Origin of the sequence: Vibrio sp. SCSIO 43135, assembly GCF_023716665.1 — a bacterium.
In the GTDB taxonomy this organism is placed as follows: domain Bacteria; phylum Pseudomonadota; class Gammaproteobacteria; order Enterobacterales; family Vibrionaceae; genus Vibrio; species Vibrio paucivorans.
Map to the genome: position 1 here is coordinate 1,840,937 of NZ_CP071859.1, position 57,671 is coordinate 1,898,607.

General features: G+C 44.2%; 44 protein-coding genes (1 of these 44 cut by a window edge). 12 read left to right on the forward strand and 32 right to left on the reverse strand.

Annotated elements, in window-relative coordinates; translation table 11 throughout:
- Positions 1 to 260: 260 nt before the first annotated feature.
- The 3 genes from J4N42_RS08140 to J4N42_RS08150 all read right to left on the reverse strand — a co-directional run bounded on the left by J4N42_RS08140 (position 261) and on the right by J4N42_RS08150 (position 9,677).
- Positions 261 to 1,520: a carboxynorspermidine synthase gene (locus J4N42_RS08140; protein ID WP_252027365.1), complete on the reverse strand. Its 1,260-nt coding sequence runs from the start codon at positions 1,518 to 1,520 to the stop codon at positions 261 to 263.
- A 12-nt stretch (positions 1,521 to 1,532) separates the two neighbouring features.
- Positions 1,533 to 4,430: a pyridoxal phosphate-dependent class III aminotransferase gene (locus J4N42_RS08145; protein WP_252027366.1), complete on the reverse strand. Its 2,898-nt coding sequence runs from the start codon at positions 4,428 to 4,430 to the stop codon at positions 1,533 to 1,535.
- A gap of 519 nt (positions 4,431 to 4,949) precedes the next feature.
- Complete coding sequence (locus tag J4N42_RS08150; protein ID WP_252027367.1) at positions 4,950 to 9,677, reverse strand: VCBS domain-containing protein; 4,728 nt, start codon at positions 9,675 to 9,677, stop codon at positions 4,950 to 4,952.
- A 299-nt stretch (positions 9,678 to 9,976) separates the two neighbouring features.
- Here J4N42_RS08150 and J4N42_RS08155 point away from each other — a divergent pair, with 299 nt between their 5' ends.
- Both J4N42_RS08155 and J4N42_RS08160 read left to right on the forward strand, forming a co-directional pair.
- Positions 9,977 to 11,290 carry a TolC family outer membrane protein gene (locus J4N42_RS08155; RefSeq protein WP_252027368.1) on the forward strand — a complete coding sequence of 438 codons (1,314 nt, stop codon included), beginning with the start codon at positions 9,977 to 9,979 and terminating at the stop codon, positions 11,288 to 11,290.
- Between the two features lie 53 nt (positions 11,291 to 11,343).
- Positions 11,344 to 11,907, forward strand: a complete 564-nt coding sequence (locus tag J4N42_RS08160; RefSeq protein ID WP_503034764.1) for an OmpA family protein — start codon at positions 11,344 to 11,346, stop codon at positions 11,905 to 11,907.
- Between the two features lie 36 nt (positions 11,908 to 11,943).
- On the opposite strand, the gene mnhG is transcribed toward J4N42_RS08160, so the two are convergent.
- The 12 genes from mnhG to J4N42_RS08220 form a co-directional block, all read right to left on the reverse strand.
- Positions 11,944 to 12,318, reverse strand: coding sequence for a monovalent cation/H(+) antiporter subunit G (gene mnhG, locus J4N42_RS08165; protein ID WP_252027371.1), 375 nt, complete (start codon positions 12,316 to 12,318; stop codon positions 11,944 to 11,946).
- Positions 12,311 to 12,586: an MrpF/PhaF family protein gene (locus J4N42_RS08170; RefSeq protein WP_252027372.1), complete on the reverse strand. Its 276-nt coding sequence runs from the start codon at positions 12,584 to 12,586 to the stop codon at positions 12,311 to 12,313. The genes mnhG and J4N42_RS08170 overlap by 8 nt, the downstream gene beginning before the upstream one ends.
- 2 nt (positions 12,587 to 12,588) lie before the next feature.
- Positions 12,589 to 13,062 (reverse strand): Na+/H+ antiporter subunit E, encoded by a 474-nt coding sequence (locus J4N42_RS08175; RefSeq protein WP_252027373.1) that lies wholly within the window; start codon positions 13,060 to 13,062, stop codon positions 12,589 to 12,591.
- Between the two features lie 2 nt (positions 13,063 to 13,064).
- On the reverse strand, positions 13,065 to 14,555 hold the full coding sequence (locus J4N42_RS08180; RefSeq protein ID WP_252027374.1) for a Na+/H+ antiporter subunit D: 1,491 nt from the start codon (positions 14,553 to 14,555) through the stop codon (positions 13,065 to 13,067).
- Positions 14,552 to 14,905, reverse strand: a complete 354-nt coding sequence (locus J4N42_RS08185) for a Na+/H+ antiporter subunit C (protein WP_252027375.1) — start codon at positions 14,903 to 14,905, stop codon at positions 14,552 to 14,554. The genes J4N42_RS08180 and J4N42_RS08185 overlap by 4 nt, the downstream gene beginning before the upstream one ends.
- Positions 14,906 to 15,340, reverse strand: a complete 435-nt coding sequence (locus J4N42_RS08190) for a Na+/H+ antiporter subunit B (protein ID WP_252027377.1) — start codon at positions 15,338 to 15,340, stop codon at positions 14,906 to 14,908. It abuts the gene before it with no gap.
- Positions 15,340 to 17,628 (reverse strand): putative monovalent cation/H+ antiporter subunit A, encoded by a 2,289-nt coding sequence (locus J4N42_RS08195; RefSeq protein ID WP_252027378.1) that lies wholly within the window; start codon positions 17,626 to 17,628, stop codon positions 15,340 to 15,342. The genes J4N42_RS08190 and J4N42_RS08195 overlap by 1 nt, the downstream gene beginning before the upstream one ends.
- A gap of 413 nt (positions 17,629 to 18,041) precedes the next feature.
- Positions 18,042 to 19,205 (reverse strand): Na+/H+ antiporter NhaA, encoded by a 1,164-nt coding sequence (gene nhaA / locus J4N42_RS08200; RefSeq protein ID WP_252027380.1) that lies wholly within the window; start codon positions 19,203 to 19,205, stop codon positions 18,042 to 18,044.
- Positions 19,206 to 19,559: 354 nt separating this feature from the next.
- Entirely contained in the window at positions 19,560 to 20,684 is a 1,125-nt protein-coding gene (locus J4N42_RS08205; RefSeq protein WP_252027381.1) for a lipocalin-like domain-containing protein, read from the reverse strand.
- Complete coding sequence (locus J4N42_RS08210; protein ID WP_252027382.1) at positions 20,685 to 23,138, reverse strand: ABC transporter permease; 2,454 nt, start codon at positions 23,136 to 23,138, stop codon at positions 20,685 to 20,687. It lies immediately after the preceding gene.
- The gene (locus tag J4N42_RS08215; RefSeq protein ID WP_252027383.1) at positions 23,119 to 23,790 is read right to left on the reverse strand and encodes an ABC transporter ATP-binding protein; all 672 of its coding nucleotides are present in this window, start codon (positions 23,788 to 23,790) and stop codon (positions 23,119 to 23,121) included. The genes J4N42_RS08210 and J4N42_RS08215 overlap by 20 nt, the downstream gene beginning before the upstream one ends.
- 123 nt (positions 23,791 to 23,913) lie before the next feature.
- Entirely contained in the window at positions 23,914 to 25,290 is a 1,377-nt protein-coding gene (locus J4N42_RS08220; RefSeq protein WP_252027384.1) for an MATE family efflux transporter, read from the reverse strand.
- 94 nt (positions 25,291 to 25,384) lie between these two features.
- On the opposite strand from J4N42_RS08220, the gene J4N42_RS08225 reads away from it, so the two are divergent.
- Positions 25,385 to 26,818: a DUF2867 domain-containing protein gene (locus J4N42_RS08225; protein ID WP_252027385.1), complete on the forward strand. Its 1,434-nt coding sequence runs from the start codon at positions 25,385 to 25,387 to the stop codon at positions 26,816 to 26,818.
- A 64-nt stretch (positions 26,819 to 26,882) separates the two neighbouring features.
- On the opposite strand, the gene J4N42_RS08230 is transcribed toward J4N42_RS08225, so the two are convergent.
- The 3 genes from J4N42_RS08230 to rsuA form a co-directional block, all read right to left on the reverse strand.
- On the reverse strand, positions 26,883 to 27,545 hold the full coding sequence (locus tag J4N42_RS08230; protein ID WP_252027386.1) for a DUF2913 family protein: 663 nt from the start codon (positions 27,543 to 27,545) through the stop codon (positions 26,883 to 26,885).
- Positions 27,545 to 28,753 (reverse strand): Bcr/CflA family multidrug efflux MFS transporter, encoded by a 1,209-nt coding sequence (locus J4N42_RS08235; protein ID WP_252027387.1) that lies wholly within the window; start codon positions 28,751 to 28,753, stop codon positions 27,545 to 27,547. The genes J4N42_RS08230 and J4N42_RS08235 overlap by 1 nt, the downstream gene beginning before the upstream one ends.
- A gap of 150 nt (positions 28,754 to 28,903) precedes the next feature.
- Entirely contained in the window at positions 28,904 to 29,599 is a 696-nt protein-coding gene (gene rsuA, locus J4N42_RS08240; protein ID WP_252027388.1) for a 16S rRNA pseudouridine(516) synthase RsuA, read from the reverse strand.
- Positions 29,600 to 29,672: 73 nt separating this feature from the next.
- On the opposite strand from rsuA, the gene radD reads away from it, so the two are divergent.
- The 4 genes from radD (at position 29,673) to J4N42_RS08260 (ending at position 33,929) form a co-directional block, all read left to right on the forward strand.
- The gene (gene radD / locus J4N42_RS08245) at positions 29,673 to 31,409 is read left to right on the forward strand and encodes a DNA repair helicase RadD (protein WP_252027389.1); all 1,737 of its coding nucleotides are present in this window, start codon (positions 29,673 to 29,675) and stop codon (positions 31,407 to 31,409) included.
- 98 nt (positions 31,410 to 31,507) lie between these two features.
- The gene (locus tag J4N42_RS08250; RefSeq protein WP_252027390.1) at positions 31,508 to 31,930 is read left to right on the forward strand and encodes a PepSY domain-containing protein; all 423 of its coding nucleotides are present in this window, start codon (positions 31,508 to 31,510) and stop codon (positions 31,928 to 31,930) included.
- 9 nt (positions 31,931 to 31,939) lie between these two features.
- Positions 31,940 to 32,599 (forward strand): response regulator transcription factor, encoded by a 660-nt coding sequence (locus tag J4N42_RS08255; RefSeq protein ID WP_252027391.1) that lies wholly within the window; start codon positions 31,940 to 31,942, stop codon positions 32,597 to 32,599.
- Positions 32,589 to 33,929 carry an ATP-binding protein gene (locus tag J4N42_RS08260; RefSeq protein ID WP_252027392.1) on the forward strand — a complete coding sequence of 447 codons (1,341 nt, stop codon included), beginning with the start codon at positions 32,589 to 32,591 and terminating at the stop codon, positions 33,927 to 33,929. The genes J4N42_RS08255 and J4N42_RS08260 overlap by 11 nt, the downstream gene beginning before the upstream one ends.
- Positions 33,930 to 33,973: 44 nt before the next feature.
- On the opposite strand, the gene J4N42_RS08265 is transcribed toward J4N42_RS08260, so the two are convergent.
- The 8 genes from J4N42_RS08265 to J4N42_RS08300 form a co-directional block, all read right to left on the reverse strand.
- Positions 33,974 to 34,711, reverse strand: coding sequence for a DUF2931 family protein (locus J4N42_RS08265; RefSeq protein WP_252027393.1), 738 nt, complete (start codon positions 34,709 to 34,711; stop codon positions 33,974 to 33,976).
- 82 nt (positions 34,712 to 34,793) lie between these two features.
- Positions 34,794 to 35,564 carry a DUF2931 family protein gene (locus tag J4N42_RS08270; RefSeq protein WP_252027394.1) on the reverse strand — a complete coding sequence of 257 codons (771 nt, stop codon included), beginning with the start codon at positions 35,562 to 35,564 and terminating at the stop codon, positions 34,794 to 34,796.
- A complete protein-coding gene (locus J4N42_RS08275; RefSeq protein WP_252027396.1) occupies positions 35,527 to 37,602 on the reverse strand; it encodes a phospholipase effector Tle1 domain-containing protein in 2,076 nt (691 codons plus the stop codon). The genes J4N42_RS08270 and J4N42_RS08275 overlap by 38 nt, the downstream gene beginning before the upstream one ends.
- Complete coding sequence (locus tag J4N42_RS08280) at positions 37,599 to 38,387, reverse strand: DUF4123 domain-containing protein (protein WP_252027397.1); 789 nt, start codon at positions 38,385 to 38,387, stop codon at positions 37,599 to 37,601. The genes J4N42_RS08275 and J4N42_RS08280 overlap by 4 nt, the downstream gene beginning before the upstream one ends.
- Complete coding sequence (gene tssI, locus J4N42_RS08285) at positions 38,387 to 40,432, reverse strand: type VI secretion system tip protein TssI/VgrG (protein WP_252027399.1); 2,046 nt, start codon at positions 40,430 to 40,432, stop codon at positions 38,387 to 38,389. Before tssI ends, J4N42_RS08280 begins: the two co-directional genes overlap by 1 nt.
- Before the next feature lie 183 nt (positions 40,433 to 40,615).
- A complete protein-coding gene (locus tag J4N42_RS08290) occupies positions 40,616 to 41,134 on the reverse strand; it encodes an Hcp family type VI secretion system effector (RefSeq protein ID WP_252027401.1) in 519 nt (172 codons plus the stop codon).
- Positions 41,135 to 41,319: 185 nt separating this feature from the next.
- Positions 41,320 to 42,612 (reverse strand): LssY C-terminal domain-containing protein, encoded by a 1,293-nt coding sequence (locus J4N42_RS08295; RefSeq protein ID WP_252027403.1) that lies wholly within the window; start codon positions 42,610 to 42,612, stop codon positions 41,320 to 41,322.
- 15 nt (positions 42,613 to 42,627) lie between these two features.
- Positions 42,628 to 43,371 (reverse strand): glycosyltransferase family 2 protein, encoded by a 744-nt coding sequence (locus tag J4N42_RS08300; protein WP_252027404.1) that lies wholly within the window; start codon positions 43,369 to 43,371, stop codon positions 42,628 to 42,630.
- A 330-nt stretch (positions 43,372 to 43,701) separates the two neighbouring features.
- Between J4N42_RS08300 and rplY the strand changes: the two genes are divergently transcribed.
- On the forward strand, positions 43,702 to 43,980 hold the full coding sequence (gene rplY / locus J4N42_RS08305; RefSeq protein ID WP_252027406.1) for a 50S ribosomal protein L25: 279 nt from the start codon (positions 43,702 to 43,704) through the stop codon (positions 43,978 to 43,980).
- 583 nt (positions 43,981 to 44,563) lie between these two features.
- Here the strand turns inward: rplY and J4N42_RS08310 are convergent.
- Both J4N42_RS08310 and J4N42_RS08315 read right to left on the reverse strand, forming a co-directional pair.
- Positions 44,564 to 45,184 (reverse strand): response regulator transcription factor, encoded by a 621-nt coding sequence (locus tag J4N42_RS08310; RefSeq protein WP_252027407.1) that lies wholly within the window; start codon positions 45,182 to 45,184, stop codon positions 44,564 to 44,566.
- Positions 45,184 to 46,956 carry a sensor histidine kinase gene (locus J4N42_RS08315; protein ID WP_252027409.1) on the reverse strand — a complete coding sequence of 591 codons (1,773 nt, stop codon included), beginning with the start codon at positions 46,954 to 46,956 and terminating at the stop codon, positions 45,184 to 45,186. Before J4N42_RS08315 ends, J4N42_RS08310 begins: the two co-directional genes overlap by 1 nt.
- Positions 46,957 to 47,276: 320 nt before the next feature.
- Between J4N42_RS08315 and J4N42_RS08320 the strand changes: the two genes are divergently transcribed.
- From J4N42_RS08320 to J4N42_RS08330, 3 genes are read left to right on the forward strand one after another with little or no spacing between them, the layout of a single operon-like run.
- Positions 47,277 to 48,041, forward strand: a complete 765-nt coding sequence (locus J4N42_RS08320) for a winged helix-turn-helix domain-containing protein (protein ID WP_252027410.1) — start codon at positions 47,277 to 47,279, stop codon at positions 48,039 to 48,041.
- Complete coding sequence (locus J4N42_RS08325; RefSeq protein WP_252027412.1) at positions 48,034 to 48,540, forward strand: hypothetical protein; 507 nt, start codon at positions 48,034 to 48,036, stop codon at positions 48,538 to 48,540. Before J4N42_RS08320 ends, J4N42_RS08325 begins: the two co-directional genes overlap by 8 nt.
- A gap of 12 nt (positions 48,541 to 48,552) precedes the next feature.
- On the forward strand, positions 48,553 to 48,867 hold the full coding sequence (locus tag J4N42_RS08330; RefSeq protein ID WP_252027413.1) for a DUF723 domain-containing protein: 315 nt from the start codon (positions 48,553 to 48,555) through the stop codon (positions 48,865 to 48,867).
- Positions 48,868 to 48,894: 27 nt separating this feature from the next.
- Here J4N42_RS08330 and J4N42_RS08335 read toward each other — a convergent pair whose 3' ends face one another.
- The 3 genes from J4N42_RS08335 to J4N42_RS08345 form a co-directional block, all read right to left on the reverse strand.
- A complete protein-coding gene (locus J4N42_RS08335; protein ID WP_252027415.1) occupies positions 48,895 to 49,371 on the reverse strand; it encodes a hypothetical protein in 477 nt (158 codons plus the stop codon).
- A 229-nt stretch (positions 49,372 to 49,600) separates the two neighbouring features.
- Positions 49,601 to 52,225, reverse strand: a complete 2,625-nt coding sequence (locus J4N42_RS08340; protein ID WP_252027416.1) for a glycoside hydrolase family 18 protein — start codon at positions 52,223 to 52,225, stop codon at positions 49,601 to 49,603.
- Positions 52,226 to 52,357: 132 nt separating this feature from the next.
- Positions 52,358 to 55,390, reverse strand: coding sequence for an Ig-like domain-containing protein (locus tag J4N42_RS08345; protein WP_252027417.1), 3,033 nt, complete (start codon positions 55,388 to 55,390; stop codon positions 52,358 to 52,360).
- Positions 55,391 to 55,953: 563 nt separating this feature from the next.
- On the opposite strand from J4N42_RS08345, the gene gbpA reads away from it, so the two are divergent.
- Entirely contained in the window at positions 55,954 to 57,420 is a 1,467-nt protein-coding gene (gbpA, locus tag J4N42_RS08350; protein ID WP_252027419.1) for an N-acetylglucosamine-binding protein GbpA, read from the forward strand.
- Between the two features lie 33 nt (positions 57,421 to 57,453).
- Here the strand turns inward: gbpA and J4N42_RS08355 are convergent, their stop codons facing one another.
- Positions 57,454 to 57,671, reverse strand: partial view of a sensor histidine kinase gene (locus J4N42_RS08355; RefSeq protein ID WP_252027421.1) — the end only. Its footprint extends 1,591 nt past the window's final position; 218 of the gene's 1,809 nt are visible here — the last part of the coding sequence; its start codon lies beyond the right edge, outside the window; it ends in the stop codon at positions 57,454 to 57,456.

The window sequence follows — 57,671 nt, forward strand, 5'->3', positions numbered from 1 at the left end:
AGCAGCATCTAAAAGATGGAAAGGGAAATTATATGATTGGTGTGATTTAGTTTGGTTTTGTCCTGCCCGAACGAAGTGAGTTACAAAACCAAAATAAATGATACCAACACTTTAAGATGGTCATCACCAAAAAGGGAACAATCACTGTCCCCTTTGATTCTTGTATTAACGTAGGAATTTCTCTTCAGTTCTAGGAGTCTGCGCGGAGTTTATAAGCATAAATGAGCACAGACGACAACGAAATGAAGAGAAATAACAAGTTAAGCTTCTTTATTCAGTTCATGGATCACAGGTAGACCTTGGCCTGCTTCTAACTCTTGAACATGCCAATCTAGACCGATCCCCGGCATTGTTTCTAGGAACGGGTCTGGGTTTAGTTGTTCCATGTTGAACACACCTTTGTCAGCCCACTCACCACGGAAGAACTGAAGTGCAGCAGTGATCGCAGGTACACCTGTTGTGTAAGAGATCGCTTGGTGCTCAACATCTTCGTACGCCACTTCGTGATCTGCATTGTTGTAGATGAATACGCTACGCTCTTTGCCGTCTTTCTTACCTTGAACCCAAGTACCGATACACGTTAAGCCAGTGTAGCCCGGAGCAAGTGACGTTGGATCAGGTAGAAGCGCTTTTAGCACATGCAGAGGCTGAACGACTGTACCGTCATGCAGCGTTAGCGGGTCTGGGCTCAGCAGGCCGATGTCGCGCATACAGTTGAAGTAGTTTAGGTATTTGTCACCAAAGCCCATCCAAAACTCAATTCGCTTCGCTGGAATGAACTCTTTCATTGAGCGGACTTCGTCGTGTGCCATTGAGTATACTTTGTGAGTACCACAGTTCGGGAAATCAAACTCAAGCATACGGGAGTGACAAGGAACCTGCTTCCACTCTTCGTTTTCCCAGTAGAAAGAATCACCTTGGATCTCTAGCATGTTCGTCTCTGGATCGAAGTTGGTTGCGAACTTCTTACCGTGATCACCAGCGTTTACGTCCATTACATCAATTGTATCGATCTCATCGAACAAGTGCTTAACCGCGTAAGCTGCAAATACTGATACCACGCCCGGATCGAAGCCTGCACCAAGGATACCAGTGATGCCAGCTTCAGCGAACTTCTCACGGTAGCCCCACTGCCAATCATAAGCTTGTGGTACTTGCTGGCCTTCTGAACATAGGTCAACCGCAACTGATGTATCTAGGTAAGATACTTTTGCTTGATAACATGCTTCCATAATGGTCATGTTTACCCACGGAGGACCTGCATTGATGACGAGGTCAGGCTGAACTTCTTTAATAAGAGCAACAAGTGCCTCTACATCGTCTGCATTAACTGCACGCGCTTCCAGTTTCTTAGATCCATCTTTCAGGTTGTTTTTCTTCTGAATAGATTCGATGATTTTTTCACACTTACTTACGGTGCGTGAAGCGATTGTGATGTCACCCAATACATCGTTATTTTGTGCTGCCTTATGTGCAACTACCCAGCCAACACCGCCTGCACCAATTTGTAAAATAGCCATTATTTCAATTCCTTACTTCGCTAGCTCTTGGGCTAGCTGATTAATGTTTTGTAGAAGTTTCTCAAAATCTGACAACGTCAGACATGGGTTCAAAATAGTAAACTTAAGAGCTGACTTGCCATCGATAACTGTTTCGCCCAGCACCGCAATCCCACGTACTAGTGCTTCGATACGAACTTTCTGGTTCAGCTTATCCCAATCTGAGCTGTCGCCATGGGTAGTACGCAATAGCACTGTCGACAATGACGGCCTAGCTAACAGTTCCAAATGGGGCTGCGCGTCTACCATGTCGGCGACTTGCAATGTTTGCTCAAGCAGATGATCGTACATCTCGCCTAGCTGATTTGGCCCAACGCTTTGCATCGTCATGAAGACTTTGAGCGCATCGAAACGTTTGGTTGTTGCGATGGATTTGTCTACCAAATTTGGCAACTCGTCATGCTCTCTATTGAGGTAATCAGCGTGATGAAGCAAGAACTTAAAGTTCGATTTATCATTCACAAGCAGCGCACCACAACTGATGGTTTGGAAGAACAACTTATGGAAATCAACACTGATTGAGCTTGCTTGCTCGATACCCTGTAGACGACACTTCGAGCCACTTAGAATTAGCGCACCACCGTAAGCGGCATCAACATGCATCCACATTTCGTGTTGCTTGGCGATATGAGCAATGGCTTCTAAGTCATCAATCGCTCCGTGGTCAGTAGTACCTGCCGTTCCAACAATGGCAAAAGGAATCAAGCCTTGCGCTTTAGCGTCATTTAACACTTGCTCAATTTGGTCTGCTTTCATCGTACCGTCGGTATTAGCGGGTACAGAAAGAACCGCTTTCTCACCTAACCCCATCCAAGACGCTGATTTCTGCACGGTAAAGTGCGCATTTTCTGAGCACACGATACGAAGTTTATCGGCATAGCTTGGCAAGCCCAGTTTCTGAATTGAGTGACCACTTAACTTATTGGCAATCCAATCACGCGCTAACAACAGCCCCATCTGGTTACTTTGAGTGCCACCGCTGGTCATGATGCCATCGGCCTGACCACCCAATTGGTATTTATCGCATAACCAGTTCACCACTTTTTGCTCTACATACGTCGCTGATGAAGCTTGATCCCATGAGTCCATAGATTGGTTTAGCGCTCCAATCATTGCTTCAGCCGCAACCGACGGCATAAGTGGAGGAGTGTGCAAATGCGCAATACAGTTAGGGTGTTGAGTAAAAATAGAGTTTTTAGCGACGAGATCAGTCGTGCTCTCAATCACTTCTTTTAAACTTTTATCAGAAGCATCAAGGTTAACATCATTGATCTGTTGTTCTAACACCTTTGGATCCACCCCCGAATATGGTTGGTCGACTTGCTCGAACATATCCTGCATAACACGAGTGGTGTGGTTCATGACAGATGCAAACTCATCCGCACCCGCTACACCAGTATGAATGAAGTGCTTTTTCCAACTTTCGCGACCAGCCACATCTTCGCTGTGCTCAATCAGTTCAGCTCCGCTAACTAACATTGCTTCTTCTAGAGTGCGAAGCGCAAAGTCGATTTGTTCAAAAGAGATGATAATCGGTGGCAGGAATCGAATGACAGAACCATCTCGGCCGCCCTTTTCAACCATTAGTCCACGCTCTAGAGCAGCTCGCTGAATTCTTAAGGTTAGTTCACCATCAGATGCAGGTTCACCAAATTTATTCAGTTCACCACTCGGCTTTTTAATTTCAACGCCTAGCATCAAACCTTTACCGCGAACCTCTGCCACACAGTTAACGCGTTTCTGGATGTTTTCTAGGCCGAGTCGTAGGTATTGACCAGCGATATTAGCGTGTTCGACCAAGTTGTCGCGTTCAATGATTTCAAGCGCTTTAGCACCTGATACCATCGCCAGTTGGTTACCACGGAAAGTCCCGGTGTGCTCACCAGGGCGCCAAGTATCGACTTTTTTGTTGAATACAAGAATCGACATTGGCATTCCGCCACCAATGGCTTTGGACAAACAAAGAATATCGGGTGTGATCCCGGCTTCTTCGAACGCAAAACGATAACCAGTTTTGCCAACGCCACATTGAATCTCATCCAAAATGAGTAGGATTTCATGCTCATCACAAATACGACGGATATCACGCAACCATTGCGCAGGAGCAGGAATGACCCCGCCTTCACCTTGTACTGGCTCCAAGATGATCGCTGCAGGTTTCATTATCCCTGCTTCATCATCATTCAATAATCGCTCGATGTAGCGGATGTTTGCCTTCGCACCCTCTTCACCACCAAGGCCAAATGGGCAACGCAGACTATAAGGGAACGGCATAAAGTGAACGTCTGACATCAAGCCAGTGCGACGCTCTTTAGTACCAAGGTTACCCATCATGCCCATAGTACCGTTCGTCATACCGTGGTATGCGCCACGGAACGCAAACATAGTGTTACGGCCGGTCGTCTGTTTCGCGAGTTTGATGGCGGCTTCAACGGCATCTGCGCCCGATGGACCACAGAATTGAATAGCGGACTCTTTAGCAAACTCTTCTGGCAGAAAGGCTTTCACTTGTTTAATGAAGTTCGCTTTCGCAGATGTAGTAATGTCCAGTGTTTGGTAAGGCAGTCCCGAATCAAGCTGATCTTTAAGCGCTTGGTTGATTTCAGGGTGGTTGTAGCCAAGAACGAGAGTTCCTGCACCGGCTAAGCAATCTAGGAATAATTGACCACGAGTATCTTCTACCAACACACCGTGTGCTTGCTTAATCGCGATAGGCAATCGGCGCGGGTAAGAGCGCACTTCAGATTCATGCTCAGCCTGATCAAGCAATACTTGATCGGGCGTTAAATCATAAAGGCCCTCGAGTAATGGAACCTGACTAGAAAAAGGGGTTGCGATAGCGTTTGTATCGACTTCAAAGGCTGTACTCATTGTAAAATCTCTTGAGACGTAATAACCAAAGCCCGCCACAAATATTCAAGTATTTTTTATGGGCGAGATATAGCAATGCCTTCCGAATAGCTAAATAGTAGCCACGGAATAGCAGTCATCACATAGGATGACGAATAACGAGATCAGAGAGTTCAGGGCTCAGTAATACTGCTGCTTTGAAGAACAGGGCACTGAGGAAGTACGAAGCTGATTAATGTGTGTAAGTTGTGTGAGTTCAATGTTGGGTTTCCCATATACGTACTGTTATAAAACAGCACTTAGTATCCCGTCTATCGACAAAAGGGCTTGCCGATACCTACCCTACGCAATGTCACAATCAGCTCGAATGGTCACTGCGCGTATCCCCCAGAAAACCATTGGTAATTCCAACGTCCGAGATTGCGGCGAAAATTATCATAAAATGAAATCAACTGGCAACAATTTTTAATAACAACATTGTAAATTGTCAGAATAAAAAAGCTGGGCTACACGCCCAGCCTTTTCAATCAAAACTTACCTTTATGCGGCATCGTTTTTGATTATCTGACCCAATAGTTCAATAGAATCGAACTCGTTGCCAGGGCCAATGTAATCACTAAGTATGTTAGCGCCATCTTCTATCACAATCGTTTGTTCGCCACCATCATGTTCGATAGTAAGCTCAACGTTGTCATCGACAATTTCAACGCCAATATTAGCAATTAGTTCATCGATGTCGGCACTTTCGGTATCATCTAATATGTCATCAAGATCGATCATATCTTCAGTTAACTCGAAGTCCATAATGACATCCGTACCTGTATCTAATGTGCCATCAAGCCATGTAAATACATTTGCGTCATTATCGCCTACAAGCACATCGTTGCCCTGCTCTGCGTTAAGCTCATCTTCATTGGCGGCTGCAAGCACTTGATATGCGGGAGAGTCAGACACATCGATGGTAACGGTAGCCTCTTCACTAACAGCCAATTCTGAATCCACCGCCATATAGTCGAACGTTACATCCTCCTCGACAGTTTGCGAGCCAGATACGTAACGTAGCTCCCAGTTACCACCATTAGAACTGAAGTCCATTTGCACAATTTCATTATCAGGAGATGAATAAGTAAATTCATACAAGATCTGAGCATTACCTACATCACCTGGATCTTTCTGATACTCGACCGTTTCGGTTGTACCGTCAGCGAAAGTGTAAGTCACACTTACAGCGATATTACTATTGGTGTTAAACGCGCCCCCCATACCGTCCAACCCAAAGGCAACAACACCTAAAGGGTTATTTCTTAGGTCTAGTATTAACGTTTCTTGCTTGTTCATACCGCGGCCATCAGTATCACCAATACCGTGGCCAACATGGGGTTGCTCACCTGAATACTGCTTGAGTGGCTTGTTATTGTTGTCAGTAATAGACAAACTAATGGTATTGCCGTTATCTAAGGTGATTTCTCTTTCAGTTGGGCTCACTTCTACGCCCCAATTAAAGAAACCATCAGTAAGAACGATATCTTCAGGATCGCCAGAATAGCCAATTTCAAATGGGTCGCCGGAGCCCGGAACATAGACAATATTGTCAGGGTTCAACAATTTGTTAGCGTCGATAGGGTCACCATCGACATGTAGATCTGCGGCGGTCAGCTCGCGAGTTTCCCCCATATCATCGGTATACAGCAGTACTCCGTACTCAGGAAGAGATGTGAGCATCACATTGACCTGTAGACCATTGAAATCATCATCTTCATCTGCAATGTGGTCATCTTCAGCCACATCAGAGTCAAATACGATCGGTACAATGACGTTGTCTTCAGCATCGACATCAAAATCTTCTGCTGTTGGTAGCTCATTAACATCCTGCTCATTGAGCGTCACTGTTATCTCAGTTTCATTGACTCCGTCAGACGCAACCACAGTAATCACATGACTGTTGGTTAACTCTTCATAATTGTTGGTAAAGGCTTCCGCCCCTGCGGTGGTAAGACTAATATTCCCTTGGTCATCAACTTGGAATAAGTCCACACCCTCTATCTGCACGTTGGTGCCAATACTATAAGTAACATCCAGTGACTCTGGGTCATTCGCAGTAACTTGCCCTAAAGTCACTCCTGGGTCGGTGTTCTCATCGTAGGCAAAGACGTACTCATCCCCCTCAATTGGCGGCTCAAACACCGGAGGCTCATTCACATCTTGCTCGTTGAGGGTCACGGTAATTTCGACATCGTTCACTCCGTCAGACGCAATGACGGTAATGTCGTGGCTGTTGGCCAATGTTTCATAATCATTGGTGAACGCTTCTGCCCCTGCGGCTGTGAGGCTGATATTGCCTTGAGCATCGATTTGGAATAAATCCACACCCTCTATTTGAACGTTGGTGCCAATACTGTAGGTGACATCCCCCAGCTCGGGGTCGTTTGCTGTGACTTGCCCTAATGTCACTCCAGGGTCGGTGTTCTCATCGTAGGCAAAGACGTACTCATCGCCCTCAATTGGCGGCTCAAACACTGGAGGCTCATTCACATCTTGCTCGTTGAGGGTCACGGTAATTTCGACATCGTTCACGCCATCAGACGCAATGACGGTAATGTCGTGGCTATTGGCCAATGTTTCATAATCATTGGTGAACGCTTCTGCCCCTGCGGCTGTGAGGCTGATATTGCCTTGAGCATCGATTTGGAATAAATCCACACCCTCTATTTGAACGTTGGTGCCAATACTGTAGGTAACATCCCCCAGCTCGGGGTCGTTTGCTGTGACTTGCCCTAATGTCACTCCTGGGTCGGTGTTCTCGTCGTAGGCAAAGAGGTACTCATCGCCCTCAATTGGCGGCTCAAACACCGGAGGCTCATTCACATCTTGCTCGTTGAGGGTCACGGTAATTTCGACATCGTTCACTCCATCAGACGCAATGACGGTAATGTCGTGGCTATTGGCCAATGTTTCATAATCATTGGTGTATGCTTCTGCCCCTGCGGCTGTGAGGCTGATATTGCCTTGAGCATCGATTTGGAATAAATCCACACCCTCTATTTGAACGTTGGTGCCAATACTGTAGGTGACATCCCCCAGCTCGGGGTCGTTTGCTGTGACTTGCCCTAATGTCACTCCTGGGTCGGTGTTCTCGTCGTAGGCAAAGACGTACTCATCGCCCTCAATTGGCGGCTCAAACACTGGAGGCTCATTCACATCTTGCTCGTTGAGGGTCACGGTAATTTCGACATCGTTCACTCCATCAGACGCAATGACGGTAATATCATGGCTGTTGGCTAACGTTTCATAATCATTGGTGAATGCTTCTGCCCCTGCGGCTGTGAGGCTGATATTGCCTTGAGCATCGATTTGGAATAAATCCACACCCTCTATTTGAACGTTGGTGCCAATACTGTAGGTGACATCCTCCAACTCTGGATCATTCGCTGTAACTTGCCCTAATGTCACACCCGCATCGGTGTTCTCATCGTAGGCAAAGACGTACTCATCGCCCTCAATTGGCGGCTCAAACACCGGAGGCTCATTCACATCTTGCTCGTTGAGGGTTACCGTAATCTCGACATCGTTCACACCGTCAGACGCAATGACAGTAATATCATGACTGTTGGCTAACGTTTCATAATCATTGGTGAACGCTTCTGCCCCTGCGGTTGTGAGACTAATATTCCCCTGGTCATCGATTTGGAATAAATCCACACCCTCTATTTGAACGTTGGTGCCAATACTGTAGGTGACGTCCCCCAGCTCGGGGTCGTTTGCTGTAACTTGCCCTAATGTCACACCCGCATCGGTGTTCTCATCGTAGGCAAAGACGTACTCATCGCCCTCAATTGGCGGCTCAAACACTGGAGGCTCATTCACATCTTGCTCGTTGAGGGTCACGGTAATTTCGACATCGTTCACGCCGTCAGACGCAATGACGGTGATGTCATGGCTGTTGGCTAACGTTTCATAATCATTGGTGAATGCTTCTGCCCCTGCGGCTGTGAGGCTGATATTGCCTTGAGCATCGATTTGGAATAAATCCACACCCTCTATTTGAACGTTGGTGCCAATACTGTAGGTAACGCCCCCCAGCTCGGGGTCGTTTGCTGTGACTTGCCCTAATGTCACACCCGCATCGGTGTTCTCATCGTAAGCAAAGACGTATTCATCCCCTTCAATTGGCGGCTCAAACACCGGAGGCTCATTCACATCCAACTCATTTAGTACGACATTAATATCCACTGACTGAGCAACACCTTCGCCATCGACTTCCGTTACCGTTACTACAATAAGGTGCTCATTACCGAGCGTTTCAAAATCGTTGGTGTATGCCGCGACACCTTCCGCCGTAAGCGTAATCTCACCCGTTACTGGATCGATAGCGTAGAGTGGATTGTCATCACCATCAACCAAATTAGATGAGATACTGTATGCCAAGACTTGGTTGTCTGGATCAACCGCGTTTACCTGACCAATTACATCAGTAGTACCAATCCCTTCTTCATAACTAAAAGAGTATTGGTCTTCATCATTAGGTTCGAATTGTGGTAAGTCATTGGTACCATTAATGGTCACAGTGACATCCTGTAATGTGCCATCCGAGGCTGACACAGAAAAGACATCAGTTAGAAATTCTCCAACATTAAGCTCGTTAAAAGCACTGTCAGCGATAAACGTCCAGTTCCCTTCAGCATCAATCGTAAACGAACCGTAATCCCCTTCTGTATCTACCTGTTCGATAAACGTCGGATCTTCAGTATCCGTCACGGTTAAAGTCCCCGTAATAACTAAAGGTTCGTCAGTTTCATCTTCTGCAACATTGGCATCACCACCAACCAAAGCAAGGGTAATAACTTCAACTAATGCTAGACTTTGCGTTTCTGATAAGCCTTGGTCTTCTAGCCCTGAGGTATCAAAGGAAGTAGAAGCGATTACTTCGGCACCAGTACGTTCAATATCCCCAGTTCCGGTCGGGCTCGACCCATTTTGTCCACCAGCCGCAGTCGCGAAGTCGTCATTCTGTGTCGGGTCGACTCCCTGCTCAATCTGTCCAATAATCTGAGCGATTTCATCGTCTAACTCTAAACCTAAATTGGGTAAGCCATCGTTAACTAACTCTGCTTGAATGTTGACTGCCCCTGGGTTCTCATCGTCAATCGTAACGACCACTTCACCCGGAGCTGGCTGCTCGCCCGCTGCTAGCTCTCTCAGTTGACCAGCAGCATCGATTACTACTGTTGCCCCCGCCCAAATAATGGACGAAATATTACCCGCACTCATAAGCCTTCCCCTCATTTTCAGCAAAGAAAGGGCTTGCTCCACTATGAGCACCCCAATCTGCACCGCTTATGCTCTATTAAATTTAGCCCTCTTCTACTGATAATCCACTCAATAAGCTGATAAAAAAGAGCCAATCATTGCAAGTTGTCAATAATTAAAAGGATTTATTTTTGGATTAAGTTCTCAAATTCCCAATCGTTAAACTAGACTTCCATTGATCAAGCCGACTCTGAACTAATTTTCGGGCGCAAGCAGTGCGTCATGAGCTGGTGTTATCTGCTTCGTAAGGAGACCCAATAGTGAAATGGAATAAGCCTATTTTGCTGAGTTGTGTAATAGCAGCGAGTTTTAGTGCTTCCAGCCAAACACTAGAACAAGCCGTTGCAATCACTCTAGCGACTAACCCTGAGATAAAGAGTATTTTTAATGAATACCTAAGTAAGGTAAAAGAAAGCGATGCCGCTTCTGGTGCTTACTTGCCCAGCATTGATTTGGATGCGGGTATTGGCTATGAAGGAATTAGCCCTGCTGAATCCCTTAATCAACCAGATACAGACCTAACAAGAAAAGAAGCAACGATTAGTCTTACCCAATTGATCTGGGATGGTTCCTCTACGTTAAGAGATATTGACAGGACGGCAGCAGAAGCCGAATCCATTAGACTTCAAGTGCTCGCCGATGCTCAAGATATTGCGTTACAAGTCATACAAGTTTACTTAGACGCGGTAAAAGCCACTGAGGTACTGGCGTTGTCTGAAAGTAACCTATCCGTACACAAAAAAATCTATAAGGACATTAAACGACGCGCTGAATCAGGAATTGGCTCGACGGCGGATTTATCGCAAGTCGAAGCAAGGATAGCAAAGGCGCACGGTAACCTGCTGGCCGCCCAGAACAATTTGGTTGATACCCATACCCAATTTCATAGATTAGTCGGCCAACAACCGTTAGGACTCATTTACCCTAGAGCTGACGTTTCTAAGCTTCCCCTATCCCTTACCGATGCGCTTGTTGAAGCCTATGACGCTCACCCTGTCATCAAAATTGCTAATGCCGATATAGACTCCGCGCGCTTCCAATATGAGCAGTCTAAAGGGAACAACTACCCAACCATATCGTTTGAAGCGAGCCAATCGTGGCGAGATGATGCAGCGGGCGATGAAGGCAACAGTGAAGAAACACTAGCGATGCTTCGCTTACGCTACAACCTCTATAATGGCGGCAGCGACAGAGATTTGACTGAACGTTCCGCTTACCAATTGAACAAAGCGAAAGACCTAAGAGATAACGCCTACCGTCAGGTAGAAGAAGGCCTTCGTTTATCTTGGTCTGCTCTCGACCTAACTCTGCAACAGAAAAACTTTCTTGCCGACCATGTAGACTCAGCTTCTGAAACCGTTATTGCCTATGAAAAGCAATATCGAATTGGTCAACGAACCTTACTCGATTTACTTAACACCGAAAACGAGTTGTTCGAAGCAAGAAAAGATTACTTGGATGCTCACTACTCTGAGCAATATGCCAAGTATCGGGTTATGAACGCAACAGGTTCACTATTGGACGCGCTGCTTGTTGATATCCCAGAAGAATGGACACAACGAGTGGAGTACTGATAATGAAAACTGCAACTATATCGACGCTCACTTTACTCGTAGCCGGCTTTGCCATGAGTGGTTGCGCCAATGACGATTACCCCTATATCGATACACCGCAAGCGAAACAAATTTCTGACCTATTAGATGACGATAGAGATGGCGTCGTTAATGCTCGCGATATTTGCCCGGGCACCCCAAAAGGTTCAAGTGTCGATAATGATGGCTGTGGCGAAACCATACGCTCAGAGGACACACGTCAACTACGTATCTTATTTGCTCACAATTCCTATGAAATCAACCCAGTATTTGGTAGCCAGATACAGACGATGGCTGATTTCTTGAAAGTTTATAAATCTGCCTCAATAGAAATTCAAGGCTACGCAAGTAAGGTGGGTGCACCAGAGTACAACTTAGAGCTTTCTAAGAAACGGGCACACACTGTGGAAGATAAGCTACTTTCTTACGAAATCGACCCTAAACGTGTAAGAGTGGTGGGCTATGGCGAAACCCGACTCGAAACTGATGGTGACGACCCTGCCTCCCACGCAGCAAACCGAAAGGTTACCGCAACGGTAGTTGGGCTAAAAGAAGAAGTGGTTGAAGAATGGAACATATTCACCACCCTAGAAAAATAAAAAAACGCTCCCATCGGGAGCGTTTTCAATTCTAACTTAGTTACGTTTTTGGTCGCATTTACTCGATAGTTGGTGCGTATCCATATCGTACTGTTCTTTAATTGCATCCTTCACTGTTCCTTCCCAAACAGGAACCCCAACGAAGTAACTGGTTCTTGCAACCACATGCGCCGCAATTGGTGCTGTGAACATAACAAAGAAAATCACAGCAATAGCACGGACAACAATCGAAGTGTCTTCCCAGAACACAATCGCAAACACGATAACCAACAAACCAACGCCAAGTGCACCTGCTTTTGTCGTTGCGTGCATTCGAGTCAATACATCTGGCATTCGGTTCAAGCCAATACCTGCCAGCAGCATCAAAAAGGCCCCCATTAGGGCAAAAAATGCTATTACATAATCAATCATCTTTTACTCCTCTTTGCTCTAAGTAACGTGAAAAACCCACCGCGGCTAGGAATGACGTTAACGCCAAAGCGATAGCCACATCGATGAACTTCGGTTCGTCATAAGCGATACTATAAAGAACAACCAAACCTACCGTCAGTGACGCCATTAACTCCAATGCGATCACGCGATCTGGCAAAGATGGGCCTTTTAGCAAGCGAACTAAAGCCAATAACATCGAAATGATCAGCATAAAGAAACAAATACCGTATACAGTCTCTAACATCATCTCTACCCCAGTAAGTCCATAACCATAGCTTCAAGTCGCTTAAACTCAGCGATGTGCAGCTCTTCATCTTCAAAGTACATGATGTGTACGTACAGCACTTTTTTGTCGGTAGACACGTCAAGCGCTAGTGAACCCGGGGTTACAGTGATTAGGTTTGAAAACACTGTAATAGCACCATCTGTTTCTAGATCGAGTGGTACACCGATAACCGCAGGCTTCATCAGGTGCGTCGGAGTTAATACATCATATGCCACTCGAGCGTTCGCTTTAATCAAGTCCCAAATAAAGAACAAGATAAAGTTCGTCAACTTAGGCAACTTACCAAAGTACGTACCGAACAATGGTCGATCACGTAACACATACGCCAATACGATGTAACTCATGATCATACCGGCAAACAGGTTCGAAATTGTGTAGGTTCCTGAGAGCACCAGCCAAGCTAGTGCCAACATCATATTCCATCCAAATGCTTTCATGATTAGCCCCCTAGCACCGCTTGAATGTACTGCTGAGGATCTAAGATCTGGTCGGCAGTCATTGAAGCTAATTCAACGAACCACTGTGCATTGATACCAATTGTCACCGTGAGGATAGCCATCAAGATGATTGGTAAGTACAAACATAATCTTTCTGAGTCAGACATTGGTGGCAATGTTTCTGCATCCTCTGGCAACTTCTTCCAGAATGCTTCCGCCCAAATCTTGATCATTGAATACATTGTTAGTAAACCAACCGCTAGAGAAGCAATCACACCTATCCACTCTTTTGCTTCAATACCCGCTTTAATGACAACGAATTTAGCAAAGAAGCCTGATAGCGGTGGGATACCCGCAAGTGACATTGCTGGAATCGCAAACAAAATCGCTAAGAATGGTGCAGATTTATACAGCCCACCTAACCTATCTAACTGGTAAGAACCATGCAGTCGATGCATCACACCACCAATAAGGAATAAGTTTGTTTTTACAATGATGTGGTGGAACAAGTAAAACACACCACCAAGGATCGCTAACGGAGTAAACAGCGCTAGGCCCAAGATCATGTAACCAATCTGGCTGACAATGTGGAAAGATAAAATTCTTCTCACTTCATATTGCGCAGCAGCACCAAGTACACCTGTTACCATGGTAAATATACCCATCCACATCAGTAGCGTGTTATGGGTAAAGGCTAGATCACCAACAAACACCACACTGAATACACGGTACAATGCGTAGACACCTACTTTAGTGAGTAGGCCTGCAAACACCGCCGAGATCGCAACCGGTGGCGTATGGTATGACGCAGGTAACCAGAAGAACAATGGAAATGCCGCCGCTTTGATACCAAATGCAACCAAGAACAACAGCGAAATGACAGTGACAACTTCTGGGTTGTCAGAGCCTGCTAACTTCTGACCTAGATCTGCAATACTCAACGTACCCGCGTACGCATATAGCAAACCAATTGCGCTTAAGAATAACGCTGAAGACAGTAAGTTCAGTGTGACATATTTTAGTGCACCTTCCATCTGGCTGCGTTCGCCGCCAAGGATAAGCAGACCGAACGATGCCACAAGCATGATCTCAAACCAAACATACAGGTTAAAGATATCACCGGTTAGAAATGAGCCGACTACACCAGCAAGCATCAAATGCAGCAATGGATAAAAGCCGAATTTCTCATGCTCTTCCGTCATCGTAGCAAGTGCGTAGATCGAAATACAAAACGCAACCACAGCCGACACAGTCACCATAACAACGGCAAGCAAGTCAGCGACTAAAGAAATACCAAATGGTGCTTCCCAGCCACCTAAGGTAATCACTTGAATGCCATCATTGTAGACTGTGTTAAACAGCGTAACAGCGGCAATTAACAACGCGAAATTTGAAAATACACTGATCCAGCGTTGCAATGTTTGATGCTTCCACAACACCATAGAAAGTGCTGCTGCAAGCATCGGGATCAGTACTGGCATTAATAGCATCATAGTTGTGAATCTGTACTCTTCATTTCGTTCATATCGTCTGCTCCAATCACTTTATAAGCTCGTTTGATTAGAACCACGGCAAAAGCTAAAACACCAAAACTAATCACAATCGCAGTCAGGATAAGCGCCTGAGGCAGCGGGTCTGCAATTTGTCCTACAGGCCCGGACATCCCTTCTTCGATTAATGGTGGGGCTCCACGAACAAGACCACCACCGGTAAAGATGAGTAAGTTAGCGGCGTTCGAAAGGATGATGAGACCAATCACCAACTTAACGACACTTCGGCGCAACATCATGTAAAGCGCGGCGGCATATAACGCGCCAATCACTATGGCAAATAACGTTGTCATTTAGTCCTCCAACTGCGCAAGTGAAAACAGCAGCGTTGTAACCATGCCCAAAACGACAAGATAAACACCGATATCGAAAATCAAAGGGGTACTAATTTTTAGTTCACCCAAACCAGGAACTTGCACATACCACCAAACAGCACTGAGGAAAGGGCTGCCAGATTTAATTACACCGACGAAGCCACTCATCATCGAAATCAACAGGCCCCCACCCATTAAATATGAGCTATCAATACCAATTAATTTTCTAGTTTGCTTGGCGTCGAATGCGAACAAGTGCAAAGCAAACGCGCTTGATGCAACAAGGCCTGCGATGAAGCCACCACCAGGTTCATCGTGCCCTCGGAGTAGCAAGAATACTGAGTACAACAGCAACATCGGCAATAGGAAACGCGCAATGACCTGTAAAATAAGTGAAGTACTTGTATTGTTCATTACTGTTCCTTCTTAGTTCTAAGCATTGCTGTCACACCGATAGCAGCCAGTGACAATACGAATAGTTCACCCAGCGTATCCAGCGCACGGTAATCAACCAGAATAACGTTAACAATGTTACGGCCTTTTGCGATTGGGTAACTGTTCTCAATCAGATAACCGCTGATGCCACCAGGCATTGCGAAATGGACCGCTGTAAGAAGTAGAACCGCCATCATCGCACCAAACATAATTGCAACAATGCAGTCTCTCCATCGCGTATCCGAGCTAGAAAGTTTTTGGAACTTAGGTAATTTGAACAGAACCAGTACCAACATGATGACAGTAAGTGTTTCAATCAGAACCTGAGTAATTGCTAGATCAGGAGCACTAAAGAACACGTAAATCAGCGCCATAGAGAAACCTAGCGCACCTATTGCAGCGACCGAACCTAAACGCAGTGGCGTAGTACAGGCGTAGAAGATAACCGCTAAAATAATGACTGAGATACCAATGTCTTTAATCGTCACATCAGAGAAATCAATCTCCCAATGGAAGCCGACCTTGGTGTACATGGCGTAGCCCACTAGAGCAATAGTGGTCATGAAAATGGTCAAAATATAATTGCCCATATAGCCGTTTTGCAATTTAGCGGTCGACCACTTAGCTAATTTCACTAGGTTATCCATAAAGATGTCGTAACCGCGCTCTGGCCCACACTTCAACAGTGGTTTGGCTTGTGCTGCAGTAGCTCTTAGTGAATCCCACTTCTTAAACAGTACGTAACCAAGTACTAACGCCGTCACACTTATCATCAATGGAAGATTGATGCCGTGCCAAAGCGAAACATCTACCGTTTCCATATTTGTGCCAGAAATTGCATTCACAGCAGCTGTCACTAACGGCGTCACTAGGCTAGGAATTAATCCAAAGATTAAACCAACGATAGACAATACAGTGAACCCTAAACGCATACCGATAGGTGCTTCATGTGCTTGTTTTGGTGTTTCTTTTTTCTTGCCCCAGAAAGGCTTAATAACAAGTAAGCAGGCACAGGCAACAATGAAAATAGAAGTCAATAGCGCCATGAATGCTAATAGTGCGGCCCAAGGGCTAGATAACACACCAGCAAGCATCATTTCTTTGCCAACAAAGCCAAACAGTGGCGGTACGCCCGCTAAAGCGAGTGCAGCAAGTGACATAAATGCAGCTGTGTATGGCATCGCTTTTCTTAAACCACCAAGCTCACGAACGTCTTTCGTTCCAGTTTCGTGGTCAATGGTACCCGCGGCCATGAACAGAGCACCTTTGTACAAAGCATGCCCTAGTAGGAACACAATCGTCGCAACCAAAGCCGCTTCGGTACCGATGCCGATAAGCATAGTTAACGTACCCAACGCCATCACCGTTGAGTAAGCAAGGATACGTTTAAGATCCGTACTGGTAACCGCCATCGTCGCACCAAGCAACATGGTGACAGCACCAAAACCAGTGAGAAGCAGAGTCCAAGTTTCATTACCAGCCATTGTTGGTTGCAAGCGAGCCATTAGGTAGACACCCGCCTTCACCATCGTTGCTGAGTGAAGGTAAGAACTCACAGGCGTTGGGGCAGCCATGGCATTTGGCAGCCAGAAATGGAATGGGAACTGCGCAGATTTCGTAAATGCCCCCAGTAAGATGGCAATCATCATTGCACCAAACAAAGGATGCAATTGCAGATCCGAACCTTGAGCGAGAATTTCTCTAACTTCGTATGTTCCAGCGATCATACCAAGCATAATGATGCCGGCCAACAAGGCTAAGCCACCACCTACGGTGACAATAAGACCTTGCAACGCAGAGCGACGAGAAGATTCTTTTTCATGGTAGTAGCCGATAAGCATGTATGACGTAATACTGGTCAGTTCCCAGAACACGAACATCGCCATTAAGTTGCTTGATAGTACGACTCCCAGCATGGCACCCATAAATGCCATTAGATACATCAACAACTTACGTTGATCTGGCTTGTTTGCTAGGTAGCTACCCGCGTAAACAATAACGAAAAAGCCAATGCCAGAGATCAGCAACGCGAACAGCAAGCTTAATCCATCAACCCAAAAATCAAGGCTGATCCCTAAACTTGGTACCCAATCGTAGCTAAACAGCTGAGGTCCCTGCTCTGTAACAGCAGGTAATAGCGTTAAGAAGTAGACAAATAGAGTCGCAGGCAAGAGTGCGAGCAACTTACTCGTTTGCTCGCCAAAGCGACTAAATAGCCACGGAACAAACGCCGCCAGGATAAAACCGGACAGAACGGCAAACAGCATTAAGAGTAGCCTCCAAAGACTTTAAAAAAAACTTTAGCGTAGATGCAAAACACACTCGAAAAGAACATTCCCTATTTAGGCATCCGCTTTCAATAATACATCAAGAAACTCATAGACATACTATACGGAACTACGCTCATAATTTGAGTAACATCACACTAAAGCTTAGAGATGAGAAGTCTATTCAAATTCTATTAACAAGAATATTCGCTTGTTATGAGCCAACACTTCGAAAAAACCGATACAAAAACCACAATTAGTAGGAAATACCACCAATATCATTCATTCTTATCGTTACAGTATCGATTATAAATTTCAATCAACATTCTAAAAAATCAGCCCAGTTTCGCAACGAAACTGGGCTGATTCTCGCATATTAAAACAAGTCACAAGTTAAAATAATATTATTGATTTCAACTAGTTGAAGGCTTAGTTTGATCCTTAGGCAAAGACATTCTTAATAAGATGTAACCCAGTATTGCTGAGACAGTCGACCCCATTAAAATGCCTAATCTCGCATATGTATCCAGCGACTCGGCTTCGAATTCAAAGGCGAGAGAAGAAATGAATATAGACATGGTAAAGCCGATCCCGCACAGCACAGATACCGCAAATATTTGGCGCATTCTTATCCCAGCAGGGAGCTCTGTTAGTTTCATCTTCAGCGACACCCAACAGAACAACATGATACCAATTGGTTTACCCACCAACAGACCTAAAGCGATTCCAAGCGGTACCATAGACGTCAGCCCAGCAATAGACACGTTCTGAAGCGATAAGCCCGCATTGGCCAATGCGAACAAAGGCAGTACACCAAATGATACGTATGGATGGAGCGTGTGCTCTAGATGTTTCAATGGGGAGTGCTCACCATCTTTCCCTTTTAATGGGATAGCAAAACCAATCACCACGCCTGCAAGTGTCGCATGCACTCCAGATTTAAGTACCGCAAACCACAGTAAAGCGCCAATAATGAGATAAGGAGAGAGTTTTGTTACCTGCTTAGAATTGAGCCAAAATAAAGCTGCTGTGGAAATAAACCCAAACGTCAGTGCGGAAGTCGATAAATCGGCCGTGTAAAAGAACGCAATGATAACCACGGCACCCAAATCATCGATGATCGCCAATGCAAGTAAGAACACTTTCAAACTGGCAGGTACCCTGTTACCTAGTAGCGCCATAATACCAAGCGCAAAGGCAATGTCAGTTGCCGCTGGGATTGCCCAACCGGCCATCGCTGCGTCATTGCCCCAGTTAAACATGACATAAACTAACGCTGGAACTGCCATTCCCCCAACGGCAGCAATCGCAGGAAACATCGCCGTTTCTTTTGATTTAAGAGCGCCTTCGACAAGTTCACGCTTTACTTCTAAGCCAATTAACAAGAAGAAGATGGCCATCAGGCCGTCATTAATCCAATGCGATAGAGACATCCCTAATAAGTAGGAGTGCAGGAAGCCTTGATAGTATTCATTAAGTGGGGAGTTAGCGATGAACATTGCTATGGCAGCTGCAACTACCAACAAAATCCCACTTGCAGACTCCATTCGCAAGAAGTCGCGAATCAATTTGTCCATTGTGACTGACCTTTTAACTGCTTCTTATAAAAGAAAAACCAAACGACTGGGCAAAAGACACGGCTAAATCACTACTCCACGATCTGCCATGCCAAAATTCAAAGAGTTAAACCAATCTAACCAATTGATAAATAATGAGGTATCAAATCGCTTAATCGATAAGTCAACATTTGCGACCCATCACACTATCATCACATTCAGGTCTTTTCGCGAGCTCAAACTAGTCTGTTCAGACATCCATTTCTGGCTAGCATTTATAACCAGTATAGATTATCTATCGACAATACAAGTTTTTAATTTATATGAAGATTACAGGAGGAAAGTGGCTGTGAAGTGTAGGAAGTGCACCGAAACCTAATAACCAGTCAGTTGCATAAAGCCATTAGCAGTGTGTGTTCCTGTTGTTTGAATAGGTCCTTCCCAATACGGGATCACAAAAGGTAACCACAAAGATCGGTTGATTGCTTTGGTATTCAGTTCAATACCATGCTTTGGAACTGCAATAGCCCACTCGATCGGTAACTGTTTCCCATCTGCAACGGTACGATACAACGTCGGCTCCATTAAAATTTCATCGCCAGACAGTGCTATCGCCTTACCGCTTTTAGTCATCAGTGTGCCAAACATATATGGCATCTGCTGATCGTGACGGTAGCGACTCACGGTTAAAGTGGTGTCGTTGTTCAAGTCGAACACAAACCAATCCCAGCCAACCTGTCCGGCTGCAATTAAGCCCGTGCCCCACTCTTTACTCATCCAAGCTTCGCCTTTCACTTCCACTGCACGGTTTTTATCAAGTTGTAGCCAGCCTTTGACCGACAAAAATGGTGCACTTAAGTTATAGGAAGCAATCGGAAGCAAATCATGTTTCTTTTGGTAGCCTTTGTCCCCAAGCAAAGCAAATGGTCCAGATGTTTTTGAACGTAACTGAAGAGCAAATTGATCGGTTTGGACATCAAGTTGACCAGGAAACGGCGTGTTGCCTAATGAACGCCAAGACCAGTTATCAAGCCAAAGTCGAAATGGTCGAACGATCATTCCCGCTTGGCCAATACCACCACGAGCGATTCTTTGCTGCTTCCAAACCTTGTGCTTATTGGAAACCACTATGTGCGAAATATAGAGCTGTGGGCTCTGCCACCCGACCATATCGCGCTCATCACTCGCTATGCGAATATAGCTCCATTGCACGCTGTATTTGTTGCCTTTTTTGTCTTCGACATTAGCGAAGTAATGCCACCACTCATGCTGATACTCTGGGTGGAAACGAAAGTCGTTTGGCAGTACCACAGGGTGGTTAGGTAAAACAGGCTCGAACACCTGCTTATTCGCTGGTTTTTGCACCAAGCTCAGTTCGTTGACCGCAGGTTTATTATCAGAGGATTCGGAGAGAAAATAGACGCCAAGCAAAATAGATAGCACAACACCTACAAGAATAAGTGCTGAGATACTTTTAAATGACATCGACTTAAACTTCATTTACAGCGCATCTCTCAAAGATTTCATTGGCGTGTTTCGCACCATACGGTAGACAGGTAACGCACCTGCGACCATCAGCGAGGACATCGCCCAGAATATGGTTTGCATATACTCAGCAGGGATAAATTGGAGCTCAAGAGTCCAGCCAAATGATTGCTTAATCACGATATCAACCACTAAGCTCGCCAGAGCAAGCCCCAATGGCATCGCAATAATGATGGCAATGGCACAAAAGACAAACAGTTGCAGACTCCCCATCAGAATCAATTCTTTACCCGACATCCCAAAGCAGCGCAATAGCGAAATATGCCGTTGACGGGAAACCTCACCCGCCAGGGTCGCAAAGAAGATACCAAACACAGCGATCACTAGCGTGATATTACCCAAGGTATCCGCTATCGCAAACGTTCTGTCGAACACTCTCATCGCTTGGCTATGAATATGGCTGTTGTCGAATACTCGCTCCGAAGACAATCTGAACACCGAATCCAAACGCTGCTTCAAACCTGCGGGGTTAACGTTGTCTTTAAGCTGCACGCCAAGAGCAACATCACCGCTGCCTGCAAACGCGTACAGCCAATTTCGATGCGAAAGAAGAACTTGGTTATAAGGGTTGCCGTAGTCGTAATACACGCCAACAACTTGCCAGCCCTGCCCTAGCCTACCGGAAAGGTTGATGTAGTCACCAGGCCGAATACCTAACTTAAGCGACATGGATTCGCTGACCATCACACCACGTGAATGGTGTAAGTGATACCAGTAGTTGGGAACCCCTAGTTTCACCGTCAGCGCATCTAGCTCGCCCTCCGAAGCGCCAGTACTCACCACTTGCAACGCGCCATTTGTGGTTGCTTCTTCTTTTTCCCAGCGCCACCATACTGATTCCACTTCTGGCTGTTTTTGCAACCAACCACTCAAGCGAGGAGCAGCCGTGTTTGACGGGTAGATATAAAGATCCGATGCTAGACGTTGAGTTAACCACTTATCGGTCGTATCTCTAAAGCTGCCCACCATGGTTTCCACACCAATATTGGCTGCCATGGCAAGCATAAACGCCATAGTCGCAACCCCTCGGTAGCTCATACTCGCAGCGGCATCAGCAAAGAACCAACGCACTTTTACCCAACGCATGGAGTAAGTGAAGCTCGTGAACACTTTCCAGATCAAAAATGGTGTAAACAAAGCCACACTCATTAGCATAAGTGCGATGATCGCGAATCCAGAGGTTTGAGTTTGAGGAGCTTGATAAACAGCAATCGCTGCGACACACATTGCACAAGCAAGCAAAGCTTGAATCGTAAATTCGTTACCGGCGAACCTCACTAGAGAAAGCCTTGCCGTTAAACGAATTGGCTGTGAACGAAGCAATCGAATTAACGGCCAAATACAAGCACACACAGCACCGATTATGGTCATATATAGGCTGTATAGGCTCGATTGCCAACTCCACTGTAAGTCTAGGCTCACATTGGCGTCATAAAGTTCACCTAAGCTGAGCGATACAGCAGGAAGTAGCTGATGAGCTAACAACAATCCAAACACGTTTCCGCATAACCAGCTAATAAATACCATTCCAGTTAATTCAACACTCAGCGCTTTCGCTAACTGCCAGCCGGAAACACCAGTTTGTCTCAATGTTCCTACTAGAGGCTGACGTTGAATAAACGACAGTGACATGGCTTGGTAGAAAATGAACAAACCGACGACAAAAGAAAGCATACCCATCGCAGACAAATTCAGGTGAAATGCTTTGGTTAACGACTCCAGCTCTGTACGAGAGCTACGCACCAAACTCATCCCGTTGGGAAGCTTGTCTTTTAGTCTATTAAGTTTCTCTTTAGGCATCTCACCACAGGCGATCACAGTAAATCCGGAACTGCGGTTTAGCATTCTTAGCAGCGAGATATCGGCAATCATCCGAGTACCGTTGATGGTGTTAGTTCGGTCGACGATAATCGGTCCGAGCTTCGACTTATCGTTTAACGTAACAAAATCACCATCATCCCAGTTCATGTGCTCTGCTAGTACGCTACTCACCATAATTGGATACGGTGGACGCATTAACGCCATACTTTCCAGCTGCTTGAGCGTGATGTTGGGGTGGAACTGAAGCATCGCGATAGGATCAACCCCTACCAGCATTAGATTCTCGCCATCAAGCGTACTTAAATTGGTCGACTCAAAAGGGACACATTGACTAAACCCATCGCGGCGCAGCTGAACGTAAAATCCTTGCGGAATTTTGTGTGTCACATGTTTGGTTCGGATACGATAAGGAAGTGGGTTGGAGAAAAGTTTTTCGCCATGTTCATAACTTTGGCGAGCGTGGTTGTTAATAGCAGTAACACCCACTAATAGGGAAACGCCTAGCGTTAAGCCAAGCCAGACTAGAATAATTTGTAGCGGATAACGGCGGTAATGACCAAGTAGCGCTTTAACTACGGGCCATAACATGCAATTGCCCCCCTTGGAGACGCACTCTACCGTGCATGTGTTCCGCAACTTTTTCACTGTGTGTGACGAGCAGTAGCGTACATTCTAGTTGCTTCGTTAGAGTAGTAAGCAGACGCATTACTGCCTCAGCATTACGCTCGTCCAAACTACCTGTCGGCTCATCTGCAAGCAGTATCTTAGGTTCCATATATAACGCGCGTGCGATAGCTGCTCGCTGCTGCTGACCACCCGACACCTCTTCTGGGTATCGGCCCAATAAAGGCATTAGGTCCAACGCTGACAAGATCTGACGCCACAGCCCTTGATCTTCAGGTAATCCTCTTAACTGGCGACAAAAGCGGATGTTGTCAGCAACATTCAAGGTCGGTAATAAGTTAAATTGCTGAAAGATAAGACCAATATTATTTCGGCGATAAGCAGTTCGACTGTGTTCAGGAACGTTGTGCATTGAGAAATTGGGGAACCAAACTTCTCCAGAGTCGACCGTGTCTAAGCCAGCTATTAAGTTAAGCAATGTGCTCTTACCTGAGCCGCTTTCACCCATTAGCGCAACTTGGTCACCTTGATTTAATGTTAGATCAGTACCTTGTAGAACTGGATGAAACTCACCACCATCCACATAGCCTTTACATAGGTCTGTTAGCTGTAACATTAAATCACTCACGATCATTTTGAATTGGGGAATGAATCTACACTAAATCCCCGTTTGTAGGAAGTATTTTGGATACTAGATCACAAGATATGCATTAATTTGCAATACCTAGCCGCGCGACGTCTAGTTTTCAATCAAATTCTTCATCCACTTCTTGCTTTTCATTCTGTATAGGGAACCTCCCCACTTAATGGCCTCTTCTGTTAAGAACAGTAAATAGACCCATTCAGGCTCCCAGCCGAGCCCAATAGCTGCGAATGCCGCAAGAGGAATGCTAATTAGCCACTGGGCAACAAGGTCCTGATACAAACAGAACTTCACGTCCCCGCCCGCTCTCAAAATACCAACAATGACAATCATCGGTACCGACCGCAAAATAATGCCTATACATAGAACAAGCATAAATTTCTCTGCTAATAGACGAGTCTCTTCGGTCAGAGCACTAAATGCATCTAATACAAAGCCTTGTGCAAAAAACAGCAATACTGCGACCGCAATACCAACCAACACGTTGACAATAGTTAACCCAATAGCTTGATAATAAACGGCGTCATAATTCTTCGCCCCAAGTTGATTGCCCACCAGCACTGCTGCGGCATTGGAAACACCAATAAGCAAGGCAAGAGATATAGACTCAACTGGTGTCATTACAGAAAGTGCCGCTAACCCTTGTACACCGGACTGCCCCATAATGGCATGATAAGCAAACAAGCCCCCTGCCCATGCAAGAAAATTAAATGTCGTAGGTAAAGACAATTTCAAAAATCGACTGATTTTATGCCAATCGAAAATGTTCCTGATGTCTTGAAAGCCAAATGCCAACAAATGCTTTTTAAAATACAGGTAACCGTATAGCGTGCTAACTTCAATTGCTCCACTCAAAATGGTTGCAATTGCCGCACCTTTAATTCCCATCGCAGGGACGCCAAACTTACCAAAGATCAAAATCCAGTTAAGAAAGATATTAGAAACAATACCAATGCCACTGAAGAATGTACTCACTCCTGGCTTGTGCATTGAACGTAATCCAACTGACATACTGGCAACACACGCCACCGCAAACATACTGACAGCAGTGATGACCAAATACTGGCTACCCAACTGATTCACTTCAGTCGAGTCAGTTGTCAGCGACATGATTTGGCTAGGAAATAATACAAACAACACGACAGTAAAGGCAGCGAAGAGCATGGATACAAGCCAAGTCAACGCTGTACTTTCTCGTACGCCTGCTTTATCAGCCGCACCCCAGTACTGAGCTGTGAGCAATGCGCCCCCTGTGGTCACCCCAACTAACATAATTGTGGTGACAAACGTCGCTCTGGCTGCGACACCAACCGCCGCAATTTCTGCCTCGCCAAGCTGTCCAAGCATCAACACATCCACGAGACTACGACTTGAAAACATAATGCTTTGCAGCGTTATGGGAAGCGCAATCGCTATGATCCGGCGAAGAAAATCGCCTCGTGTGTGATATAGAACTTGAGAAAAGGTGTTCAACGGATAGCTCCAAGGTGTTGAAAAAATTAGCAAAGTGCGCTTTGATTATACTCTGGCGAATACAGTTCGACCACAATAACCATAAGGACAATAAATGAAAAACGTTCTGGTATTAGGTGCATCGGGTTACGTAGGCTCTCAGCTGCTCCCGCAACTTCTCGATCAAGGTTACAACGTCACCGCTTCTGCGCGACATATTGATTACTTAAAAGCCAGAACAACCCCTCACCCTAATCTAAAGTTTAAGTACTTAGATCTCGCCGACACAAATGAAACCTCTGCCCTGCTGCCTCAGTTCGACTTAGTCTATTTCCTAGTACACGGAATGGCTGAAGGTCATGACTTCATTGATTACGAAATATCACTTGCTCATAATGTAAAAAATGCCTTAAAAGGCAGCTCAGTTCAACATGTGATCTACTTAAGTGCTATTCAGCCTAATAATGGCTCTTCACCGCACTTACAAGCCCGTAAACAAACGGGTGATGTACTTAGAAGTAGTGGTGTTCCCATTACCGAAATCAGAGCTGGTGTTATCGTCGGCCCCGGCTCTGCCGCTTTCGAGATTATGCGTGATTTTGTTTATAACCTACCGATACTCATTGCTCCTAAATGGGTCGACTCCAGAGCAAACCCTATTGCACTCAAAAACCTCAACCACTATCTGATTCAACTTGCTAAACATTCTCCAACCGACAGCAACATTTTTGAAGCGGGTGGCCCCGACACGCTCACATACAGGGAACAGTTTTCCATTATCGCTAAAGCGGCTAACAAACCACTTCGGTTATGGTCAACGCCATTGATGACACCAAACATCGCTTCATACTGGTTAGGCGTCGTCACATCCGTTCCATCAAATATAGGGCGAGCACTACTGGCTGGATTAACCCACGACTACGTCGCCAACGCCTCTCCTTTACAAAGCAAGTTCCCTCAATCACTGGTTAGTTTTGAACAAATGGTGCAAGAGTCATTAGAAAGCGAAGGTACATTCATACGCAGTAATGTTTGGGGTTATGACCCAACTGCCCTAGAACGTTGGCAGGCTGGTTTTGGCTACTACCCGAAGCAAGCTGGAGCAAGTATTAAAACGTCATTACCTGCATCAGTGCTGTGGAAAGTGGCTAGAAAACTTGGAAGCCGTGAAGAGGGTTATTTTTTTGCGAATATACTCTGGCGCACTCGGGAATGGTTAGACATCTTCTTTGGCGGCAAGCGTCCGATTCGCCGCTCTCCTCCTGGCCCAGAACTCCAGGTCGGTGACTTCATCGATTCTTGGAAGGTGATTCGCTGCGAACCGAATCAATTTCTTTCGTTACTATTTGGTATGAAAGGTCCGGGGCTAGGCCGCCTCGAAGTCACAATTCGAGACTTAGGTGACGAGCGAGAGCTCAATGTCACCGCCTGGTGGCACCCAAAAGGCTTTCTTGGGCTATTGTATTGGTTTGCAATGATGCCAGCTCACCTGTTTATCTTCTTCGGTATGGTGAGAGCTATTGTCAAGAAAGCCAGCAAAGAGAACTAACTCCCTCATAGAAAAAGAAAAGGCTCATGACTATTTGTAGATTTGAGCCTTTTAAATCACATTCTTAGTCCGCTATAAACGAGAGCGGGATCTCTGCAAGTTGATTACCTTGGTTGCTAGGGAATATTAAGTATTCACCGTGGTATTTAACCGAAGATTTATAATCCGTCACTTTGTGTACCATAAAGCCCGCATTACTCGCCTTTTCAACAAACTCTGCGTGATTGCCACGAACAAACCAACTCATTGGTTTTACTAACAGCTCACCGTCAAAACATGCATCGCATTGGTTTGCACATAACGCCAGTGAGTTAAGTCCCTCGGTAAAGAACTGCACCTTTCCACAATCGACCAAAGGCTCAGCTGTAGATACGTCCCAGCCGTCTTCAATCATCTTATCTAAGAAGGATTCAATATCACTGTCTTTTAGCTCTTTACTCTCTCCTTCTGCAGAGAAAAACTTTGCATAAAATGCGGAAATACGCTTGAACGTGAACAACAACCCAGCGTCATTACCTTTTGAACGCCCTGCTTTTTGCCAGCGTGTCAGATCATCCCCCACGACACGAGGAAAGCGTTGACCTTTCAGTGCTTTAGTAACCCAACGAACCAAAAAGTGATTGTTTGCCACTGGCGCGTTGGCCAGTTTACCCGTCTTATGTTCTGCATCCATTTCAGCCAGCGCGGTATTCACTAACCTTTGAATCTCAACAGTGTAGTTTGACACTATGCTTTTCTTCCTAATGTCCAATAGAAACCAATCGACAGCACTGCGCACGCTGCCATTACAAAAACCATCGGCCAAGTTTCACCACCTGGCATCGCCGCGACTACAGCCCCCATCAAAGAACCTGTGCCAAAACGTAATGTTCCCGCAAGCGATGAAGCGGTACCAGCCATTGTTGGATATCCACTTAAGAGTAGACCCATTGTATTACTACCAATAGTAGAGATGGTGCCGATAAACAGAACCACAAAAGGTACGGTGCCCCAGAGCCCCATATCCAACACCCAACCAGCGACCAAGCCTATGCCGGCAACCAACTGAACCAGCAATCCAAAGCGAAGCATCGTATGGGAGCCGACTTTTTTAACCAGTCGTCCGTTAATCGTTGTCATGATAAACATGGCGACAATATTGAGCCCAAATAAATAACCGAATTGATCAGGTCTAACACCGAAAATATCAATATAGACAAAAGCGCCAGCAGTTAAAAACGCAAACATCCCCGCGAACGAAAAGGCTCCAGAGAAAATCAGCCCCATCGCTACTGGATTTTTAAACAAGCCTGCATAGTTACGCAATGTAGTACCTAAACGTAAAGGCTGACGCTTGTCGGCACTTAACGTTTCAGGAATGCGCCACATCACTAATGCGATCACTACCACCGCAAAAATGGCCAATACCCAAAAAATAGAACGCCAACCAAACCAAATCGCTAAGTGCCCACCAATCATTGGGGCCACAAGTGGAGCGACGGTCATCACTAGAGTGACAAAAGACATCGCACGAGCAAAATCTTCACGATCGAACATATCGCGAACCAGAGCTTGAATAACCACAGCTGCTGCCGCGCCAGCGAAGCCCTGAGCAAAACGAATGTAAGTTAGTGAATCAATGCCTGTTGTCGTCGCGCTAAACACCGCTGCTATAGCAAAGAAGAATACCCCTAGAAGCAGTATTGGTCGGCGACCAAAACTGTCAGCGAGTGGGCCATGCAATAACTGCCCAATAGCGAAACCAGCCGTATAAGCCGTTAAAGTGAACTGAACATCACCCGCAGTCACACCGAGATCATTAGCGATATCCGGCATTGCAGGTAAGTACATGTCGATAGCAAGAGGCGTCAATGCCCCTATCGCACCCAATACCGCAAATAAGATGAAGCCGATTTGTGGTGCGGTTGATGCTTGTGAAAGAGTTTTCTCTGTCATGAAGTTCCCAAATTGGTTGCGGACTGTGTTGCAGCTTCCGTGCTGCAACCAAATCGGAAGAAGTAAGATATAATATCCGAACCATCTTCATTGATACTTCGGTAAAAGACTAGGTCTTGATAGGAAATAAACTATTTCCCGGTTAGAGAATTATTTCCAAATAGAATTTACTTCGTCTTCAGTCAAATAGCGGTACTCGCCCAACTCCAGAGATTCATCCATCTCGATCTCACCGATACGTTCGCGGTGGAGGGCTTCCACTTTATTGCCTAGCGCTGCAAACATACGCTTCACTTGGTGATATTTACCTTCGTGAATGGTAAGCAGTACTTCCCGATCTGCTCTCACTTCTAAGTGCGCAGGAAGCGTTAAATTGGTTTCACTCTTTAGTTGAATACCTTGCTTGAATTTTTCAACATAGTCATCTTCAACCGGGTCTACTAACCAAACGCGGTAAGTTTTTTCACACTTATGCTTCGGAGAAGTAATTCGATGTGACCATTGACCGTCATCGGTAATCAAAACTAAGCCTGTTGTATCAACATCCAAACGACCAGCAATATGCAGTTGATCCATTTTAATTTCGTCGAGCAAGTCGAATACGATGCGATTTGAGCTATCTTCATGCGAGCATACGAAGCCTTCAGGCTTATACAGCATGATGTAACGTGGCCCTTGAACTCTAAGTTGATTGCCTTGCCACACTACCTCACACTCTTCAGTCACTTTAGTTGCACCGCTTTTCACTACGGTGTCATTAACGGTCACTGTGCCTGTTTTCAATATCTTGGTGGCTTCTTTTCGTGTTGCACCCAGTGCATCACACAAAAATTTATCTAAACGCATGAATACCTCATCTTTCTTAAGTCGGGTATTATAGTCTTCTTTCTCGTAATAGTTGAGCTATTTCACATATTTCATGTACACATTACGCCCCTACCAAGCCGATTCTGTTAAAGCAGTTATTCACTACTTTAGAAAGCACTCTACACCTTCGGTTATTGTCCTTCCAACCGGAGCAGGTAAAAGCTTAGTCATAGCCGAACTGGCTCGCCTAGCCAAAGGTCGCGTGCTGGTGTTGGCCCACGTAAAAGAGTTGGTCGAGCAGAATCATGCTAAGTACGAAGGGTATGGACTCAAGGGCTCAATCTTTTCCGCGGGATTAGGTAGAAAAGAAACCGACCAACAAGTTGTATTTGCATCAGTCCAGTCGGTCGTTCGCAACCTAGACGAATTTAAGAACCAATTTTCACTTTTGGTTATCGATGAATGCCATCGCGTTCCAGACGAGAAGAGCAGCAGCTATCAGAAAGTCATCACACATTTAAGAGAGCTGAACCCCGGAATTAAAGTCCTTGGGTTAACGGCAACACCTTATCGACTTGGCATGGGATGGATATACCAGTACCACACTCGCGGTCAAGTACGCAGCGAAGAGCCACGTTTCTTTCGCGACTGTATTTTTGAGCTACCAATCCGCTATCTGCTTGACGAAAACTTTCTAACCCCAGCCAGAATGATGGACGCGCCCGTGCTGTCCTACGATTTTTCGCAAATAAAACCCGCGAGCACCGGCCGATACAAAGAAGCCGAATTGGACATGGTTATCGACAAAGCGAAGCGTGCAACACCTCAAATCGTCGACCAAATCCACCACCTCGCTCAAGAAAAGTTAGGTGTCATGATTTTTGCTGCGACTGTTCGTCACGCTCAGGAGATTCTAGGCTTACTACCGAGTGAACAGTCAGCCATTGTGATTGGAGATACTCCCACTCAAGAGCGGGACGACATCATTACTCGCTTCAAAAATCGAGAGATTAAATTTCTCGTTAATGTATCGGTACTAACCACAGGCTTTGACGCCCCTCATGTTGATCTTATCGCAATCTTGAGGCCAACCGAGTCCATCAGTCTTTACCAACAAATCGTTGGGCGTGGATTAAGGCTTTCCCCAGGAAAGTCTGAGTGTTTGGTATTAGATTATGCTGGCAACAGCTACGACCTTTACCAACCCGAAGTCGGAGATCCAAAGCCAGATTCGGATAGCGAAATCATAACCATCCCCTGCCCAGCTTGCGGGTTTAACAACAACTTCTGGGGTAAGCTGGATTCCAACGGTTTCCTGCTAGAGCATTTTGGGCGCCGTTGCCAAGGGTTCTTCGTCGATGAAGAAACAGAAGAACGTGAACATTGTGGCTATCGCTTTCGCGCGAAATACTGCAATGAATGTGGTGCTGACAACGACATTGCAGCTCGTATCTGCCATGAATGTGATGCGACATTGGTCGACCCAGACAAAAAGCTTAAAGAGGCATTAAGCCTGAAAGACGCGTTAGTCTTTCAGTGCACTGATATGCAGCTCTCCGTCCACAAATCACAAGAAGGGAAATCTCAACTTAAAGTCACCTTCTTAGGTGAAAACCAAGCGCAAGTTCACGAGTTTTGGTCTCTCACGACCAAAAAACAAAAACAGAATTTCAAAGATCAATTTGTTCGCCCACACCTAGCGGATCGGCATCGTCCCTTTGAGGACGCCTCACCAACCAAGGTTGTGGCGAATCAGCATCGATTTCGCCCTCCGCAATTTGTTATTGCCCGCAAAGTCGGACGTTTTTGGAAAATGCGCGACAAAATTTTTGAAGATGAACTGAAATAAACTCTGTTTCTCCCGATATCAGCACAGGTGCTTTGGTTCACTTTCTATTCATGTTCATTTACTTATACTGTTGCTATCACTGAAAGAAAGGTTTCACTATGCAGCTCACACACTCAAAGACAGTGGGGAAACTCTCGTTAGCCGCACTACTCGCTAGCATCAGCATCTTTAGTTTGTCATCACTTCCTGCCTACGCAAAAAACCACGACCATGATGGCCATGAACTGGTTCAGGATGCGTACAAAGAAGGCGCGAGCATTGAAATTGATGAAGACCAAGATGAAGTTTATGAAGCTGTGCAAAATGGCCTCATTAAACCCTTTTCTGACCTCTATGAGACGATCGACCGTGAATTGAATGGGCGCGTGATCAAAGTTGAGTTAGAAGAAGATGACGACGAGTGGTTTTATGAACTTAAATTAGTTCATGAAAACAACGTTATTAAAGTGGAATACAACGCAGCCACTCTAGAAATGGTCGAGATCAAAGGCCGTAACTTACTCGAAGTCATCAAAAAGTAGAGACCAATAATGAAAATACTCGTAGTAGAAGACGACCCAAGACTTGGCGAACAGATCATTGAAACCCTTGAGCAAACAGGCTGGGTACCTGAACTATCTCAAGACGGCATCGATGCGTTATACAGAGCGACATCTGAAGAGTGGGACGTCATCGTACTCGATTTAGGCTTGCCAAAACTCGATGGATTAACCGTGTTAAAAGGGATTCGAGATGAAAACATCAATACCCCTGTCGTCATCCTTAGTGCACGAGACACACTGACTCAGCGTGTTGAGGGATTAAATGCAGGCGCTGACGATTATCTAACTAAACCATTTGAAATGGTCGAACTCATTGCTCGAATCCGTGCGCAGCTGCGCCGTGCTTCTGGAAATGCTTCTCCAGTGATGCAAATTGGCGATCTCAGCTTAGATACACGTACCTCAAAAGTAATGTGGCAAGGCCAAGCGGTAAGCCTTACAGCGTTAGAATACAAAGTCGTTGCCTACTTTATGCACAACCCAGAAAAGGTCATCTCTCGAACTGAACTTGTAGAGCACATCTATAAACAGGACTTCGACCGCGATTCCAACACCATTGAAGTATTCATCGGTCGGATCCGTAAAAAAATCGCACCAAAAGTAATTAAAACGGTACGAGGTTTGGGGTACCAACTTAATGCTAACTAAGGTGTCATACATCAAACGTTTGAGCTTGAAAAGCCGCTTGTTACTTGCGGCTTCTCTGTGGTTAAGCGCAATGATTTTGGCCGCGGGCATCATCATACCTAGCCTGGTCAACGACTACTTAGTGGGCGATGTAAAAAGTCAACTTCGACTGGCAATGGATGAAATCACAGCCAATATCGAGGCTGACCAAAATGGACAACTGTCGCTGACTAGCCGTCTTTCGGACCCACGATTCAACCAACCATACAGTGGCTTATATTGGGCAGCGAAAAGTGGCGAACAAACGTTACGTTCTCGCTCTCTATGGGACAGAGATCTTAAGTTAGAAAAGAAAGGCCCTATCAAAACAGTTCGTGGTGCCAAAGATGAAAAGCTCATCTACATTTCTCAAACCATCTATCTACCTGAGTTTTCCAAACCCGTTGAAGTGATTATCGGCTTAGACGAAGACCCACTTGAACACACCTTAACGGACATTATTGGACAGCTATGGATCATTCTAGGCCTGCTCTTTAGTGGCGTACTTATCTTAATTGGCTTGCAGGTCAGCTGGTCTTTACGCCCATTAGGAAAAATGCAACGCGAACTGGCAGCTTTGAAAGCAGGCAAGCAAGACGCACTCAGTTCTGAGTACCCTAAAGAAGTCTCCCCTGTGGTATCCGACCTCAATGCCCTACTCTTCCACTACCAAGAGCTTCTAGCTCGGGCAAGGCACCATGGTGGAAACCTTTCACATGCTCTAAAAACGCCACTTTCCGTACTCAAGAACGAAATATCAACACTCGATATTGAGGATCAGAAACGTTTGTTCACGCCCGTCGATCAGATCCAGACTCAGATTGATTACCACCTAGGCAGAGCGAGAATGGCAGGTTCAATGAACATTCTCTCGGTGAAATCTAACCCAAGTGAGCGCATAGACGCTATCTCTATGGCATTTGATAAAGTCTACGCGGAAAGAGAAGTCGTCTTAATCAATGAATTAGATTCGGAACTTGATGTAGCTGTCGACCCTACAGATTTAGATGAGATGGTTGGAAATCTGCTTGAGAACGGATACAAATGGGCGAGTTCAATCATTCGTGTTCATTCCACTACCTCAGAAGATGGTGACATCATTATCAACATCGAAGATGATGGCCCTGGAATTCCAGAACAAGATTTAGACTCCGCTATTCGCCGAGGCGTGCGACTAGATGAAACGACACCTGGAACAGGGTTAGGGTTAAATATCGTTAGTGAAATGGCCCATAGCTATCGAGGCGCTTTAACACTGCACCCAAGCCCAATGGGAGGTTTGAAAGCACAGCTTAGGCTTAAGCACTCATAGGCAAGCTCACAAACAAAAACGCCTGACTTTCGTCAGGCGTTTTCTCAATTTAAGGTCTTTATTTCAAAATTCGCATAAACGCGGTTTACCTTATCCCATGGGATCGGGTCTATCGTCGCCCCAGCTTCTTCGGCTCTCTTTTTAATACGTTGTTTGTAGGAACTTTGATCATATACCTCTGCCGTATAACCAAAGCTGTCTCTATCTGACACAACAGCAGGCTCCAGATCATCAATATAGATAAGCTGATCACAACCTTTTAGCCAAACCTTAGCATGACCATTGGGAAGCATGCCAAAAACAAACTCTGTTCGATAACATCGATCATCAACAAATCCGTTAGATCGAGTATAAGTTATCTTTTCTTTGGCAAGCATTTTGACTTCCTCTGTTAACTTAAACTCCGTAGCGTAGAAGCCATTGTTGATTAACGATACCCAATACAAGTAAAGTGTATCTGGTAACACATTTGTGGGCATAACCTGCTGCCTACTGGTCAACGCTACAGTTTGCACTGGCAACCCAAAACCATCGTAATCAGGCAACATCCTCTGCACAGAATCTAGCTTACTAATAGTCATAAATTGCGTAAAGCCGTGCAGCATTGAAGTCCAATCGTATTTCTCATTTACTCCATATGCTTGAGTTACTTTTACAGGGTAAAAAGATGGCATAGCGATGCTTACTCGCCAATCAGTAGGTTCCGATTGCTCTAGCTGTTCTGCAGTACAACCTGCAGAAATCATAACTTGTGTTGAAACAACAATGACTGTTATACGCATATTTAAAAGTCGCATTATAATTACTTCAACAGCCTGATTTAACCCAACTCATAATTGATGAACTTGGTATATCTACATAAATTTAATTAACTTTGATGAACTCTTCATTAGCGTATACCTTACTCACCTTATCCCATGGGATCGGAGTGATGGGTACATCAAGCTCCTGAGCGCGTTTATAAATTAAATCACCATAATTTTCCCTGTATATACTGGCATCATTTCCAAATGTGTCAGCTTGCAGCTCAACATCCGCTTCAATCTCTGTGATATATCTATATTCACCGCACCCACGTAACCAGATTTTAGTATTGCCATTGGGCAAAAAACCAAAAATAATGTCAGTACGATAGCACGTTGTTTCGAAACCATCCCATCGGGTATAAGTTTCCTTCGAGCTCATAAGCTGTTTCAGTTCTTTAGATAGCGTCCATTTGGTTGTGAAAAACCTTCTATTAGAGATGGAGGCCCACTCTATATATATAGTGTCTGGCAGGACGTTTGTTCCAGAAACCTGTCTTTTGTTTGTCACCGGTACACCCAATGCTAACCCAACTCCATCATAGGAAGGAGTTGATTCCTTTATTTTATCAAACTCTGTTCTACTCAAAAAATGCATGTCGTTATGCACATAAGAGGTCCAGCCTGCATCGACGTTTACACCGTATGCGCGTGTTACCTTCGCCGGATATAAGCTGGACATTGCATATCCAATGCGCCAATTAGGCATATCTACTGGTGTGCCCGGTGTTTTTGAAAATGCGAAGGCCAATCCGGATGCAAACAAGTAATAAACAAAAACACAAGCAATTAACTTAGCTACCATCCGGGCATTCGAATATTTCTCGAACATATGTGTCTCCTGACTTATGGGGCTTATTAGCAATGGTACGGTCTGATGAGTGGTGGATTAAGCCTTCCTTCATAAGGTTAACCATCATAGTACAATCCGACGTCTCATCAACATTAGCGACATTGAGAGAATCTAAAAGCTGACCATTTTTGGCTGAAGATAACGCTTTATCACACAATTCAGCAAATCCCAATTGGCCAATAAACGTGGGAACAGAATAATAACTATCCCCTTCCTCTGACCAAATAGCTCCACCTTTATCGTCTAATGGGACACCACTTCTCTCAGCAAATCCGAACATCACTCTCAGATAAAGGCGAGATAGGTCACCTTGAACTAAACGTTTAACATATAGAGTCCCTTGTAACTGCATTTGATCATTTTTACCTTGAGGAAGTGTCCGATACTCTATCCAATAGTCATCTTTGCTCCAGCCCAAACGTACTTCACTTTCAATTATTTTATTTAGCCTTTCAGCAATTGTTGCTTTAACTTTGTCGTAATTCCACGAGGCCACACTTCTTGTAATTCTATCAACGGACTTCTTCTCAAGCAGCGGCAAAGAGTATTGTACCTTACCCTTTGAATTTATTGTGTTGTATGCAATGTTCGAGTGATAACCTCCACCAATATCAGAGTGAGAGCCAGGGACAACAAATTCAAAAAACTGATCGGAATTATTTATTTTGTTTAAACAGAAGTTATAACGGTACTCGGTCTTTTTGTGTGCCGTTAAATGAACCACGTTTTCAACTTTCTTGGGGTCGAGCCATAATCGGACATCACCAGTTTTCTCATTATGGGGAGAGAAATCGCCAGAGAATGGATCTAGAATCGCCGCAACAGTGTCAAAAACACCAACAAACTTTACAACACAACTTTCCTTTTGTGCCCAATCAAAACCAAAATTCATCGCAACACCGGACCGCTTACAAGCTTCTTCCATCTTTATCGCGAACAATCCTGAGAGACCTTCAGAAACGACGTGAGTAAAATGCCTTGCTGCGGCAGCTCCTCGACTAAAGCCAAACACATCTAACTCGATACGATTAATACCGTCTAGCTTGTTCTGAACGTAGGCATCGGAGTTCACAATTAAATCCAAGTTGCCACATAGTTGCTCAATACTGGTTTCTACTTTTGCGACAACACCATAACTTCCTATCCCCATTGCTTGCCCGATAAGTACCGACTCATCAGCAGGTTTGGTGTTATCAGTTTCATTTCCCGTTCCGATACCAGTAATGTACTCCGGATGTATAAATACTGAGTTTTCTGTATCAAATATGTCATCTGGATATAAATCATGGAGTTTCTGTATATTTGTGAGCTCATTTGAAGCACTACCATCGACTGCATAGTCTTCCTCCCAAAAGAAATGAAACTTTTCGTTTTTGGGATATTTGAACATTTCTTCAGGCCAACTTCGGATGTCCTCATTTTCGTGAACATAGAACTTATTTCGCCATGTCGAATAATATTTATCCAACTGCTGCTTACCCCATTGAGCGCTGTAGGTATTGTTAGCGGTTCCATCAAAAAACATACCTACTCGAAGCGTAATAAAGTTAAACCCACGAACGTTCAGTACATAACTATTATCTGAGATTAGCTTTAAGTTATCTGCCTGGCCTTTTTGATGACGAAGTGGTAACTCTTGGTCATCAGTTAGCGTCGTGAGGTCACCCGCTGTGACATTGAAGTATTGAGGAGCCCCTCCAATATGGTCCTTGTAGCTTTTCGAGTACTCTAAAGTAGGCTCTCCGTCCTTGTTGGGTTTGTGTGTATCTGATTGCGACTCCTTTAGCCATTCATTGCTGTCAAAAAGAAGGGTCACAGGGCCACTTGCCAGGTTCGTAATTAGAATCGGAGCTTCACCTAACACGACTGGGAATTCATTGTCACAAGCATCTTTTAAAATTCCTGACACATTCTCAAAAGGCTGATTAAATTCATCCCTAACGACAATCTCTATCCAATGCGTCATATTTTCACAAGGCGCACAGTATGGGCTTGCACCAATCGCACTACCACTCATGCCTGATTCTCCTTAATAGTCTCGAGAGCTTTGAGTTCATCAAAAGTTAAATGAAAAGGTTGCGATAGTTCACTAAGGTGAGTGCCTGATTCATCCGCAATCGCGATAAGAGCATACTTTTCTGCTTCTTCAGGTGAGCCTGTTCGCGTGATGCCTTTATGCACTGCAAAAGAAATGGTTTGATGAACGTCGGTGAGCATCGCTAGCAGATTGGGTATCAATTCCCAGCAGCGCCGCTCAATAGAATGAACGTGGGAAGCTACATCGTAGAGAGGAGCTAAGTGGTGAGGCTTAATCTTCCACCATGTGTCAGGAGTGAATACATACTCATGCTGAGAATTGTTTTCGTACACGATGAGTCGATCATCTTCAACGACTGCCACTGAGCTGATACAACCCAGCAGAGTATTAATCTCTGACTGCTCCATAGTCGCTAGCATCTTGGTTAACACCGTGCGGTCGTAAAAACGAAACATAGTTTCTACCCCATCTAACGAAGCAATTAACAAGCTTTGTAGATGCAGGCTTACCGCCTGAGGATTTTCCTCTGACGCCAATCCTATACCTAACGATACTAATTCTTCTGGTAGCTGAGATACTTCGTCGTCATAAGGTATTAACCAAGGGCTCAGAGATTGAACCGACGCAAATAGCGCTCCTTTAAACAGGGGAATAGCCTCATCGAATGCAAACCCATCATTCTTTTTGATAGCTGTGTTGTAAGTGTTTGCATCAACCAACCAATATTTCGACGCTGCATTATCGTTTAACCACGTTCCAAGCATTAGGATTCCTCCGACAGTGGGCAAACTGGTACAGCTGGGGAACCTAACTGCTCAGCTTTCAACAACGCTTGGTAGGACACCGTTTTTGGTACTTCTGGAGGTAGTGGTGATTCCACTCCACCCGGTAGTTCTGCAATGTCACCTTGGAATCCACTGCCCTGCCCAGCACTTCCACCAGCATTTAGATTGATAGCAGGGCCTACCAAATGAACACCCGAACCGTCCACTTTGACAAAACTGCCACCAGCTTTCAGGGTGATCTCTGCGCCCGCTTCAATCACTACTTTCGCACCGCTTTTTAGGTGAACTTCTCTTCCTGCTTGAGCGACATACTTATTAGCCACTTGTTGTTGGATACTGGCGTGGTTGATGTCAACTTTGTTCCCTTTTACAGCCAATCGACTTTCACCAGTAGTTGTGCTGTGCTGGTTAACGGTGATTTGCTTAAATTGGTTACTTTCAACAAGGGTATGGTGATCGTGAAAAACGTGCGTGGTGCTATCGTTATTTATCGCGCAATTGAGATCTTTTTGCGCATGTAGATATATCTGTTCTTCACCAGCAAGGTCTTCGAAGCTTAGTTCATTAAACCCTTCCCCTTGATGGGTTTTACTGCGCATCACCGTTTTAGTCTTATGGTCCGGCAACGAATATGGAAGACGGTTTTGAGCGTGATAACTTCTCCCCGTTACGATAGGTTGGTCAGGGTCACCATTGAGAAAGGAGACAATCACCTCTTGGCCGATCCTTGGCAGCGACATCATCCCATACTGAGCACCTGCCCAGCCTTGAGATACACGAATCCAACACGAACTATGTTCATCACTGTTGGAGTAGCGATCCCAAGGGAAGTGCAGTTTCACGCGTCCATGTTCATCACAAAATATTTCTTCTCCAAGCGGCCCTACGACGGTTGCCACACAAGGTCCATCCACTTTAGGTTTGGGTTGAGGTTCTGCTTGCCAATTGTTGGTTGTTGGGATCAGCGTTAAGTCGCTTTTAAAGGTCGTTGCGCCAGCGCCAGCTTCTTCCTCTAACGCTTGTGGCTGCTCGCCTCTAGACACTAGACCTACCACCAACCAATGTCGATTCATGTCCGGGTTGAGGTGGTCCATCAACGTAAAGTTAAGTCCAGCCTGCAATGACTGATGGTCACCTTTTGCTAAGGCAATATGAGAGTTTCGCCTCAGAGCTTGTAAGCGTATGTCATTGAACGCACTCCCCGTCTCATCATCTTTGAATCGGCCTGGAAAATCATAGTGCTCGTACTGCACGGCCGTGTCCCCTGTTGCGCTTAGCGTTTGGGCAAATAAGTACTCTGGTTTTTTGAAGCTGTAGTCACTCAGTGCCGAATGGCATACATCGCTTTGTTTACGCTCAGTTAAACCACATATGTATGCGTCTTCTGCTATGCCACCGGAAATATTGTTGTAAGTAACGGGCTCACCTAGCAGTGGCAAGCTATCCGACGCATCGCTGAAAATGACCGTGTGTTTACCTTGTTCATGGATAAAACTGTACGTTAGTCCTTCTTCCGCCGCTAAACGCTCAATGAATGCTAAATCCGTTTCTCGATACTGAACGCAGAACTCTCGCTGGGTGAGCTCCCGCTTTAGCGCAAAAGAATAGTTGTCGATGCCATTTTCTTGAAGCAGAACGGAAATGATATCTGCGGCGGTGTGTTGTTGGAAAGTTCGACTGTTATGGCGCAAAGATAGGCGTTCTATAGCGGGAACGAATACCAACGAATAAAAGGTGTAGCTATGGCCTGTATCGCCTTTACTGAATGAACGTACAATTCCATGTACGGTACGAACTCGCTCACCATTTCTAAACATACTGAGTTCAACGTTCTTATCGACAATCTGCTCCGCTGTAACAGTGTGCTGCCGGCTAGCAAGAGCAACATCGTATCGATATCCGTGACATTGCACGTCCTCACTAATTTGAATCGAGGATAATGACTCGTGTGCATCAAATTCTCGGACAACGAATAGCTCCTCGCTTTGTCCTTCAACGCTGATACTGTATCGCAATGTTGCCATCTTACGCCCTCAAACCCGCTATCCCCGGGTTGTCTACCTAAACCTGTGCTTGAGCGGATCTGAGCTCCCAATGCTAACCGCTACAAACGCCAAAACCTTAAGCTAGAAACACTGATGTATGTCTCTGGCTTAAGGCTTTGAAAAACTGCCCACTGCCTAATGGCAAGTGGGCAGCATGCAGAATTATGCTTCTACTGGTTTACGCCAGTCATCAGCACCAGATGTTCCTGCATTTACGTGGTCCCAAGTAATCTTACGGTAAGACATTGAAACAGTTACGTTTTGAGTAAAATCTGAGTTAGCTGGATCTTGGCAGTGAGGCATTTCACATTGAATATCAACGATAGACGCGCTCTCTAGCTTAGTAGTGAAGAAGTTTTCTTGCTTACCTTCGATAGAAGTGCGGTACCACTTCAGCTCGATAGTTTTCATCTTCTCACCAGAAGAAAGTGCGTTGTAAAGCAGTGGAACTGCTTTGTTTAGCGCTACTGTGAATTTAAACGGCTTGTGAACACGCTGACCTGATGGCTGCCCAGATTGAGGATCAGTCGGTACTGTGATCACGTGATCAAACTCTTGTACTAGCATCTCATCTTCGTGGCCTTCAACGAATGAATCGCCAATTGAATCTGAAGTACATGCACCAGCAGTGATTAGACCCTGAGATTCACCTTCGATAGAGATATAACATGGAGTTGGCATTGCATTTTCCTTACTTAAATAATGATTACTACTAGTTGGTTTTGTGTAAAACGAGCTAGTAAGAGCAAGGTTGATGCCACGAAAAACACCATATAAAAACAGTTAGTTATATTTACAAAACCATAATCACAAGCAAGGTTTTGCTCACGACTAGGCGGTTTATTACTTGTAGGCAAGGTTTCGAATTAGGTTCGATTCGCTGCATGTAACGTCATAGAGTCCGAAATCACAAGAATTCGACCATCAGTATAGTAGTCATGACCATCGTCTAGAGCGATCGGGCGTTCAGTGTGAAAATACTCCACATCCCAGCCCTGACTTACTTCGAGCACGTTTTCGGCTATGGCATCACGTTCTACATCTACGTTGGGATCTATTCGGTGCAGCACAGTAATAATCCCCGAATAAGGCGTGATCTTTAAACCATCATCATAACTGACGGCACCCACCCATATATTTTGCCCAGTCTTTTGCTCCTCCCCCGCAAACCACCATCTTATATGGCTACGCTTCAACAAGTCACCAGGCAGTTGGAATGCCATATGTTGCGGTTCCCCCTGCCAAAATAGGTCAGAAACGGGTGGAGTCTTACCCTTTAGCAACTCTATATAACCGTTAAATTCAATGTCGTTTCGCGAAAACGTTTGATTCTCTAGCCAACCCAGTGTTTGCATAAGCGGCTTTGGAGATTCGCCAACGTAAACAATATTCACCGCTTGAGCTTTGAAGTAATTAGATTTGCCTGGATAGGCTTTATATTGGTGTGCTTCAATCGTATCAACGGATATCGTCGCTGCATCATCAGGAACTACGTTAGCCAAATCATCTGCTCGCATGAAGAAGTGGCCATAGTTAGATACCACTAGTGCTAATAGAAGTGCTGCTATGGATTTTACCCCAAGAAATCGCCAGCCTCTTTTCCACCCCAAATAAGCAACACAGAGTGAAAATAGTAATGCAAAAAGTGAGTAAGCATGTTCAATGACAAAAACCTTCACCTCATTAAGCACAGGGATGTTGTTTAGGCCATAAGCCATCAAATAGCCCCAAGCGACAAACTGCCCTACGCCCAGAATTAGGCCTATAGAAGAAAAAGTGGTGAAACGCTTCCAAGTGACGTGATTGATACCGGCGACAAAAGGCACAACCCAAGCAACAGGCCCTAGCAAACGCGAGAATGCAAGAACATAAATTCCTCGCCGTTTCATCAATAACCTAGCTCTTGCAAAAGCTCGGCGCGTTTTAGGCTGCCACCTCGTCAACTTCCGTTGGAATTTGCTTCCAGCTCTACGACCAATCAAATAGCTGAGTTGGTCTCCAATGAAACCACCAAGCAACACCGCCACCACGCCCGTCAAAGCGCCTTGATAAAGCTGATATCCTGCGGCAATAAGAAACGGTTCGCCTGGTACGAATAAATTGGGCCCTATAAGCGCATCCAATAAGGCCCCAATAAATAAGCTTGCTCCTTCAAACATCACTATGCCACCTGCTTATTGGCAATTAGGTGTTTGTTCTTTGTAGTGGCCGAACTTGTACTCCATTTCGTTATTGCGCATCTCTCCAAAGAAGAATCGGCGTAGGTTAGCTTTTAGATACGTCCAACCCATCGCGAATAACCCATCTTGATCCAATCGTCTTGGGTCAAATCCAAACGTAAGCGGGAGTAATCGGTAACGCCAAGTCTTACTGGCTTTCTTCACATAATTGCAGTCTTCACACAACGTAATTTGTTCATCAAAGCCACCAATTTCTTTATGTACTCTTTGAGTCGAGAAGATACATGCACCCACAGCCGTTGGGAAAAAGAACTGCGTTGAGAACAAACCTAAGTTGAACAAGCCGTAACCTAACTTATGAACAACAGGAAGTTCTTTTGCCCCCATGTATACACCAGCCACTTCCAGTTTTTTGCTCTCAAGCTGGCTCATTGCTCGGGTAAGGAAATCGCTCGATAGCCTTACATCTGCATCCAGGAACAGCAAACGTTCGTGCTTAGCTAGCGACGCTCCGGTATTGCGGCCTAAACTTACTCCTCGCTCTTCCATCTTATGAACTGTTAATGCAGGTAGGCTTTCACTAAACGCCGATGCGACTTCACAAGTGGCATCGTCACTGTTTGAATCTACTACAATCACTTCAAACTCTCGGTGACTTTGTTTTGTTAAGTCTTCCATCAAACGGCCGATACGGTTCTCTTCATTTAATGTAATGACTATAATGCTGACTGGTTTCATAATTGCTCCGTTAATCCTATCTCTGAACGTGTGATTAAGATAAAGCAGTAAGACTGAACTCCCTCTGAGTAACGTGTTCAGTTTCAGTTCATTCAGATAACTTACTTTTCAAGCAATTAGCTCACACGAAGTGAAACCAGAGATTAAAGGTGAAAAACGCTTAGAATACGGGCAGATGAGACAATAACTATTGCTGAAAAGTGGAGACAATGATAGTATCCGCGCTCGCTTTGACAGTAACTACCATTACTTGTTGAAGTCACATAGCATCTCACAAGGTCGCATTGTGGATGTGATAGTTAAAATTTTTACTAATTTGAGAGTAAAACTATGAAATTTGAAGCAGTAGTACGTACTGAGCTAGGTAAAGGTGCGAGCCGCCGCCTACGTCACGCTGGCCAATTCCCAGCAGTTGTTTACGGTGGTGAAGCAGCACCAGTTTCTATCGCGCTTAACCACGATGACGTGATGAACCAAATGGACAAGCCAGCATTCTACGAAGCAATCACTCTAGTGATTGACGGCGCAGAAGTTAAGGTTAAGCCACAAGACGTTCAACGTCACGCGTTCAAGCCAAAAGTTGAGCACATGGACTTCATCCGCATCTAATTCCCTACCAAGGAATTAGTTGGATTAAATCCAGCCTTTTGCATATAAGATAATCGGCCTTACCATCCGAGACATCTAAAAATTCGAAACCCCGATGCTACCAACATCGGGGTTTCACCGTTTATAAGCTCTAAAAATCTGAGCTTTCTCATTCAAATCAAAACCTTAAAATACCTGACTTGCCCATGGGTGTATAAAGGGTGTAGCTAGGGTGTCGTTATACAGTAGTTTCTCTCCAGAATACCTTTGACTCAATTTTAGTCCAACTCGAATCACTGCCTGGAATTCGTGAACATCCTGCCGCACCTCAACTAAGCTCCAAGGTTCAGCCTTAAAAATGCAATAAGGCGCACATAATACACCCTATAATAAATTCTTAACGAGAGAGGCTAGAAGAATGGAAGGCAGGTGTATGAGTTAGTGGAGGAGTTAGATAGTCACTAATTAAGCGATAGGCAGCCTAAATAGCTTGTCTATACATCTGTATAAGAATATTGAGCTAATCAAATGATTAGAAACTCAGAATACCACGGAGCTCAGAACCAAACTTGGTTTAAGAACTACTTTTGCTAATGCACCTAGTCTAGACTGATTTACTTGTATGCTCTTCGTCTTTAACTCTATTCGCTATCAAAGAAAACTTAGTCACGAGCTCCGCTACATTTTTTGCATCAAACTTTTTGATTAAGTTTGCTTTGTGAATCTCCATAGTTCTTATCGCAATAAAGAGCTCATCTGCTATCTGTTTGTTCTTTTTCCCTACAACGACATGTTTTAGAACTTGCTTCTCTCGATGAGTTAAAGATTCGTACTGGGCCAAAACTGAAAGTTCCTTTTCAAACTCAATGGAATTAGCAAACGCCTTATCAACCGCTGATGTAAGCTTGCCTATCACTATCGGTTTTTCTAAAAATTCCACAGCACCTAATTGCAGCGCATTAACGGCTGTACGAACGTCGCCTCGACCAGTTAGGAACACTATTGCTAAAGGGCTTTTCTGCTCAACCAAATACTTTTGAACATCAGTCCCAGCCATCCTTGGCATATGATTATCCAATATCACACACCCGGGTACCGAAACGTTCGCATTTGTTATGAAATCTTCACCATCCGTATAGCACTCTGTTTCATACCCAAGTTCATTGAGTAACATTGAAAGTGATTCCCTAATCGACGGCTCATCATCAACGATATAAACAAGCATTAACTCTCCTCACTTATAGGTAAATAAAACTCTGCCGTACAGCCCGCTACTGGCCCATTTTTCAAGCTCAGTTCACCGCCATGAGCTTCTATCACATCTTTGCAAATGACTAACCCTAAGCCCAAACCCTCGGTTTTTGTCGTAAAAAATGGTTTTAAAATATGCTCAAAGTTATCACTTAGGCCAATACCGGTATCAATAACATTCATATAAACATTGTTATCTTTCAATTTAGTTTTGACAACCACTCTTTTTTCAATAGCTTTGCCATCGTTAGTCACACATGCCTCTATCGCATTGGTAATAAGATTGATAAGCACTTGTTGGATAGCTACTGGATCCATATCTACAAAACATGGTCGTTCGAGCTGGCTGTATGATAAGGCAACGCCGTTAATGACAGCTTCCTGTTTCACCAGTTGTAACGTTTCCGAAGTTAGCTTGTCGATATCTGTTAACCTACTGTGACTCTTGCTGGTTTTAACTTGCTCTCGAACTCGTTTGACGACGTTACTCGCTCGCTCAGCCTGGTCATGAATGTCAGTAAACAGCCCTGCAAAATCTCTCGAGTCAACGTTATCTTGAGAGCTTCTCAACTTTCCGATAAAACTGTAGTTCAATATAGAAGTAAGAGGCTGGTTGATTTCGTGCGCTAAGCTACTCCCCAGCTCACCGACTACATAAACACGTTGAGCATGAGCCAGTTGCGCACTTTTATCTGCAAGTTGTTGTTCTGCTTTAATAAGGCTTGAATGTTTTGTCCTGATCAATCTCTCCCGAACGACGGTGTATATTGCAAAACCTAGAAGTAAAGTTAAGACCGTAACCGCTAATTCAACCCGCTCAAAAAACCAAGCTTTCGCCCCAACCCACCAGCGTTGCTTCAATGGGTGAATATTTAGTTCAAGTAGAAGCTTCTCTACGCTGAGAATACTCGGTGGTACTGACCATCCCTCGGCATTTGAAGCAATTGCAGCTTCAGACACCGAAGGCATTCGTAATAGGTGGTAGGCAACATTTTCTGATAATTCACTAGACACCCAGTTACCCGCGAGAACATTCCAATTTGGAAATAATTTCGTTGAACTGGCACAAGGAAAATCTTGTAAAAACTGCTTTCCTAGCACTCTTAGTTCACCTGGTGCAACCAATTTCTCTTGCTCTAACTGCTCCAGTAAACACGCAGGAACAACTGCTGCATCCACATAACCATCGCGAACCCATAGCAAATGCATGTCGGTAGGGTAATTGGGACTAACAACAGCCCTAAAGTAGGACTTTACGTCAATACCTAGGCTTTTAAGCTTAGCTCGGAAAATTGAATGTCCGCCAGCAGTTTGTTCAGACAAAGAAGGAATAGATATCCTCTTACCTTTCAAATCATGAATCGTTTGGTAGCTAGATTCAGCAGCAACGATAACACTTGCGCCACTTGCTACTAATGAGCCACCTGCATACCTGCTCCTTTTAGTCGCTACCCACGACATTTCATATTTTCCAGCAAGATACACAGATTGGATTGAGTTAGTAATAAAGAAATCAACACGTTGATTTTTAATAGCTTCTTCGACTTCATTCCTAGCTATTGGATACAACTTAAACTTTGAATCCGTGATGTGCCTTTCTAAATAATTAAGTGTTGGTAGCCACGTACTTTCAGCGTTCAATAATCCTCTATTTGCCAGTACACCAACCTTTACTTCTTTTACGGTTCTAACATCAAGTTCATGCGCCAGCACTATGTTTGGGCGACCAAAAACTATCGAACCCACGACTACAGTGGTTACATATAGAGCCTTCAGTAATCGAATATGTTCCACCAAGCTAATAACCAATTAAACCAAATTATCCAATCGTTATCATTTTAATTAATAAATTCATTTTGTATACACGGCAAACTAATTTAAACCAAAAAACGTCTTATTGCGGAAAACCACTACATACAAGCAATAAAAACAAACATAAAATATAATAATCTCGTCTTGGTGTAGGGCGAATTAATATTACTCTGCCTCAAGATATATTATCAACTTTAAATATTTCAAAATTATTACAAGTTTAACTTTAGGAACCCCCATAGGTATAACGGAAAATGTATACGATAGATAACAAGTACATAGTGGATGGAAACACAAACACCCTAAAGCTCAATAGCAACGGAGAAGTAATTCAGATCGGAAGACAAGATTTTAATGTACTTTGGGTATTGTGTGATCATGCTGGAGAAGTAGTGAGTAAGGAATCACTGCTCAATTCTGCGTGGGAAGGTAAAATTGTCTCACAAAGCTCTCTTACGCAATCAATAAAAAACATACGTCAATATTTAGGCGACACAGGTCGAACACAGAAATATATAAAGACTGTCAGTGGAAAAGGATACTTACTAAATATTGATTGCATTACTAATAATGATGTAGATGAATCATTCAGTAAAAATCCTCTACCTCGGGTAGCTGAAGACGAAAGTTTCGGTTTATCTTCGGCTAAGCTAATTCCATACATAAAGAGTTGGAAGTGGCACGCAGTGATGACTCTCATAGTTGTATTTACAATAAATACCGCTTTCACATGGCTCGATTACTCAGAGGACAGTGCTCTACTGTCCTCGCTGAAAACATATAAAAGTGGAAAGCTGACTATACACTCTGATTATATCATCTCGGGGGAAGAGCTTGAGAAAGACAAAGCACTACTAAATAAAATCCGACATGCCTTTCTTTACATTCACAAAGATAATATATCGATATCAATAATTAAGTTGGATGGCCAAATAGTCAACAAACTATACAAAACTAAAGAGAATAATACTGCAAACATGGCTATTCATCTGTTCAAAGAGGAATTGAATAATGCGTAAAATTGTATTCACTCTAGTAGGTGCTTCTTTAATGTCATTTAATTTAGGCTCCTACTACTACTTTGAATTAAAGGACCAGGGAGAAAACATTTATTCTTCCAGTTATACAGTAGAGGATCTGGATAGCAACTACAGTGCCGAAGTAGACATAGAAACATATATCGACGGTGGTATTTATGCACTGCTCACAAGAGTCAAAGAGTCAAAAGATGAGAACTATTTAAATGCTGAAATAAAAACCACAGGTAGGTTTACGAATGAAACTCATGATACTGACATCTTCAGAGCAGATGATACTAGATACCTATACAAGGAAAAGAAAGGTAATGCGAGAAAACTCCCTATTGCAAGAAAGAAAACAAGCGTTGCTAGGAAGTCCTCGAAGCTAAATTCAAACATAAGGCTATTCGAAGATGAAAATACCATATCCATCTTATCGTATAGAAATGGTGGTCAAGTCTTGAGCTACCAAAAATCCGAGTTAAAGCAAGCGTATTAAGAACCAATTACTATGGCGTATCCAAAACTCACACAAAAGGAGTTTTTACATAAAGCCACATTAAGGTGGGGAGATAAATACGGCTACCAACAAGCCTTATACCGTAACAGTCGAACCCAACTTAAAATTTATTGTAAAAAGCACAAGTCTTATTTTCTACAAACGCCAAAGTCTCATTTCTATACCAAGCATGAATGCTGCCCGCTTTGTTATAAAGAAGTCTCTGGCACCTTCCAAAATGAATGGCGTTTGATAGAGCAAAAGGAAGAAGCTTTAAACATTCAACATCAAAAGCTCATAAATCAAGTACTAAGCGATGAAGGATAGTGCCCAACCAAAAGGTTGGGCATTTTATTAATCTAAACGTTCTAAGCTCTTTTCCGGTGGGATTAACTTAATAGTACTTCCGATAGCTATACCAGAGGTTAATCTTTCTGCTGGGTTGGATATATCACACTGAAAAGATTGGAAATCGTGCTGTCCATTTACAATGAGTGTCTGACTACACAGATTCGGAGGCTGATATTCCAGCCTGATTGAAAATGAGTCACTAAGCCAAGAGCCATCGAATGTCATGTATCTAGGCCCTTCTTCTTCCGAGCAGCCTGTAATGTTTTGGTTATCAATATACGAAAGGAGCACAGAAGTTGCGAATGGTGGTGCTTGAGTTGGGTTGTCGGCGGCTGTGGGTAACCAGCAATTCTGCTCTTGATACTCCGAAAAGTTCACCGGCGAAGATGAGCTGTTTTGTACCACAAAATCCCATGGGACTACATTGTTGGCAGAAGCCGTTGCTGAAATAATCGATAAGGTAAGTAGTAATTTTTTCATTTCTAACTCCTAGTTTCACTAAAGGAGATTTAAATCTAATAGCTTTACGCAACTCCTTTTGTGACCTGCTACGAAGAGAAATCCAAGCACATATAACCTTTACTCGCTTTGGAAAGTGAGTTTTGAAATTTGTACCCCGTAATATTCAAAATTGATACTAGTGAAAACACACCCACGCAAGAAACATTAAAAAGCCCGGCTCTATGGCCGGGCTTTTGCAGCTACAGCGTTATTTTATTTTTTTCCATTGAAGATCTACCCAAGATGGGTCAGCTGCGATCCCAGGTAAAAAGGCTTCATCGTTACAGTTTGCAGACCAAGCTCCAAAACATTGATAAATACCATCACCAACAAACTCTACGGTAGTTCCATCTTGATAGTTACCGAAACCATCTGGATAGATGTAGTCAGCTTCCGTACTCGGTTTTTCCTTGACTGCGACAAGCAAAGTATCAGTGCTGGTTTCGTCAAACACATCGGTCACAGTAAGAGAAACCTCGTACTCTCCTGCTTCTTGCGGCATAAAGCTGTAATCACTGCCATCAAATCTCGAGACTACTGGTGAGCCGTTTAGCGTCACTTCCCAGTTCTGTGAAAGCTCTTCTTCAAGTTCATCCGTTGAGGCAGAACCTAGTAGAACGGCGGTCCCCACTACTGGGTTTTCTGTTTGCAACTCGATCGCTGCTTTCGGCGGTTCATTACTATTTGGGTCACCAATAACTCGTAAGGTATCTGTTGCTGTAGCTAGAACACTTTCACCGTCTGATACCGCAATCGAAAACTCAACATCATACTCTGGCTTGTTCACCAGACTAGAAAGGTCAATGTCAGCCGGGTTCGATGAATTATCGACAAACTTAACCCCCTCATTCGTTTCCCAGTCAAACTCGACATAGCTATTATCTGGGTTTTTAATATTTGCTGTTAACGAGAGATCATTACCTTCAGCAATATAATATTCCGAAGGAAAATCAATGGACTCAATCGACACATTCACTGGTTCAGAAATAGGTTTTACCGTGTACGTCATAAAATCTTGTACAACTTTACCATCAGCCAATTGAGCGCTCAGTTTAAAGACAATTTCTAGGCTATGCTCAATCGGTTGCTCCGCAGCGATTGAAAAATAGGTTTCAAGGCTAGAACTATCATCTATAACGATGTCGCTATGCGTTACACCTTCTCCTTGAATTTGCCAGACTGACCATTTCGTCGCTTCAATTTCACTGGCGTTAGTAACAGCTCCACTCAAAGAATACTGTTTTCCTTCTTCCCATTCGACTTCAACGTTCCCCCCTGCTTCAACGCTTGGAAGAGAGGCTCCATCATCATAAATGTGTGTCAGCTCTGCACACTCTTCAGGCGTAATGTTGTCACCACAAGTATTAATAATGTTTTCCATATTAATCACTGATGTTTCAACTTCGTAGCCCAAACCCTCTCTCGCGGCGTTAAGCATTAAGCCTTCATCTTGGTCTGCCATCCAAGTGAAAATGCCACCTAAGTTATGTTTTTGTACATATTGAGATTTTGCATACACGGTTCTTGGCGTATCCAGTGTTTTGAATATGCCACCTTCATCTCGATATAAATAGTCGGCATTAGCTTGGGCATCGGTGAATAGTTTATAGCCATTAATAGGGTTAAGACCTGTTTCGTCTGCGCGAGTATAATTGGTAAATACATCATTGATAGCTGTCACAGCCCCCTCAAACGTACCCACGACAATGCCATTGCCTCTCGTAAAGTTCCCTTTTAGAGGGCTATGAGACTCAATTTCAGCTTTTGTCGCATTTCGACTGTAGTTGGCATAGCCTATTTGTATATTTTGAGGATTAACGCCGAGTTCGTTGATCATATATTGAATTGAAGTATCTGAAGACCAATCACTGTTTTCGTTTTTCATCAAGTTGGTATGGTGCGTAAGTTGTTCTGCCCATGTCTCACCAAAGAAGTCGTAAGTCATTAGGTGAATTGTATCCACGCCAGAATCAACTAAGCTCTTTAACTCTGCCGCATCAATTTTGTCTTGTGGCGCCCCAGAGGCAATGCCAATTCTCACATCATCTCGCCCCTTAGCGACAAGAGCTTGTTTCAGCTCTGCAACAAACTCACCGTAGTTACGCGCATCATTTTCAGGATCAAATACGTTCTCAGGAGCCCCCAGAATACCTGGATATTCCCAATCTATATCGAGCTGGCTAACAAAAGGGTATGCTGTCACGAACTCAATTAAGCTATCGATTAAAATGTGGCGATTTTCTGGTTTCACCGCATCTGATGCGATGTTAGATAAAGACCAACCAAAAATAGAAATTGCAATCTTGGTATCGGTTTCCGCAGCAAGCTTTTTCATTACACCAAATAGACCACCATCGTCATCGCTCATCCATTTACCATCCCAGTCACCATCTATGCCCGCACTTGGGAATGCTTTACGCAGATCAGCAAATGAATCAGTTGTCATCAATTCAAACTTTTTACCTCCATTTGCATCACATTCGTTCTCCAACGCTATCACTGAACTTGTAATTGAAGGGTCGCCGATTTCGGTTCCACATAATCCAAAGAAAGAAAGGATTACAGTATCGTATTTTGAAAGCGCTTCAATTGACGGTTCATAGCCTTGCTGAAAATGCGTCCAGTTAGACAGGTAAGCCGACACTTTAGGTTTCGACGCATCACTTCGATAGGTATTAAAGGTGTTTTTTGATGCATCGACTTTCTCATAAGTTAATCCTTGGCCTGTTTCCCAAGGTGCAGAGTGAACCGAAGTACTAATAAGTGGGGTGACGGCTAGTGAACTAGCCACAAAAATAGCGGTCGCAGTTTTGTTGAGTTTAAAATGTTTCATTGAGATGAGCCTCATTTGGATGGAAAGTTCAGTCCAATTAAGATGCTCACAACAACATCTAAAGTATTGATGAATTAGTGATAAATACCTCTTTAAATTATAAAGCCTACCCATAAAGGTAGGCTTTTACTATTAATACCAAGTGCTAGACCAACCTGAATAGCAGATTGCCAGTCTTGGCATATCATCCTCGACAGATCCGGCTTTCTCCGTCCATGGGTTGTATGCAAAGCGGTCGCTACCTGTGCTGCCCCATACAGGCATTCCATCTGTATCATCGACCTCAATATCATCTTGCCATTGCGACTTATCAAGCTTAAAGAAACCATCTAGTGATTGAACGTTAAGTGGCATAGCGTCCCCGCCTCCTTCACCATCACCAGGAGTCACGCTTGTATACCCCATCGCATAACAATACTCTTGAGACTGAGAACGACTGAATAATGCGAATTCGACTGGAGAACCCTCAATGAAATAGCGGTAGCTACCCTCGTACTCAGCACCGACACGGTTTGCCTGTTCTGTTGTTGCTGGATAGAAGTAGTGTTGCCCTTGCGCGCCTTCTAGTGGAAGACTATAGCTTGGTAACGTTGTCGATTTTATATCCAACAATATCTCAAACGAGGCCACCGTATCCGGTTTAGTATCGGTGGTCGTAACATTTACCGTAACAGGGTATCGCCCTGTACTGTTTGGGAAAATAACACTCTCCTTGGTTCGAAAACCACCTGGCACGTAAGACAAGTGGTAGTCAACGCTTTGCTCATTAAATAGTCTTTCCTTACGCCCATCAGCGTGCTCTTGCCAAACATATAACATCTGATGCTGATACTGCTCGGCATCAAGCACAGGTAACCCCGAACCATCGTCAATTGGAAGTTGATTGTTAGGATTGCCATTGCTTGTCATAAAAGTACGAATCACTTCTGGTTTTATAACTGTTACTTGAATAGTGTGCTGTTTTCCGTTGTATTTTGCTGTTAGATCCGTTGTTCCCTCAGCTAGGGCTGTAACCTTGCCGTTCGTATCAACACTTGCAACATCAGTGTTGACCACTTCCCATTCTGGTACAATCTGTGACACGTGGCCATTGGCATAAATAGCTAGAGCAGTCGCGTTTGTTTCTTCCGTTAGGTATAAAACGTTTTTTTCGATCGTTGAAACAATAGCAACTAAAGTATCACTTAAGCTTTCATCAATAGTGACTTCAATTGGCCCAATTGCGAGAGTACTGTATAAGCCAGAGATACTTTCCTCTCCCGCAGATTTAGCCGAGACCCAACCGTCTGAGGTGATGTTAACTTTATCGTTATCTGCGGTCCAAACAACGTCACTGGTGATATCTTCAGTCGCGCCACCTTCATAAACGGCAGTCGCAACCAACTGAGTCGTTTGATCTACATAAATTGAAGAATCCTTTACATACCCTAAAACATCGACCAACTCACCCGCATCAATGACAGTAACCGCCACTGAGGCGCTTGTAATGTTATCAATTTCAGCACTAACTGAAACATCAGCTATCGCAACATCACTCGCTGCGTTACCCGGATGTAAAGGATCAAAAACAAATTCTGGAGCACTCGAAATCCAAACAACTTCGTCTGTTAAGTCTCTTGTAGAGTTGTTGTCATAAATACCTATAGCGTGAAATGCTTGAACATGCCCCTTGATAACTTCTGATTGTTTTGGCGTCACTTCAATTGATACTAAGCTACGATCTGAAACTGTGATTGTTCCACTCGCCTGCGCACCGAGGAATTCAACCGTAAAGTTTGTACTGCCTTCTTTTACTGCGGTAACTTCACCACCAATTTCACTGACGACATCGGTGTCACTAAATGTAAAGTGGGCCCCAGAAGTAATTGATTCAGTTGAACCATCATCGTAAACAGCAGTAATCACAACATCCGCTTTTTCGCCAATACCTAACTCAATATCTGCGTTCTGCACAATAATTGAAGAGATCTCAATGTCAGCGATTGTTAACTTTGCGGTTGCAGATACTTTACTGTCTGGCTCATTCACCGTGATTTCAACCGGGTTAGCTGATGGCATTACACCTGTTGATATGACGCCTCCCTTACCATCGTAGGTCACTTCTGAATCAGAGCTAGCCCAAGAGACCGAGCTAGTTAAATCAACTACGCCGCCGTTGCTATAAATGCCCATGGCAGTGAAATCTAAGCTCCCACCTAGTCTCATATTTGTCGTAGCTGGGGTGAGCATGATACGTTCGAGCATTGCGCTTTCCACAGTTACAACCGTGCTGCCTTTAACACCTTGCCAAGATGCAAAAATGGAGGATTCTCCAGCAGACTGAGCCAATACTTCGCCGGCTTCATCTGTTAGAGTGAGCACTTCTTGGTTTGCGGACTCCCAATTTGCGAGCTCAGTGATATCAACGTATGTTTGAGAGTCATAAATAGCTAACGCGTACAATTGAGTCGTCCACCCTTGAGGCAACAACACCTCACCTGGAACAATTTGAATCGACTCTAAATCAGCTTCTACACCGATAACTTCAGATTTTGTCACGAATTCATGGTACATCGCTTCAATAGTTGAAGCTCCTTCTTCCCTTTGAGTTATCACGCCCGAAGAATCAACAGCTACGATGCTTGGTGAAGTTGATTGCCATTGTATCCGTTGAGGGTCGAGAGGAAGGGAGCTGCCATCAGAGAACTGCCCCATCACTGTCAGTTTATGCTTGCCGCCTACAGGGAGAGTTTTATTACTTTCAGTGATCTGAACCTTAGTCACAGATTCGTCACCAACAGTGACGTGCAATTCGTTACTTTTTACGCCATCAAGGCTCGCTAGAACCCCAGTCGAACCAGTAGCTTCGCCAGTTGCGAAACCAGATTGATCAAGCGATATCTGTTGTTCGTCTGAAGTTGTGTTCCAATTTACTTTATCAGTTAGCACTTCCTGTTGGTTGTCGCTGTATGTTCCTATCGCGACAAAATTTACTGTGGAGTCGGGTTGAATTAATACCCCTTCAGATGCACTTCTGGTAGTTTCCGTGACAGGGGATATTTGCAGTTCGATTAGTTCTTTCTGAGGTTGAGTTGGAGGGGGGGTAGTTACACCTCCACTATCATCATCGCACCCTACTAACGTAGCGAGCGATAAACACAGTGCTGAAAAGCCTTTAACTTTCATATTTCCATTCCTAAATAGTATTTTCCTTACTTTTATATGAGTTGAACCTAATTTCTCCCCAGAGATAAAAGCAGCGCGAAAAATCTAGCAACGCATAACTATAAATTCATAATGAAAGGGTAACTATTGAATGAAAAATTGCTGATCAAAATATAATAGTGACCAATTTAAAACGAGAATAAAAAAAACCCCCAACACGAAAGGCATTAAGTGCTAGGGGCTAACGGTCTACAGGAGTCAAGTAGACAATAAGGTATTATTCCGGGACGTCAAAGCTAAGGTTGGCACCTAGTCAATGCTAAGACACAGCAATTAAGCCTGAAATATATAAGATAATAAATAGTGGTTTACCGCACAATTTAAATCATACAGAAATAAATCATACTTTCATTATACAACCATAAAGTGAAGATATAAGACAATAAGTAAGTTTTATATTAATAAATATATTTACACTTCCAATTTCAATTATTGAATTTATAGTAGCTCCCGAACAACAGCCTTGTTCAGAAAATTAAAGTCCATATTAATTAAAGATAAACACTACGAATATAGAGTTCCTTATGACAAACAATAGCTCACAATTAATTAAAAGCACCCTAGCCCTTGCAATTATAGGGTTTTCTTCGAATGTAGTTGCGCACGGCTATGTTTCTGAAGTAGAAGAAGGTGTTGCAGCATCGCGAGGTGCCTTATGTAGTTTCCCAGCACCTGATACTGGGGAGAAAAATACTAATTGCGGCGACGCTCAATATGAACCTCACAGCCTTGAGGGAGAAGAGGGGTTTCCCGAATTAGGTCCCAAAGATGGTGAAATCGCCGGTGCAGGCCTTGAGCGTTTTTCAAACTTAAACGAGCAAACTGCAGACCGCTGGGTTAAACGTCCAATAACAGCGGGCATTCAAAACTTTGAATGGACTTTCACCGTAAACCATGTAACAAGAGACTGGAAATACTACATTACTCAGCCTAACTGGAACCCGAACGGAGTTCTAGCTCGCTCATCGTTCGATCTAACGCCATTCTGTGTAATTGATGGTGGCATGGTTCAACCTCCTATGCGTGTTGTTCATCAATGTGACGTTCCGGAAAGAGAGGGATATCATGTTATTCTGGCTGTATGGGATGTTGGCGATACCGACAAAGCCTTTTACAACGTGATCGACGTAAACTTTGATGACGACACTCCTACTCTACCTGGTTGGGAAAATGTAGGGACTATTTATGCAACTCAAGACCTCAATGTTGGGGATACTGTTTATACGCGTGTATTCGATAATGCAGGAGAGAACGTGGGCTATCGTACTGAGCTCACGATCGATGAATCAAATACAGATGCAAAAAAATGGTCACATAACCTAGCAACTAAAATCAATGCAGAGCAATCTGATATTAAAGCAGGTCAATACAACGAAGGCGAGTTCACTCCAGCCTATGGTACTAACCCGATTTACTCTTCGTCTGACATTAATAGTGTAGAAATTGGCTATGATTTAGTAACACCGCCAATGCCAGATCCCGTTCTTTACATCGATGGACTAGAAAGTCACTACGAGATCGGCGGGGGTGCGGTATCTCTAGATTTGAACTTAACGGCAGAAGGTGATTTAAAGAGTGAGCTGACGGTTTACAACCACGGTAGAGAAGCTCTGGCAAATTGGTCTGGCCTACTTGCCGATGGTACAAGTCACCCAATTACGCTAGAACTCTCAAAATCTGAACCAGGACATCACATGTTAGTTCAGGTGATTAAAGATGCGGATAACAATGTTATCTCCCAAGAAACTTTAGATTTCCATTTAAACGAAGAAGATACAACGCCACCACCTTCTGAGGAATACGATTTCGTTTTCCCTGATGGCCTATCTAGCTATACAGAGGGTACTAAAGTTCTAGCTTCAGATAACGGTGTATACCAATGTAAATCTTTCCCTAACTCTGGCTTCTGTCAGCAGTGGAATGAAGGCTCTAATGCATTTGAACCAGGTGTAGGTTCTCATTGGCAGCAAGCGTGGGATAGAATCAACTAACAAACAAAAAAACACCCCCTATTGGGGGTGTTTTTATTTCTGAGATACTTCAGGAACTCGCGGTAGCTCTACATACCCACAACAACCTTCAGCTTTGGTGTTGTTCTTCAACGTAAATTTTCCGCCATGCCTTTCTACAATATCCGTACATATAGATAGTCCAAGCCCCATGCCTCCTTCCTTAGTAGAAGTAAATATCTCCGGCATACCATGTTGTTCACTGGCTAAGCCGAGGCCGTTATCCCTTACCC

What these genes read in the sequence shown, in the direction of transcription:
- J4N42_RS08150 (WP_252027367.1), bottom strand. Translation starts at nt 9,677, where the DNA reads ATGAGTGCGGGTAATATTTCGTCCATTATTTGGGCGGGGGCAACAGTA.
- J4N42_RS08185 (WP_252027375.1), bottom strand. Translation starts at nt 14,905, where the DNA reads ATGACAACGTTATTTGCCATAGTGATTGGCGCGTTATATGCCGCCGCG.
- J4N42_RS08300 (WP_252027404.1), bottom strand. Translation starts at nt 43,371, where the DNA reads ATGAAACCAGTCAGCATTATAGTCATTACATTAAATGAAGAGAACCGT.
- rsuA (WP_252027388.1), bottom strand. Translation starts at nt 29,599, where the DNA reads ATGCGTTTAGATAAATTTTTGTGTGATGCACTGGGTGCAACACGAAAA.
- J4N42_RS08345 (WP_252027417.1), bottom strand. Translation starts at nt 55,390, where the DNA reads ATGAAAGTTAAAGGCTTTTCAGCACTGTGTTTATCGCTCGCTACGTTA.
- J4N42_RS08290 (WP_252027401.1), bottom strand. Translation starts at nt 41,134, where the DNA reads ATGCCAACTCCATGTTATATCTCTATCGAAGGTGAATCTCAGGGTCTA.
- J4N42_RS08205 (WP_252027381.1), bottom strand. Translation starts at nt 20,684, where the DNA reads ATGAAGTTTAAGTCGATGTCATTTAAAAGTATCTCAGCACTTATTCTT.
- nhaA (WP_252027380.1), bottom strand. Translation starts at nt 19,205, where the DNA reads ATGGACAAATTGATTCGCGACTTCTTGCGAATGGAGTCTGCAAGTGGG.
- J4N42_RS08260 (WP_252027392.1), top strand. Translation starts at nt 32,589, where the DNA reads ATGCTAACTAAGGTGTCATACATCAAACGTTTGAGCTTGAAAAGCCGC.
- J4N42_RS08275 (WP_252027396.1), bottom strand. Translation starts at nt 37,602, where the DNA reads ATGAGTGGTAGTGCGATTGGTGCAAGCCCATACTGTGCGCCTTGTGAA.
- J4N42_RS08235 (WP_252027387.1), bottom strand. Translation starts at nt 28,753, where the DNA reads ATGACAGAGAAAACTCTTTCACAAGCATCAACCGCACCACAAATCGGC.
- J4N42_RS08325 (WP_252027412.1), top strand. Translation starts at nt 48,034, where the DNA reads ATGCGTAAAATTGTATTCACTCTAGTAGGTGCTTCTTTAATGTCATTT.
- J4N42_RS08335 (WP_252027415.1), bottom strand. Translation starts at nt 49,371, where the DNA reads ATGAAAAAATTACTACTTACCTTATCGATTATTTCAGCAACGGCTTCT.
- mnhG (WP_252027371.1), bottom strand. Translation starts at nt 12,318, where the DNA reads ATGATTGATTATGTAATAGCATTTTTTGCCCTAATGGGGGCCTTTTTG.
- tssI (WP_252027399.1), bottom strand. Translation starts at nt 40,432, where the DNA reads ATGGCAACATTGCGATACAGTATCAGCGTTGAAGGACAAAGCGAGGAG.
- J4N42_RS08225 (WP_252027385.1), top strand. Translation starts at nt 25,385, where the DNA reads ATGAAAAACGTTCTGGTATTAGGTGCATCGGGTTACGTAGGCTCTCAG.
- J4N42_RS08175 (WP_252027373.1), bottom strand. Translation starts at nt 13,062, where the DNA reads ATGAAAGCATTTGGATGGAATATGATGTTGGCACTAGCTTGGCTGGTG.
- J4N42_RS08265 (WP_252027393.1), bottom strand. Translation starts at nt 34,711, where the DNA reads ATGCGTATAACAGTCATTGTTGTTTCAACACAAGTTATGATTTCTGCA.
- J4N42_RS08280 (WP_252027397.1), bottom strand. Translation starts at nt 38,387, where the DNA reads ATGCTTGGAACGTGGTTAAACGATAATGCAGCGTCGAAATATTGGTTG.
- J4N42_RS08215 (WP_252027383.1), bottom strand. Translation starts at nt 23,790, where the DNA reads ATGTTACAGCTAACAGACCTATGTAAAGGCTATGTGGATGGTGGTGAG.
- J4N42_RS08180 (WP_252027374.1), bottom strand. Translation starts at nt 14,555, where the DNA reads ATGATGCTATTAATGCCAGTACTGATCCCGATGCTTGCAGCAGCACTT.
- J4N42_RS08190 (WP_252027377.1), bottom strand. Translation starts at nt 15,340, where the DNA reads ATGAACAATACAAGTACTTCACTTATTTTACAGGTCATTGCGCGTTTC.
- J4N42_RS08320 (WP_252027410.1), top strand. Translation starts at nt 47,277, where the DNA reads ATGTATACGATAGATAACAAGTACATAGTGGATGGAAACACAAACACC.
- J4N42_RS08310 (WP_252027407.1), bottom strand. Translation starts at nt 45,184, where the DNA reads ATGCTTGTTTATATCGTTGATGATGAGCCGTCGATTAGGGAATCACTT.
- gbpA (WP_252027419.1), top strand. Translation starts at nt 55,954, where the DNA reads ATGACAAACAATAGCTCACAATTAATTAAAAGCACCCTAGCCCTTGCA.
- rplY (WP_252027406.1), top strand. Translation starts at nt 43,702, where the DNA reads ATGAAATTTGAAGCAGTAGTACGTACTGAGCTAGGTAAAGGTGCGAGC.
- J4N42_RS08160 (WP_503034764.1), top strand. Translation starts at nt 11,344, where the DNA reads ATGAGTGGTTGCGCCAATGACGATTACCCCTATATCGATACACCGCAA.
- J4N42_RS08330 (WP_252027413.1), top strand. Translation starts at nt 48,553, where the DNA reads ATGGCGTATCCAAAACTCACACAAAAGGAGTTTTTACATAAAGCCACA.
- J4N42_RS08255 (WP_252027391.1), top strand. Translation starts at nt 31,940, where the DNA reads ATGAAAATACTCGTAGTAGAAGACGACCCAAGACTTGGCGAACAGATC.
- J4N42_RS08170 (WP_252027372.1), bottom strand. Translation starts at nt 12,586, where the DNA reads ATGATGTTAGAGACTGTATACGGTATTTGTTTCTTTATGCTGATCATT.
- J4N42_RS08340 (WP_252027416.1), bottom strand. Translation starts at nt 52,225, where the DNA reads ATGAAACATTTTAAACTCAACAAAACTGCGACCGCTATTTTTGTGGCT.
- J4N42_RS08210 (WP_252027382.1), bottom strand. Translation starts at nt 23,138, where the DNA reads ATGTTATGGCCCGTAGTTAAAGCGCTACTTGGTCATTACCGCCGTTAT.
- J4N42_RS08270 (WP_252027394.1), bottom strand. Translation starts at nt 35,564, where the DNA reads ATGTTCGAGAAATATTCGAATGCCCGGATGGTAGCTAAGTTAATTGCT.
- J4N42_RS08145 (WP_252027366.1), bottom strand. Translation starts at nt 4,430, where the DNA reads ATGAGTACAGCCTTTGAAGTCGATACAAACGCTATCGCAACCCCTTTT.
- J4N42_RS08140 (WP_252027365.1), bottom strand. Translation starts at nt 1,520, where the DNA reads ATGGCTATTTTACAAATTGGTGCAGGCGGTGTTGGCTGGGTAGTTGCA.
- J4N42_RS08195 (WP_252027378.1), bottom strand. Translation starts at nt 17,628, where the DNA reads ATGCTGTTTGCCGTTCTGTCCGGTTTTATCCTGGCGGCGTTTGTTCCG.
- J4N42_RS08250 (WP_252027390.1), top strand. Translation starts at nt 31,508, where the DNA reads ATGCAGCTCACACACTCAAAGACAGTGGGGAAACTCTCGTTAGCCGCA.
- radD (WP_252027389.1), top strand. Translation starts at nt 29,673, where the DNA reads ATGTACACATTACGCCCCTACCAAGCCGATTCTGTTAAAGCAGTTATT.
- J4N42_RS08295 (WP_252027403.1), bottom strand. Translation starts at nt 42,612, where the DNA reads ATGTTTGAAGGAGCAAGCTTATTTATTGGGGCCTTATTGGATGCGCTT.